This is a genomic window from Bacillus sp. V3-13 (assembly GCF_002860165.1).
In the GTDB taxonomy this organism is placed as follows: Bacteria; Bacillota; Bacilli; order Bacillales; family Cytobacillaceae; genus Bacillus_BJ.
Genome location: NZ_PGUZ01000013.1, coordinates 57672 through 113601, shown reverse-complemented (window position 1 = coordinate 113601; position 55930 = coordinate 57672). Strand labels below are relative to the sequence as shown.

Annotated in this window: 59 protein-coding genes and 2 pseudogenes (1 of these 61 running past the window's edge); 12 read left to right on the top strand and 49 right to left on the bottom strand. The window is 42.7% G+C overall.

Annotation, left to right across the window (positions count from 1 at the left end):
• Positions 1 to 55: 55 nt before the first annotated feature.
• The 5 genes from CU633_RS05750 to CU633_RS05730 all read right to left on the bottom strand — a co-directional run bounded on the left by CU633_RS05750 (position 56) and on the right by CU633_RS05730 (position 6191).
• Complete coding sequence (locus CU633_RS05750) at positions 56 to 1219, bottom strand: Gfo/Idh/MocA family protein (RefSeq protein WP_101658762.1); 1164 nt, start codon at positions 1217 to 1219, stop codon at positions 56 to 58.
• A 31-nt stretch (positions 1220 to 1250) separates the two neighbouring features.
• Positions 1251 to 2228, bottom strand: a complete 978-nt coding sequence (locus CU633_RS05745; protein WP_101658761.1) for an ABC transporter permease — start codon at positions 2226 to 2228, stop codon at positions 1251 to 1253.
• Positions 2209 to 3708, bottom strand: coding sequence for a sugar ABC transporter ATP-binding protein (locus CU633_RS05740; RefSeq protein ID WP_180954878.1), 1500 nt, complete (start codon positions 3706 to 3708; stop codon positions 2209 to 2211). Before CU633_RS05740 ends, CU633_RS05745 begins: the two co-directional genes overlap by 20 nt.
• A 76-nt stretch (positions 3709 to 3784) precedes the next feature.
• Positions 3785 to 4957 (bottom strand): substrate-binding domain-containing protein, encoded by a 1173-nt coding sequence (locus CU633_RS05735; protein ID WP_101658760.1) that lies wholly within the window; start codon positions 4955 to 4957, stop codon positions 3785 to 3787.
• A 217-nt stretch (positions 4958 to 5174) separates the two neighbouring features.
• Entirely contained in the window at positions 5175 to 6191 is a 1017-nt protein-coding gene (locus tag CU633_RS05730; RefSeq protein ID WP_101658759.1) for a LacI family DNA-binding transcriptional regulator, read from the bottom strand.
• A gap of 356 nt (positions 6192 to 6547) precedes the next feature.
• On the opposite strand from CU633_RS05730, the gene CU633_RS05725 reads away from it, so the two are divergent.
• Complete coding sequence (locus CU633_RS05725; RefSeq protein WP_101658774.1) at positions 6548 to 7474, top strand: MerR family transcriptional regulator; 927 nt, start codon at positions 6548 to 6550, stop codon at positions 7472 to 7474.
• Between the two features lie 141 nt (positions 7475 to 7615).
• On the opposite strand, the gene CU633_RS05720 is transcribed toward CU633_RS05725, so the two are convergent.
• On the bottom strand, positions 7616 to 8206 hold the full coding sequence (locus tag CU633_RS05720) for a molybdopterin-dependent oxidoreductase (protein WP_101658758.1): 591 nt from the start codon (positions 8204 to 8206) through the stop codon (positions 7616 to 7618).
• A 250-nt stretch (positions 8207 to 8456) separates the two neighbouring features.
• Here CU633_RS05720 and CU633_RS05715 point away from each other — a divergent pair, with 250 nt between their 5' ends.
• The gene (locus CU633_RS05715) at positions 8457 to 9488 is read left to right on the top strand and encodes an LLM class flavin-dependent oxidoreductase (protein ID WP_101658757.1); all 1032 of its coding nucleotides are present in this window, start codon (positions 8457 to 8459) and stop codon (positions 9486 to 9488) included.
• Between the two features lie 162 nt (positions 9489 to 9650).
• Here the strand turns inward: CU633_RS05715 and mnmH are convergent, their stop codons facing one another.
• Both mnmH and CU633_RS05705 read right to left on the bottom strand, forming a co-directional pair.
• The gene (mnmH, locus tag CU633_RS05710; RefSeq protein WP_101658756.1) at positions 9651 to 10718 is read right to left on the bottom strand and encodes a tRNA 2-selenouridine(34) synthase MnmH; all 1068 of its coding nucleotides are present in this window, start codon (positions 10716 to 10718) and stop codon (positions 9651 to 9653) included.
• Between the two features lie 102 nt (positions 10719 to 10820).
• On the bottom strand, positions 10821 to 11399 hold the full coding sequence (locus CU633_RS05705; RefSeq protein WP_101658755.1) for a DUF1836 domain-containing protein: 579 nt from the start codon (positions 11397 to 11399) through the stop codon (positions 10821 to 10823).
• Positions 11400 to 11566: 167 nt separating this feature from the next.
• Between CU633_RS05705 and trhA the strand changes: the two genes are divergently transcribed.
• A complete protein-coding gene (gene trhA / locus CU633_RS05700; protein ID WP_101658754.1) occupies positions 11567 to 12214 on the top strand; it encodes a PAQR family membrane homeostasis protein TrhA in 648 nt (215 codons plus the stop codon).
• 46 nt (positions 12215 to 12260) lie between these two features.
• Here trhA and CU633_RS05695 read toward each other — a convergent pair whose 3' ends face one another.
• Complete coding sequence (locus tag CU633_RS05695; protein ID WP_101658753.1) at positions 12261 to 12830, bottom strand: competence protein ComK; 570 nt, start codon at positions 12828 to 12830, stop codon at positions 12261 to 12263.
• A 774-nt stretch (positions 12831 to 13604) separates the two neighbouring features.
• On the opposite strand from CU633_RS05695, the gene CU633_RS05690 reads away from it, so the two are divergent.
• Positions 13605 to 13886 (top strand): AbrB/MazE/SpoVT family DNA-binding domain-containing protein, encoded by a 282-nt coding sequence (locus tag CU633_RS05690; RefSeq protein WP_101658752.1) that lies wholly within the window; start codon positions 13605 to 13607, stop codon positions 13884 to 13886.
• Between the two features lie 118 nt (positions 13887 to 14004).
• Here CU633_RS05690 and CU633_RS05685 read toward each other — a convergent pair whose 3' ends face one another.
• Positions 14005 to 15210, bottom strand: a complete 1206-nt coding sequence (locus CU633_RS05685) for a coiled-coil domain-containing protein (RefSeq protein WP_101658773.1) — start codon at positions 15208 to 15210, stop codon at positions 14005 to 14007.
• A gap of 463 nt (positions 15211 to 15673) precedes the next feature.
• On the opposite strand from CU633_RS05685, the pseudogene CU633_RS05680 reads away from it, so the two are divergent.
• Positions 15674 to 15913 (top strand): annotated as a pseudogene (locus CU633_RS05680) (MFS transporter); the annotation flags it as partial.
• 61 nt (positions 15914 to 15974) lie between these two features.
• On the opposite strand, the gene CU633_RS05675 reads toward CU633_RS05680, so the two are convergent.
• The 3 genes from CU633_RS05675 to CU633_RS05665 form a co-directional block, all read right to left on the bottom strand.
• Positions 15975 to 17096 (bottom strand): NADH-dependent flavin oxidoreductase, encoded by a 1122-nt coding sequence (locus tag CU633_RS05675; protein WP_101658751.1) that lies wholly within the window; start codon positions 17094 to 17096, stop codon positions 15975 to 15977.
• A 54-nt stretch (positions 17097 to 17150) separates the two neighbouring features.
• Positions 17151 to 17450 carry a putative quinol monooxygenase gene (locus CU633_RS05670; protein WP_257958524.1) on the bottom strand — a complete coding sequence of 100 codons (300 nt, stop codon included), beginning with the start codon at positions 17448 to 17450 and terminating at the stop codon, positions 17151 to 17153.
• 171 nt (positions 17451 to 17621) lie between these two features.
• Positions 17622 to 18071, bottom strand: a complete 450-nt coding sequence (locus tag CU633_RS05665; protein WP_101658749.1) for a hypothetical protein — start codon at positions 18069 to 18071, stop codon at positions 17622 to 17624.
• A gap of 186 nt (positions 18072 to 18257) precedes the next feature.
• Between CU633_RS05665 and CU633_RS05660 the strand changes: the two genes are divergently transcribed.
• Positions 18258 to 18599, top strand: coding sequence for a cupin domain-containing protein (locus CU633_RS05660; protein ID WP_101658748.1), 342 nt, complete (start codon positions 18258 to 18260; stop codon positions 18597 to 18599).
• A gap of 67 nt (positions 18600 to 18666) precedes the next feature.
• On the opposite strand, the gene CU633_RS05655 is transcribed toward CU633_RS05660, so the two are convergent.
• From CU633_RS05655 to CU633_RS05585, 15 genes and pseudogenes are all read right to left on the bottom strand, one after another.
• Entirely contained in the window at positions 18667 to 20010 is a 1344-nt protein-coding gene (locus tag CU633_RS05655; protein ID WP_101658747.1) for a D-serine ammonia-lyase, read from the bottom strand.
• Between the two features lie 116 nt (positions 20011 to 20126).
• Positions 20127 to 21422: a Zn-dependent hydrolase gene (locus tag CU633_RS05650; RefSeq protein ID WP_101658746.1), complete on the bottom strand. Its 1296-nt coding sequence runs from the start codon at positions 21420 to 21422 to the stop codon at positions 20127 to 20129.
• Positions 21423 to 21539: 117 nt separating this feature from the next.
• On the bottom strand, positions 21540 to 21860 hold the full coding sequence (locus CU633_RS05645; RefSeq protein WP_101658745.1) for an 8-amino-7-oxononanoate synthase: 321 nt from the start codon (positions 21858 to 21860) through the stop codon (positions 21540 to 21542).
• Between the two features lie 13 nt (positions 21861 to 21873).
• Positions 21874 to 22773: an HD domain-containing phosphohydrolase gene (locus CU633_RS05640; RefSeq protein WP_101658744.1), complete on the bottom strand. Its 900-nt coding sequence runs from the start codon at positions 22771 to 22773 to the stop codon at positions 21874 to 21876.
• A gap of 261 nt (positions 22774 to 23034) precedes the next feature.
• On the bottom strand, positions 23035 to 24030 hold the full coding sequence (locus CU633_RS05635) for a zinc-dependent alcohol dehydrogenase family protein (protein WP_101658743.1): 996 nt from the start codon (positions 24028 to 24030) through the stop codon (positions 23035 to 23037).
• Between the two features lie 41 nt (positions 24031 to 24071).
• The gene (locus CU633_RS05630; RefSeq protein ID WP_101658772.1) at positions 24072 to 24836 is read right to left on the bottom strand and encodes a Cof-type HAD-IIB family hydrolase; all 765 of its coding nucleotides are present in this window, start codon (positions 24834 to 24836) and stop codon (positions 24072 to 24074) included.
• Between the two features lie 50 nt (positions 24837 to 24886).
• The gene (gene nadE / locus CU633_RS05625) at positions 24887 to 25708 is read right to left on the bottom strand and encodes an ammonia-dependent NAD(+) synthetase (RefSeq protein ID WP_101658742.1); all 822 of its coding nucleotides are present in this window, start codon (positions 25706 to 25708) and stop codon (positions 24887 to 24889) included.
• A 263-nt stretch (positions 25709 to 25971) separates the two neighbouring features.
• A complete protein-coding gene (gene clpP, locus CU633_RS05620) occupies positions 25972 to 26553 on the bottom strand; it encodes an ATP-dependent Clp endopeptidase proteolytic subunit ClpP (protein ID WP_101658741.1) in 582 nt (193 codons plus the stop codon).
• Between the two features lie 27 nt (positions 26554 to 26580).
• Positions 26581 to 27288, bottom strand: coding sequence for a sigma factor-like helix-turn-helix DNA-binding protein (locus CU633_RS05615; protein WP_101658740.1), 708 nt, complete (start codon positions 27286 to 27288; stop codon positions 26581 to 26583).
• A 129-nt stretch (positions 27289 to 27417) separates the two neighbouring features.
• On the bottom strand, positions 27418 to 28062 hold the full coding sequence (locus CU633_RS05610) for an SDR family oxidoreductase (protein WP_101658739.1): 645 nt from the start codon (positions 28060 to 28062) through the stop codon (positions 27418 to 27420).
• A gap of 457 nt (positions 28063 to 28519) precedes the next feature.
• Positions 28520 to 29515 (bottom strand): NAD(P)H-dependent flavin oxidoreductase, encoded by a 996-nt coding sequence (locus CU633_RS05605; RefSeq protein ID WP_101658738.1) that lies wholly within the window; start codon positions 29513 to 29515, stop codon positions 28520 to 28522.
• 125 nt (positions 29516 to 29640) lie between these two features.
• Positions 29641 to 30567 (bottom strand): MBL fold metallo-hydrolase, encoded by a 927-nt coding sequence (locus CU633_RS05600; protein WP_101658737.1) that lies wholly within the window; start codon positions 30565 to 30567, stop codon positions 29641 to 29643.
• 186 nt (positions 30568 to 30753) lie between these two features.
• Positions 30754 to 31182: a cell wall hydrolase gene (locus CU633_RS05595; protein WP_101658771.1), complete on the bottom strand. Its 429-nt coding sequence runs from the start codon at positions 31180 to 31182 to the stop codon at positions 30754 to 30756.
• A 234-nt stretch (positions 31183 to 31416) separates the two neighbouring features.
• Positions 31417 to 31994 (bottom strand): annotated as a pseudogene (locus CU633_RS05590) (HAD family hydrolase); the annotation flags it as partial.
• A gap of 528 nt (positions 31995 to 32522) precedes the next feature.
• Entirely contained in the window at positions 32523 to 32804 is a 282-nt protein-coding gene (locus CU633_RS05585) for a hypothetical protein (protein ID WP_101658736.1), read from the bottom strand.
• Between the two features lie 155 nt (positions 32805 to 32959).
• Here CU633_RS05585 and CU633_RS05580 point away from each other — a divergent pair, with 155 nt between their 5' ends.
• Complete coding sequence (locus CU633_RS05580; RefSeq protein ID WP_101658735.1) at positions 32960 to 33955, top strand: DUF4003 family protein; 996 nt, start codon at positions 32960 to 32962, stop codon at positions 33953 to 33955.
• A 92-nt stretch (positions 33956 to 34047) separates the two neighbouring features.
• Here the strand turns inward: CU633_RS05580 and CU633_RS05575 are convergent, their stop codons facing one another.
• From CU633_RS05575 to CU633_RS05525, 11 genes are all read right to left on the bottom strand, one after another.
• Positions 34048 to 34410 carry a S4 domain-containing protein gene (locus CU633_RS05575; RefSeq protein WP_257958522.1) on the bottom strand — a complete coding sequence of 121 codons (363 nt, stop codon included), beginning with the start codon at positions 34408 to 34410 and terminating at the stop codon, positions 34048 to 34050.
• Complete coding sequence (locus CU633_RS05570; RefSeq protein WP_101658734.1) at positions 34373 to 35044, bottom strand: GNAT family acetyltransferase; 672 nt, start codon at positions 35042 to 35044, stop codon at positions 34373 to 34375. The genes CU633_RS05575 and CU633_RS05570 overlap by 38 nt, the downstream gene beginning before the upstream one ends.
• Positions 35045 to 35064: 20 nt before the next feature.
• Positions 35065 to 35730, bottom strand: a complete 666-nt coding sequence (locus CU633_RS05565) for a GNAT family N-acetyltransferase (protein WP_101658733.1) — start codon at positions 35728 to 35730, stop codon at positions 35065 to 35067.
• A gap of 12 nt (positions 35731 to 35742) precedes the next feature.
• A complete protein-coding gene (locus tag CU633_RS05560; protein ID WP_101658732.1) occupies positions 35743 to 36612 on the bottom strand; it encodes a carbon-nitrogen hydrolase family protein in 870 nt (289 codons plus the stop codon).
• 124 nt (positions 36613 to 36736) lie between these two features.
• A complete protein-coding gene (locus CU633_RS05555) occupies positions 36737 to 37105 on the bottom strand; it encodes a winged helix-turn-helix transcriptional regulator (protein WP_101658731.1) in 369 nt (122 codons plus the stop codon).
• Positions 37106 to 37206: 101 nt separating this feature from the next.
• On the bottom strand, positions 37207 to 38421 hold the full coding sequence (locus tag CU633_RS05550) for an MFS transporter (protein WP_101658730.1): 1215 nt from the start codon (positions 38419 to 38421) through the stop codon (positions 37207 to 37209).
• A complete protein-coding gene (locus CU633_RS05545; RefSeq protein WP_101658729.1) occupies positions 38415 to 39455 on the bottom strand; it encodes an ArsR/SmtB family transcription factor in 1041 nt (346 codons plus the stop codon). The genes CU633_RS05550 and CU633_RS05545 overlap by 7 nt, the downstream gene beginning before the upstream one ends.
• 164 nt (positions 39456 to 39619) lie before the next feature.
• On the bottom strand, positions 39620 to 39886 hold the full coding sequence (locus CU633_RS05540; protein ID WP_101658728.1) for a phage holin: 267 nt from the start codon (positions 39884 to 39886) through the stop codon (positions 39620 to 39622).
• 172 nt (positions 39887 to 40058) lie between these two features.
• A complete protein-coding gene (locus CU633_RS05535; RefSeq protein ID WP_101658727.1) occupies positions 40059 to 40679 on the bottom strand; it encodes an NUDIX hydrolase in 621 nt (206 codons plus the stop codon).
• 73 nt (positions 40680 to 40752) lie between these two features.
• Positions 40753 to 41202, bottom strand: a complete 450-nt coding sequence (locus CU633_RS05530; protein WP_101658726.1) for a threonine/serine exporter family protein — start codon at positions 41200 to 41202, stop codon at positions 40753 to 40755.
• A gap of 15 nt (positions 41203 to 41217) precedes the next feature.
• On the bottom strand, positions 41218 to 41973 hold the full coding sequence (locus CU633_RS05525) for a threonine/serine exporter family protein (protein ID WP_101658725.1): 756 nt from the start codon (positions 41971 to 41973) through the stop codon (positions 41218 to 41220).
• Between the two features lie 209 nt (positions 41974 to 42182).
• On the opposite strand from CU633_RS05525, the gene CU633_RS05520 reads away from it, so the two are divergent.
• A complete protein-coding gene (locus CU633_RS05520; RefSeq protein WP_101658724.1) occupies positions 42183 to 42605 on the top strand; it encodes a DUF4395 domain-containing protein in 423 nt (140 codons plus the stop codon).
• A 47-nt stretch (positions 42606 to 42652) separates the two neighbouring features.
• On the opposite strand, the gene nagE is transcribed toward CU633_RS05520, so the two are convergent.
• The 5 genes from nagE to CU633_RS05495 form a co-directional block, all read right to left on the bottom strand.
• Positions 42653 to 44029, bottom strand: a complete 1377-nt coding sequence (gene nagE, locus CU633_RS05515; RefSeq protein WP_101658723.1) for an N-acetylglucosamine-specific PTS transporter subunit IIBC — start codon at positions 44027 to 44029, stop codon at positions 42653 to 42655.
• Positions 44030 to 44246: 217 nt separating this feature from the next.
• Positions 44247 to 45515, bottom strand: a complete 1269-nt coding sequence (locus CU633_RS05510; RefSeq protein ID WP_101658722.1) for an exo-beta-N-acetylmuramidase NamZ family protein — start codon at positions 45513 to 45515, stop codon at positions 44247 to 44249.
• A gap of 70 nt (positions 45516 to 45585) precedes the next feature.
• A complete protein-coding gene (locus tag CU633_RS05505; protein WP_101658769.1) occupies positions 45586 to 47658 on the bottom strand; it encodes a glycoside hydrolase family 3 protein in 2073 nt (690 codons plus the stop codon).
• A gap of 122 nt (positions 47659 to 47780) precedes the next feature.
• Positions 47781 to 49496: a serine hydrolase domain-containing protein gene (locus CU633_RS05500; protein ID WP_101658721.1), complete on the bottom strand. Its 1716-nt coding sequence runs from the start codon at positions 49494 to 49496 to the stop codon at positions 47781 to 47783.
• Between the two features lie 490 nt (positions 49497 to 49986).
• A complete protein-coding gene (locus tag CU633_RS05495) occupies positions 49987 to 50307 on the bottom strand; it encodes a MerR family transcriptional regulator (RefSeq protein WP_101658720.1) in 321 nt (106 codons plus the stop codon).
• Between the two features lie 187 nt (positions 50308 to 50494).
• Between CU633_RS05495 and CU633_RS22755 the strand changes: the two genes are divergently transcribed.
• From CU633_RS22755 to CU633_RS22745, 3 genes are all read left to right on the top strand, one after another.
• A complete protein-coding gene (locus tag CU633_RS22755) occupies positions 50495 to 50662 on the top strand; it encodes a hypothetical protein (RefSeq protein WP_180954877.1) in 168 nt (55 codons plus the stop codon).
• Positions 50663 to 50700: 38 nt separating this feature from the next.
• Positions 50701 to 50838 carry a hypothetical protein gene (locus CU633_RS22750; protein WP_180954876.1) on the top strand — a complete coding sequence of 46 codons (138 nt, stop codon included), beginning with the start codon at positions 50701 to 50703 and terminating at the stop codon, positions 50836 to 50838.
• A gap of 239 nt (positions 50839 to 51077) precedes the next feature.
• The gene (locus tag CU633_RS22745; RefSeq protein ID WP_180954875.1) at positions 51078 to 51236 is read left to right on the top strand and encodes a hypothetical protein; all 159 of its coding nucleotides are present in this window, start codon (positions 51078 to 51080) and stop codon (positions 51234 to 51236) included.
• A gap of 45 nt (positions 51237 to 51281) precedes the next feature.
• Here the strand turns inward: CU633_RS22745 and cdaS are convergent, their stop codons facing one another.
• Together cdaS and CU633_RS05485 are read right to left on the bottom strand one after the other, a co-directional pair.
• A complete protein-coding gene (cdaS, locus tag CU633_RS05490; protein ID WP_101658719.1) occupies positions 51282 to 51878 on the bottom strand; it encodes a sporulation-specific diadenylate cyclase CdaS in 597 nt (198 codons plus the stop codon).
• A 141-nt stretch (positions 51879 to 52019) separates the two neighbouring features.
• The gene (locus tag CU633_RS05485) at positions 52020 to 52646 is read right to left on the bottom strand and encodes a LysE family transporter (protein ID WP_101658718.1); all 627 of its coding nucleotides are present in this window, start codon (positions 52644 to 52646) and stop codon (positions 52020 to 52022) included.
• Positions 52647 to 52812: 166 nt separating this feature from the next.
• Between CU633_RS05485 and CU633_RS05480 the strand changes: the two genes are divergently transcribed.
• Entirely contained in the window at positions 52813 to 53415 is a 603-nt protein-coding gene (locus CU633_RS05480) for a class I SAM-dependent DNA methyltransferase (RefSeq protein ID WP_101658717.1), read from the top strand.
• Here CU633_RS05480 and trpA read toward each other — a convergent pair whose 3' ends face one another.
• The 3 genes in view from trpA to CU633_RS05465 are tightly spaced (at most 2 nt apart) and all read right to left on the bottom strand, a layout consistent with a single transcriptional unit that may run on beyond the window.
• Positions 53416 to 54201 carry a tryptophan synthase subunit alpha gene (gene trpA / locus CU633_RS05475; RefSeq protein WP_101658716.1) on the bottom strand — a complete coding sequence of 262 codons (786 nt, stop codon included), beginning with the start codon at positions 54199 to 54201 and terminating at the stop codon, positions 53416 to 53418.
• Complete coding sequence (trpB, locus tag CU633_RS05470) at positions 54198 to 55400, bottom strand: tryptophan synthase subunit beta (RefSeq protein ID WP_180954874.1); 1203 nt, start codon at positions 55398 to 55400, stop codon at positions 54198 to 54200. The genes trpA and trpB overlap by 4 nt, the downstream gene beginning before the upstream one ends.
• Before the next feature lie 2 nt (positions 55401 to 55402).
• Positions 55403 to 55930: the 3' portion of a phosphoribosylanthranilate isomerase gene (locus CU633_RS05465; RefSeq protein WP_101658715.1), read on the bottom strand. 87 nt of this gene lie beyond the right edge of the window; 528 of the gene's 615 nt are visible here — the last part of the coding sequence; its start codon lies beyond the right edge, outside the window; the stop codon is at positions 55403 to 55405.

The window sequence follows — 55930 nt, the reverse complement described above, 5'->3', positions numbered from 1 at the left end:
CTGTTTTGTGGCAGAACGGAACCCTCAAAGCCGAGTTTTCATAGAACTTTTTACACTACCTGTTCAGAACCTTCACCCATTTTTGATTTTTGCTGCTTTCCAAAATGGCGTCGGTAATGCACATTGAGATATGTCCGTCCTCAAAGGTTGCAAAATTGGTCTTAGCGTTTTCAGGGTCTTTCCCATCACGAATGAAAGAATAAAAGTTTTTCATCATGTTTTTCAAAGCATCAGGCCAGCCCTCGTTATGACCGCCAGGATGATGGATTGCTTCCTTTGCACCCGGCTCGAACAAAGCCGCATCCGCAAGAAGGATTTCATTGGGCTTTTCCCGATGGCCAATCCACAGTTTTTCGGGTTCTTCCTGGTTCCAAAATGCAGCACTTTTGCTCCCTGCGATTTCGAAGCTCAGTCGGTTCTTGCGGCCTGCACTAACCTGGGAAACGGTAAATACCCCCCGCGATCCATCCTCGAAGCGTAACAGCACTGAAGCATAATCCTCCGTATTAATAGCCACTTCTTCATAGCTTTCACTTTGTGAGCCGCTGGACCCGAAGGTTGCCGCAGTTTCGCCGGGCTTTTTACGGAATGGTATAACAGTAGCCAGGTCGGCAAAAACCTCCACAATCCTTTTACCGGTCACATATTGGACAGTATCACACCAATGTGACCCAATATCCGCTATAGCCCGTGATTTCCCGCCTGCATCTGGAGCAAGGCGCCAGTTGTAATCGGTTTCATACAACAGCCAGTCTTGAAGGTAGCTTCCATAGACAAGATTAACCTTACCTAAGTCTCCGTTCGCAATCTTCTCGCGTAAATTTTGCACGCTGGCGAACTGCCGATAATTGAAATTTACACCGTGGACAACACCATGTTCTTTTGCGAGATTCAGCAATTCGGCAGATTCCCTGCTGTCCATAGCCAGCGGTTTTTCAGAAACAATGTGCTTGCCAGCCTTGATAATCTCTTTGTTTATTTCAAAATGAAGGTGGTTCGGAGTACAATTGTGTACAGCCTGGATCTCGGGATCCTCAAGCATTTCACGGTAATCCTTATATGCTTTCTGAATTCCAAGTTCACGGGCTTTTTTTTCTGAGGCTTGCTGGCTGCTGTCAGCCAAGCCTAACACTTCAACAAAACCGAGCCTTCTAATCGCTTCAATATGAGTTGGTCCGATGAAGCCTGTGCCGATTACTCCAACTTTTATTTTTTCCACGAAGCTTCCTCCAGTCACCGATGATTTCTATTTATCTCTTAATTGCTTTTCGTCCAAGCGCAACCGCTAGAATTATGATGATCCCTCTGATGATCATTTGCTGGCTTACATCAAGGCCCATAATAATAAGGCCATTATTGATGACCCCTATCATTAAAGAGCCGATCAGAGTCCCAATCACAGTTCCGACACCGCCCGCCAATGCTGTTCCCCCAAGAATGACGGCAGCAATAACAGAAAGCTCGTCGCCTTCACCAAAGGAAAATCTTCCTGCGTTCATGCGGCCTGCATACAGAAGACCTGCAAGTCCAGCCATAAGGCCTGTTCCTACGAAAACCAGCAGCTTAATTCTCATTACCTTGACTCCCGAGAACCGTGCTGCGGTTTCATTACCACCAGTAGCAAGAACCTGCCGGCCAAATGACGTTTTCCTGAGTAATACATGGGCGATTACGGTAAACACAAGTGTCCAGATTAACAAAACAGGGATAGGACCGATATCTCCAGAGCCAAAAATGAAGTTAAAGTTCGCATCAATAATCGGTACTGGAGCAGTGTCAGTGATCCACATCGCCATCCCTTTTACAGCTCCCATCGTTCCCAAAGTAACAAGGAAAGAAGGAATAGCTACTTTAGTGACCAGCAAGCCATTTATTAAACCTACCGCTAAGCCAGTGCCAACGCCTGCAGCCAAGCCGCCGAAGATCCCGGATCCCGCTTGAAGCGCCAGCGCCCCGGTTAAGGAGGATAAAGCTGCAATCGAACCTACGGACAAGTCAATTTCTCCTGTACTGATAACAAATGTCATCGCAAGAGCCATTAAGGAGATTGTGGCTGTCTGCCGTACAATGTTTAACAAATTCCCGGATGTCAAAAATCCTTGGTCATAAAGGCTTACTGAAAAGTAGATTAATACACCAACGAAAGCGAGATAGACGATATAATTACGCCATTCGAATTTTTTTAATGAAAATGCTGGACCTGTCTGACTAGAAACCTTGGATTGCATATTCCAGTTCCTCCTCTGAATTGATTTCCGTGCGCTTCATCTCCTTTTTAATTTGACCCTCATGCATCACAAGCACCCGATCGCTCAATGCAAGAAGTTCAGGGAGTTCTGAAGAGACAACTAATATGGCTTTGCCGCTATCCGCCATTTCGCGAATAATATCGATTATTTCAGTTTTAGCGCCAATATCTACACCGATGGTAGGTTCATCAAGCAGCAAAACAGTCGGATCATGTGCAAGCCACTTTGCAAGTACAATTTTTTGCTGATTTCCGCCTGATAACAAATTGGATTGTTTAAAAATATCATCCGTTTTAATATTTAACTTTTCGACAAATCGTTTGCTGATGTCATTAGCCTTGCGATTATCTACAAAAGGCCCTTTTTTAAGCTTTGAAAGAATAGGCAGGACCATATTGTCCTTGACATTATGCTGGAGAACCAAGCCTTGCATGCGCCTGTCCTCAGGTATTAAAGCAATCCCGGCGGCAATCGCATCGCCTGCATTTTTAATCGTGTGCTTTTTACCTTCTACAAACACTTCACCGCTGTCTATCCTGTCAATGCCAAACAGGCATCGCATTAATTCAGTTCTTCCGCTTCCCATCAATCCCGCGATCCCGACAATTTCACCAGGCTGGATTTTAAGGTTTACATTCCGGACTTTTTCACCCGCACTTAAATTTTTCACCTCGAAAACAGGAGGGCCTTCTGCAGAGTATGGGCGTTCCTGCCATTCAAATGCCTGGTCAAACTCTTTGCCGACAATGTGCTTGATCACACTATCCAGGTCTGTTTCACTGCACTTTTCAGTGGTAACGTATTTGCCGTCCCGTAAAATTGTAATTCTGTCGCATATTTGAAAGATTTCATCCATCCTGTGAGAAATATAGATGATAGAATAATCTTTTGCTTTCAATTCATTAATGATCTTGAACAGTACTTCAGTTTCGTTTTTCGTTAAGGATGAAGTAGGTTCATCCATGATTAATATTTTTGCATCCTGGGAGAGCGCCTTGGCAATTTCAGTCATCTGCCAATAGCCTACTCCCAAATCCTGGACGATATCGATTGGTTTGATATTAACTCCTAATTCATTTAGCAATTCTTCTGTTCTTCTTTCGCTCTCTTTGTCATTGAGCAAGCCCAGTGAGTTTTTCTGTTCACGCGCAAGAAAGATGTTCTGTGCAACCGTAAGCGTCGGAATCAAACTGAACTCCTGAAAGATCATCGATATTTTATTTGCTTTTGCATCATCAAAACTATTAATGCTAACCGGTTTTCCCTCAATTATGATTTCACCTTGATCTGCAGAGTAAACCCCGGTAAGTATCTTCATTAAAGTCGATTTCCCTGCGCCATTCCCCCCCATTAAAGCATGCACTTCACCTTTTTTTAAAGAGAAGCCAACCTTGTCGAGAACGGTGATGCCATTAAAAGCTTTACTAATATTTCTCATTTCCAGTATTGGTTGGTCCAAGAGAATTCACCTTCTTTGTCTATAAAGGCTGCAAACTTATGCCAGCCTCTATAAAATAGTTTGGGTTAAATTTTCATTACTTCATTGCATCCTGAACCGTTGCAGGAGCGTCAACACCATAGATTAATTTCCATGCTTCCAATACATTGTCTTTTGTTACTCTAATCGCTGGTGAAGCTACGTATGCCGGTGCTTCTTTTCCAAGAAGTGCATAGCCTGATAGAATGGCTTGGGCAACTCCCTGATCATAAGGCAATTGCGCACCCAGGCCTTGAACAATTCCATCTGAAGCAATGGATATTGCCACATTCGTACCTAAATCTACAGTTGTAACTACCAGATCTTCTCTTCCTGCTGTCCGAGCAGCTGACATAACTCCTTCCGCCGGAACGTCCCAAGGAGCAAATATACCGTCAATGTCCGGATTTCTTGTCAGCATTGCAGAAGCAACTTCTTCACCTTTATTCGGATCGGTAATTCCGCCTTGAGCTACAATTTCAATATCAGGATATTTCTCCTTAATCGTTGCTTCAAAAGCGTCTGAACGGTTCTTCGTTACGAAAAAGTTGACATCATGGTAAACAATCCCGACTTTTCCTTTTTTGCCTATTTTCTCTGCCATTATGTCTGCAGCCAGGGCACCATTCCCATAATTATCGCCTGAGACAATGCTGATATAGTCTTTGCCCGCTTCAAGCCCTTCTGCAGCTCCATCCATAAATACTAATTTCACGCCTTGCTCGACCGCTTTTTTATAAGCCGGTGCTGTGGAAACAGCGTCTACCGGAACGGAAATCATAATATCCGGCTGCTTTGCCAATACGGTTTCAATATCGTTTACTTGTTTTTCCGCTTTGAACTGGGCATCTGTTACGGCAACGACTTCAATGCCCATTTTCTCGAAGGTGTCTTCCATTGCCCCTACTGCTGCATTCATATAATCAGTTCCTGAATAATGCATTACGATCGCCGCTGTATATTCACCTTGGGCTATTTCTTTAAGCTCTTCTTCGGTTAGCTGCAATGATTTTGCAGAAACTGCCTGTTCGCCATTAGGGCCTTTATCAAGTACTTCTATATCTGGTATTTCTGGATTTATCGTTAATGGACCATTTGTATCTGCTGAATAGTTTTCGTTTTTCTGTTGTTTTTCTTTTTCTGCTGAAGTTGATTGATTATTGCCACATCCAATGAGCACAGTACTAAGAACAAGTATAAAAATTACGGAAAACAAGATACTCTTTCTCATTTGATTACCCCTTTGTTTTTTATTGGTTTCCTCTTGTTTTTATTTTGGCTGCTCAACTGAAGGAGCATCACCTCCCAAAACTGAAGAATTTTACCCTTTACAAATGTAATCGATTACTTTTTTCACAAAAAAATATATATTTGCAAAAACGATACTAATATAAAATTGTAATCGGATACATCTATCGGTAAAAAAAGCGGAATAGACCGAACATAATTCATCCATTCCTATTAGACTCTTTTTTCTCTTTGCTGGAATCCCTGATAACTAATTTATCAGAAAGCATATATTGTTGTTTTTCTAATTCGTCACTGTTAATCAGTTGGAGAAGCAGTTTCATGGCTCGCTTTCCTATATCATAAGTTGGCTGAGAGATGGTTGTCAGCGCTGGTTCAAAAATTGACGCAAACTTTATGTCATCGAACCCTACGACAGAAATATCTTCAGGAACGCTCAACCCTTTTGATTTCACTGCTTTAATTGCCCCCATTGCCATTTCATCATTTCCGGCAAATACAGCGGTTGGAGGGTTTTCCAGGGCCAGGAATTTCATCATAAGATTAAAGCCGCTTTCATATGAGAAATCTCCTTCCTGGATTAAATAAGATTCAACCGGAAGGCTGTGTTGAATCATGGCCTGCTGAAAACCTTTTAATCTATCTCTGCCTACCACTACGTTAAGCGGGCCTGAAATATGGGCAATTCTTGTGTGATTTAAACTGATTAAATGTTCAGTGGCCTTTCTAGCACTGCTAACATTATCAATTGAAACAGTTGGGAGTTTAGAACCTTCAAAATATTCACATGCCAACACAATTGGGTACTCTTCGGCAATTTCTTCAAGCATTTGCTGATTGCTTCTCGCTGTCAATAGAATCATTCCGTCAGCTTTCCTTTGTCGAAGGATATCAAAATATCCATATTCACGATCAATTATATTACCTGTATCACCCAGTAACACTTGATAGCTGTTTTCACCGGCAATGGCCTCTATCCCTCTTAAAACGTTTGAGAAAAAAGTGTTTGTAATATCAGGTACTACAACAAGGATTGTCTTTGTCTCCATCCTCCTAAGTTGTCTCGCCAGCACATTTGGTTGATATTTTAATTTTTCTATTGCATGCAATACTTTTTCTCTAGTCTCTCTTTTTACAGGTTCTGAGTTACTTATTACTCTGGAAACTGTAGCAGTCGAAACATTTGCCATTTTGGCAACATCTGCAATTCTTACCATTGGATGTCAAAACCCTTCTAGTTTATCTATGAATTTATTGTAATCGATTACATTTCTCTCTGCAAGAATTTTTTCATAATTTAAATAATATTTTTTATAGATTTATTTTCTTTGCTCTATCAAATGCCTAAATGTCCTGCGGATATCCCCTTCCTCCATGTTTGCCTCGCACATCTGACTGTCCATTGTTTTTTATCACAAATTTTGGTGGATCTGCTGAATTCCGTCTTGTTTTGATAGCTTTTGTCGGCTTGCAGGAAATAAGATGGGCGAATGCGGAATATAGTTATAATTAATTTTTGCTTTATGGAGCATGCAGGCGCGAAAATATATTTTTTGAAGAAAGGGCTGGCAATATGGATTCTCAAGATACAAGAACATATACGATAAAAGAGGTTTCTGAACAAATTCAAGTTCCTCCGCGAACGATCAGGCAATGGGAAAAAGATATGGACGGATTGCTTGTTATTCCACGAACAAAACAAGGGGCAAGATTTTATACCGAATACGAAATAGACCTCTTGATCACGATTAAGCAGATGCGAGAAGAAAACTTAGGCAAAGAACTGATCCGCGGTCTGCTGGAGAGGCATATTCAACAGCTGGCCGCCGAGTCCGCAACCGAACTAATCGAGATCGGGACAAATACTGAAACCGTTGATGTGGAAAGAAAAGAAAACGGCCATGGAGAAACACCCGATTTTACCGAGTTTTTTAATACGCTTGAAGCATACAAGGATAATCTGTTAATCGAAGTAAAAAAGGAGATTCGTCACGGGATTCGCAAAGAAGTGATGGACGATGTTAAAAAGGAGATTTCAAAAGCTTCGCTCCACACCGTTAAGGCCTTATCAGACTCAATCTATAAATCTGCAGAAAAGACAAAAGAAGATATTCAAGAGCTGGCCAGTAAAATTGACAAAGCTTCTGAGCAAACTTCCAAGTCTATTGAAGTATCTTCAAATGAAACTTACGAACAGATTTTCAGTCTATCAAGACGGATCACCGAGGCCTCCGAAGCTTCTTCTGAGGAATTCAAAACGTTAGTGCATTACATTTCAAAGGCAACCGAAGTAACAAATAACGAAATATCAACATTAGTTGACACACTAAATGAAGACCGTGAATATTACATCGAAACGATTAATCAAGAACGCCAGCAATACCGTGCAGAAATTAAGAAAAGGGAAGAAATATTTCAGGATCTCGTAAACAGTTTTCGTAAAGCGGCTGTGGCAGAACAACGCCGCCCTAAAAAATGGTGGCGCTTTTGGGAAAAGTGATGTCTGCAGGAGATATGGTTTAACATAAGGATAATAGCTGAGGTAAGCCATTTCATTCTTTTCCAGACGTTTAAAAAGACGTGGTAAAAATCGGACTCCACGTCTTTTTATTGATGCATCACAATCAAATATCCGGAATTGTCAGCGATAACGTTCTTCCTTATATGGATTGGCTGTCATCGAGTAGCCGAGCTCTTCCCAGAATCCCGCTTCATCCTCTTTCATAAATCGAATGCCTGAAGCCCATTTTGATCCCTTCCATAAATAAAACGATGCCGGCGGGATAAATCTTAACGGGTACCCGTGCTTCGGTGAAATATCCTGCCATTCATGATTTTCATCCTTCCAGCGATAAACAAATAAGGCGTCGTCCCCTAACAGGGCATCAAGCGGCATATTGGCTGAATAGCCAAACCGGTCACCATTGTAATATCCGTATATTTTTACAAAGCGGACGTCTTTGTTTACTTCAACCAATTTTAGAAGCTCACGTAATGCAATCCCCTCAAAGCTGGTTCCGAATTTCGACCATGTCGTCACACAATGCATGTCGACCGTTGAGACCGTTTTCGGCAGCTGCATAATCTCGGAATATGTAAGTGAAACATCCTCTTTCACTTCTCCAAACAGCCTGAAATCCCACGTTTGTTCATCGAATTGATAGACATCTCCCTGGTGAAGAATCGGCCAATTTTCCGTTTCAAACTGGCCGGGAGGAAGAATTTTTCCCATGATTGCTCATCCTTTCAATTCCGCAATATACTTTTTAGCTTCACAGCGGTTCTTTTTTAACATGATAACGATATTAAACAGGAGATACAAGAAATTGAATGGGCGGTTTTCTTTCCAAAAATTATCTTGGCTCACTGTTAGCGATTCAGAACGTATTATTTTGTGACAGGAGGACAAATTGATAAAATGTAAATAGGTTTTACAGTCAATACCAAACAGAATTCTCAGTTTACAGAAAGAAGATGAAAAGATGCAAAACACTTTAAAAGATAAAAAACAATTGAGCGACATCCGTTTTTCTGTCCTTGATCTTTCACCGATTGTCAAAGACAGTACGGCTGCGGAATCGCTCCGCAATACGCTTGACCTTGCCCGCCATGCGGAAAAATGGGGCTATACCCGTTATTGGCTGGCGGAACACCATAATATGCCCGGCATTGCCAGCTCTGCAACTTCTGTCGTGATTGGCCATGTTGCGGCCGGTACTTCAACGATTCGTGTCGGCTCAGGAGGCATCATGCTTCCCAACCATGCGCCTCTGGTCATTGCTGAGCAATTTGGAACACTTGAATCCTTGTTCCCGGGACGGATTGATCTTGGTTTAGGGCGCGCACCCGGAACAGACCAGCTGACAGCACAGGCATTGAGAAGAGAACGAAGAAGTGACGGCCATGATTTTCCAGAGCAGCTGGAAGAGCTTAGGACGTACTTTGACCCATCAATGGCATCTGGAAAAATGCATGTAAGAGCGATTCCCGGTGAAGGACTGAACATTCCGATCTGGCTGCTCGGATCCAGCGGTTTCAGTGCTCAGCTGGCTGGCCAGCTTGGTTTGCCGTTTGCGTTTGCGAGCCATTTCTCCCCGGCCTATACAGTACCAGCGATGGATTTATACAGGAGCAGCTTCCGCCCATCGGAAGTGCTTGAGGAACCATACGCAATGGTTGGAGTAAATGTGATTGCAGCCGACACCGACGAAAAAGCCCGCCGCCTGGCGACTTCGATGCAGCAGCAGTTTCTTAATTTGATCCGTAATAACCCGGCCCCGCTACAGCCCCCAGTTGATAATATGGATGAACTGTGGAGCGATTATGAAAAAGCTGCACTCGAGCAGCAGCTCGGCTCTTCGATCATTGGCAGCCCGGAAACCGTCAAAGAAAAACTGCAGGCGTTCCTAAACGAAACCGGTGCAGACGAAATGATGATCAATGCGCAAATCTATGACCATCAGGACCGCTTGCGTTCTTTCGAAATTGTGTCTGAAGTATTTAAAGCTAATTAGAAGTTTATTTTTAAAGGAGCTGGACTGTTTTTATGATCCAGCTCCTTTTTTGGCTAAAAAAAACATTCTAAAATTCTCCGTAATGAAGAAAAAGCTATTCAAAGATCCGCGCCAGCGATACAAAAAAGCCTTCTGCTATTCCTGACAGGAGGCTTTTCTTTACTAGTTTGAAATCGAATAATTACTGTTAAGCATTTGCAATTTTTCTTCAATTTGTTCTACTGCTTTGTCAATATCATCGGCTGCGACATGATAAAATTCTCCATTATAGTCGGCCCGTTTAAACTGGTAGCGCGAATCATAATAATAATCAAGGAGAAGGCGAATGATCTCTTTATAGTTTCTGCACCCGGCATTTTCATAAAGCAATCGGGTAACTTCCTGGTTCTTCATGCGCTTCTCAATTTTATCCAGCCCTTCCAGTACTTTTTCGTGAAACCAGGGCTCGTCCTGAAAAGGGACAACATATTCCTTATAAATCCTTTCAATCCTGGCTGCATTTGAAGTATCTATATGAAAATGAAACCCGTTTATTTTCTTTTCAAGTAAAATTTCAGGCTGGACAGTACGCCCGATTCGCTTGCTCTCTGCTTCCATAATAAAATAAGGAGAGTGTTTCAGTTTTTCCAGGCTTGCATACAGAAGACTGTCAAATGTTTTCTGGTTATGGCCTGTACCCGTTCCCAGCTGTCCAAATACCGAACCACGGTGGCCGGCGATCTCTTCTAAATCGAGGACTGGATAACCTTTGCTATCAAGAATTTTGAGAATTTCTGTTTTGCCAGAGCCTGTCATGCCATGGAGAACAACCGCTTTTGAGGGGATAAGTCCGGGAATCCTGTCAAGAATATACTGACGGTAGGCTTTATAGCCCCCGATCAGACGCGTGGCCGGCATTCCGGCGAATTGCAAAAATGTCGCGACAGCTCCGCTGCGCATGCCTCCCCGCCAGCAATAAATAACCGGCTGCAGGTTTTGTTGAGACAGCTCTCTGATCTCTGTAAGAATCACCGGAAGTTTTGGGGAAACGATTTCCATCGCCCGCCATTTGGCGGCATTGGCACCGGTCTGCTTATAAAGCGTCCCGACTTCCTGCCTTTCCGAATTCGTAAACAAAGGAATATTCACTGCACCCGGGACAGATCCTTCTGCAAATTCAAGCGGGGAGCGTACATCAACTAATATTCCGTTTTTTATATGTGAAAATTGTTCGTACGTAACTTCCTTCAAGGTAATGCCTCCATTGATTGCTGTTTTGCGTTTCTATCTATTTTATCATGAACAAACCGCAACTAAAAATGTTCGGTACAGCAATGAATGTACTTTGAAAATTCAGCTTTGTCTTTCTATAACAATTTCATCTACAAGCTTTTCTGCTGCCCTTCGATATAATTGGCTTATATTCACAAGTGAAGCGATCAATAAGATTTTCTCTAACTGAGCGGGCTTTTTGTCTTCCAGCTTTTCTACTTCTTCCATTGTTTCTGCCGCCCGTTGTTTTAGATCCTCTTTGAAGCTTTCAATATTACTGCGGGAAAGGGATAGATAGCTATTATAGAAGCGCTCTAAATCAATATCCCCGCCGATGATCTTTTCATTGATACCATCAAGGGTTGCTTTAATATCATTGATGGATAAACCACCTTTTAATTGATAAATTAAGCTAATCAAAATAAGGTGTTCTCTGGAATATTTTTTATTCTTAATCGGTATAAACAGTTTTCCTTTAGCATAGTTGTTGATCATCGTCTTGGTTAAAACTTTCTCGTTCTCATTCCTTTTTGATCCGCCGAATTTGTTTTCAAATAATTGAATCACTTGGTCCATGTACAAGTCAATGGAAGGGATATCCTCCAGGCCTATTTGATTTTCGAGGCCGAGCTTATCAATCAGATGGTTTAGATTGTTCATTATAAAACCTCTATTTTGTGATATTAAGAGTATTAAGCGCTGTTTAAAGCTTCTTATGTATTTTAGCTTATTTGATGTCTGGAGTAAACCTTGACTATTTGTTATAATATATATACTATTATATGTAGTATTAAAAACTACATAAATTGAATTGGGGGAGTTTTGAAATGTTGTCTTATATCCGGGAACCGATTAATGGGCTTACCCATTTAGCCGGAGCCATTTTATCATTCGTCGCACTGCTTGCGATGGTGATCAAAGCTTCATTATCTGGCGGATCTGTACTTGCGATCACTGCAGTGATTATTTTCGGGATCAGCCTGATCCTTCTTTATTCAGCTTCAGCGACATACCATATGGTAGTTGCCAAGGCTAAAGTGATCGCGATGCTGAGACGTTTCGATCATTCGATGATTTTTGTTTTGATTGCCGGATCATATACTCCTTTTTGCTTGATTAGTTTAAATGGACTGACAGGTTGGATTATATTTTCGATTGTGTCTTCTATCGCGATATGTGGAATTGCTTTTAAAATGATTTGGTTTAATTGTCCGAGATGGTTATCAACCGCATTGTATATCGCAATGGGCTGGATCATTATTTTTGCTGCTTCCCCACTCTCTTCCGCCTTAAACGCAAGTGGTCTGTTTCTTCTATTGCTTGGGGGAATCCTTTATACAATCGGCGGCATTATTTATGCCATTAAACCAAAATTTTTAGAATTTAAATATATGGGCTTTCACGAAATCTTCCACATATTCATCCTGCTTGGCAGCTTTGCCCATTTCTTGTGTGTTTATATGTTTGTGATATAGGCCATTCATGGATGAGCCAAAGAGCAGCAGCGAAAGCTATCTGCTCTTATTTTTTTATTATTTTTTTCCCGGAGTGGACATAGTTTACACCTTTCGGGTCCTTTATGAGTTGAAGCCCTTCATCTGGCCCAATGGAGTAAAAGACATTTCGATTTTTTCTCTCTTCCACCTGGCTTTTTAACGTATAAGTGATTTGCCTTTTTCTTTTAAGCCGTCCAATTGTCATATCAATCGTCACACTGTTTCCTTCAGTTAAAATCACTTTTGTACGGTTCTCGCTTATGTAGATAAAGTCTATAATATGAGCGGGAGTAAGCCAGATACAGCTGTTTTTTTGCGGAGAAAGAGTCGGAAACCAATAAAGCTCATTATCTGCGTGAATGATAATCGGCGCCATCCTGATATTTCCGAGAATTGCCCTGGTACCTCTCACCGCCCCGATCATACTATCACCGTAGTATTCTAAACATTCATTCAATAATTTTCGCGGCGGCACCATAACAAGAAAATTCTTTTGCCCTTCGATCACCTGGGAGCAAAGCCTCCCTTGACGGTCGTATTCCGGTAAAATAGCAGAAGTACTGCGGTTCACTAAATATTTCCTTACTATTTCCATTGTTTTTGATGCTCTCCTTTCTTCTATTAATCTCTAACATTCAGCAAATAAACTGAGTTCCCTACACGTAAGCTTACTTACCCGGACTCAGCTAAATATTAAAGTGAATTTTTGACTGAAATAAAGTAAACAGACAAGTTTAATAGGCATTGACCGGTGCTTTATGATAACTTTCTCAAAAAAGATTAATGGATAGAGTTGACACTGTTACATTATTTTTATTTCCAATTAATTGCCACCTCGAAATCTATTATAGTTACAATCATTCCTTGTTGTAAAATACTTTTTCGTTATTTTTCTAACAAATTTATTTAGTGCGCCGTTGGCAGCGGATTTCAATTTTTCCTTACATTGACCTTCTTTATCCTATAGCAGTATAATTTTGTATTGTCGTTTACGTAATGGCTTATTGCCTTTATTGACGAATTAACAAATAAATTCCACTTTTTCTGTTCTAACCCCTTTTCCAATCCTTTATTATCAAAGGCTGTTTAAAATGTTGCCTAAATTTTTTTGAATTGGTTGATGCTTTTAAGCTGCAAGCGTCCCGCATGATTTTCCGATTCTTAGCCTAAAATTAAATATTCAGAAAGTATTCAAATTTTCATCTCAAAAAATAGATTTTACGGAAATATTTCTACTGTTCACCTTTTGTCCTAAAAGAGTACTTTTGTGCTATAAATTGGCAGTAATGTATTGATAGATTTCTGGAAAAGCGGTATGCTTAAGACACAGGAATATTCCTAATAATGTAAACAAAGGAGCTTGATAGTAATGAAGTCAACTGGCATTGTACGAAAAGTAGATGAACTCGGAAGGATTGTGATTCCAAAAGAACTGCGCAATACATTTGAAATCCAGGAAAAAGATCCACTCGAAATTTTTGTGGAAAATGAAAAAATTGTTCTTAAAAAATATACTCCGTATAGAGCCTGTCTTCTCACAGGTGAAGTGTCAGACAAGAATTTAAGTCTTGCAGATGGAAAGATCATTTTAAGTCCGGCTGCAGCTGAAGAGCTTTTAAAAGATTTAAAGAAAATGCTTAAAATCGAATAATAACTGCTTTGCAGACTAATAATTTCGGAGAATATCAATGACATGTTGCCGTTACTACATAATTAAAGAGGCTTAGCAAAAAGTTGGATGACTTTAAGCTAAGCCTCTTTTCGTTATATTATTGGACGCGGACGACACGTCCGTTAAAATGTTGTTGCCAATAGCCGCTGGACATATTGGCAATTGCAACACCCGTGCTGTCCTGGGAGCCAATGAACTTGCCACCGCCTATGTAAATGCCTACATGTCCATCTGTTTTATATGTATTAAAGAATACTAGATCTCCCGGCTGCATTTGGCTTGCCGGAATTTGGGTTCCAGCATTTTTCAAAACATCTGTGCTGGCTCCGACCTTTATACCAGCTTGAGAGAACGCCCAGCTAACAAAACCTGAGCAGTCAAAGTATCCATTTGCAATATCTGAGGCGGTTCTGCCACCACCAAAGCGATAAGCTGAGTTTCCGATATATTTGTAACCTGCGGTAATGACATCATTGATGCTTCCGCTTGGCTTGCGTTCGCTGGCTGGAACACTTGTAGAGCCGGCATTTGTTTGGACAGCTGCAGCGGCCGCACGCTGTTCTTGCTCAATGGCCTGCTGAATGGCGGATATCTTTGAAGCGATCTGGCTGTCTTGTGATTGAAGATCAGCAAGTTTTGCCGCATTTTCCTGTTCTTTTTGTTCAACTTCTGCTTTAAGACGATCATTTTCTTGTTTTTGCTCGAGGATCTGCGTTTTCATTCCTTCAAGCTCGATTTTCTGGCTGTTAAGATCAGCCAGCTTCTTTTCAACTGTGCCTTGCTTCGTTTCAAGATCTTTTTTATCAAGATCATGCTGTTCCAGAAGGCTCTGGTCTGCTTCCACTATTTTTGCTACAGCATCAACGCGATCAACAAAATCACTGAAGCTTGAGGAACCAAGCAAAACTTCGATATAGCCAATATTCCCGCCGCTTTCCTGGAAGGAAAGAGCGCGTTCTTTTAATACTTCATTACGCTTGGCGATGCGCTCCTGCAATACGGCGATCTCTTCTTCAAGCTTTTGGATTTCTGCTTGTGCAGCGGTAATATCCGCTTCTGTTTTGACAATCATATCATTATTGTCTTGAATTGCCTGGTCGATTCGCTTGATTTGTTCATTTAAACTGGCTATCTCCACTTGAGCCTCTGCAATCGCTTGCTCCGCCTGGGATATGCTCGCTTTAATTTCTGTTCGCTGGCTTTGCAGGCTGTTAATTGATTCCGCATTTACATTCGGAATCGCAAATGTACTCCCCAACCCAATCATCACTGTCGTGTTTAAAACCAATAGCCTCTTTTTCATCATTTTCTTCCCCTGCTTTCCCTTAAGCCAAACCATCAAGATCCTCTCTATCTTTCCATGGACATCTCCAAGCGCCGATAAAAATTCCTGTTTTTAGCCAGTTTGGCCGTTTTGTTTTCGGTAAAAAAGTATGTGTTTCAAGAAGCGTGCATCGTAATATGTACCTATGACATTTATCTGGAAAATAATCTATTTTAAACCTTCATTTGCTACAAATAGTAGTATATCATCATATTTTGTCAAATATGTTATGAGAATATTACATTTATATTTCAGATGTGACACTAAACGCCTTTTTTATGAAATTCTTAAGCTGATTCCTTTTTCCTAGCAACGCTGATCAAGGATTTTGGCTTGATAAGAAAATAAATGGCGAAAAAGTGAAACCTGCGCTTATAGCTTCAATTTTTCAAAAAATTTCGGTATTATAATATTTAGGAAAGCGAAATGTTTTAAGAAAGAAGTGTTCGTTACCTATATCCGCCAGGAAGCTCCGATCGCCATGCAGGGTGAAGTTCTTGGTTATAATACAAGCTTGCGGTTTTTAGGTAACGTGGGCGGCCCTGTAATGGGCGGGATGGTTTCCGGTTATTTCGGTTTTTCGGCAGTATTTTTCATGACAAGCGCCTTGCTGCTTATCTGCGGTTTTATCCTCTCAGCCTCATTACATCGTCATCCGGAACCTGTCAATCACTCCGGATAAAATATAAAAAGCACATCTGTTGAACCGTATTCGGAAAACGAGATGTGCTTTTTTTACAATTTTAAACTCCAGGAAACCAGCCTGGTGTGTTAATAATTTCCTGCCAGAGAGGATCCGGTACGACAAGGCGTTCCTGTGCGTCTTTATCAATCTTTGTTTCGATGGCATCTTCCCTGCCGCTTTCAACCTTTTCAACCCAATCCGGTTCGATAATCAAACCACGTCCCAATGCAATTAATGGCACTCCAGTTTCAAGTGCCTCTATAGCATCATCTGCAGTATAGATAGAACCTACCCCGATTACCGGGACGAGATCGCCAACACGTTCCTGGATGATTTCCAAACGGGAACGGGTATCTTCAACACCACGTTTTGGAGTCGACCTGAAATCCTGCAATGAAACATGTAGATAATCCAAATTCTTCCGGGCTAAGTTGTCGATTAAAAACAATGTGTCTGCCATCGTGATTCCGGGTGTTTCCGGCTCCTCGGGCGAAAAGCGATAGCCGACCACAAATGGTTTATCTGCATATTTAGCAACCGTTTTCTGAACTTCATCCACTACCGCGATCGGGAAGTTGAGACGCTTCTCAAGACTTCCGCCCCAGCGGTCTTCACGGCGATTTGAATGTGGAGAAAAGAACTGCTGGATGATATATCCGTTCGCGCCATGAATTTCGACTCCATCATAGCCTGCTTCAATGGCACGCCTTGTCGCTTCGCCAAAATCGCGGATAAGTGCTTCAATTTCTTCCTCGTTCAACGCGCGCGGAGTTTTCACCCCTGCCCGTTCTGACGGGATTTCACTTGCACTGACGATATCTTCATTCGGTACGAGTTCCGGCGGACATTCACGGCCGCCATGAAAAATTTGCAGAATCGCTTTTGCGCCTTGTTCTTTAATCGTAGTGGCGAGACTGCGCAGGCTCGGGATCAGATCGTCGCGGTCTGCCCCGAATTCTCCATGAAATCCTTTTCCATTTGCTGAAACATATGTACAAGCGGTTATCACCATGCTGACGCCCTTTGAGCGGCGCGCATAATAGGCAAGTTCTTCATCGGTTACTGTTCCGTCTGGATTGGATGAGAAATTGGTCATTGGTGCCATCACAAGTCTATTTTTCAATTGTACTTCCGGTTTTAAAGTAAATGTTTCGAATAATGGTGCGTATTTTTGATTCATTTTATTCCTCCGTGTTTATCTTTGATGATAAGCTTAATAAGGCAAGGTATAGACTTAAAGCTTTCTCGCGATTTCATACCTTTCAGCACGCAACGGTTCAACTAACATGCCACTTGTTTCAGCCATGAAGCTTTTAAAGTGGGCCGTTTCCCCATGGAACTGGATTGAGGCAAGATCCTTCCACTCTTCGAGCATAACAAATGTATTCGGCTGTCCTGCTTCTTCATACAACCGGTAACTAATGTTCCCTTCTTCGGCCTGGGAATCTTTTATGATCCGCTCACTGAGCTCAAGAAACTTTTCGCGCTGTGCCGGATCGATCTTAATAAATGCATGAATAATAATCACCTGCATTCCTCCTGTCCGCTGCTTATAACGCATAATTAGTATGTGCTGTCACTTTCCAAATCTTTCAGGCAGTCCTGCACGATATCATCATAAATAAACTTATTTTGAATTACAATTTTCCTGCTTAACTGGAATTTATAATGATCAACTTAAAGTACTAAAAAATTCCTCTAAATATTATTTACTTATCCTATACTCATTGAAATGTGGCAGTTTTAAGTCTTTTCGCAGTTCGTTATACTTCGTTCTAACATATTTGTATAATTCTCCGTCATGGTCCAGCAACACATCTGTGATACCCCACAACTCAATGCTTTCCAAAATGAGGTCATTGCGGATAATCATATCCTCGAATTCTGGATCAATATAAGAGAGGCTGTTGTTGACTACTTCTCTGATCAGTTTATAATCGTTCTTTGTCAGTCCTTTGTACCCTTTACTTTTTACATATTCCTGAAAAAAGATCTTCCATATCGGTTCATAAATTTGCCCCAGCATTTTTTCTTTTATTTCACGGTCCTTTTTAAAATTTTCAATGGAAACCGCTGATTTTACGCCTAAGTATGCTCCTAAAAACACAGCAGCCAGTTGCACGATGACGACACCTGCTTCGAGCCAAAAATTCATAAAATCCCCCTGCACCTGAAATTTTCCAATAATGATAATATTTATGCACAGATCCACGAGTGTATTTATTTTTTTGCGAAGTTACTTTATCAAAATAAAAATTTATTTAAGTGATGTATATCATCACTTTATCCACTGATATTCATTATCATTAAGGAGAAAAGCGAATAGAAAGGAGAAATGATCATGGAAAAAAAATCCGCAGCCCTTTTACAAGAATTTAATGAAAACCATTTTACTAAGCGAATTATTTTTAACAATGGGAAAAGTACCGTTTTCTTGCTTAATTTTATGGCCGGCCAACAGCTTCCGCCCCATAAGCACCCCGGCACTGAAGTTTATTTAATGGTGCTTCAGGGAAGCGGGATTATCACGATTGATGGCGTCAAGACCGAAGTAACCGAGAAGGATGTCATTCTTGCTGAAGGAGATGAGGAGTTATCGTTTGAACATTCAGGAGCTGGTCCAACCAGCTTATATGTAATGTTAAATAAAATTCCTGGCAATAGGTTTGTACAGGATATTTGAGCAGGATAATCTTTTTGGTTTTTACTTAAAAGGCAGCGCCCTTTTCCAGGGAGCTGCCTTCATTAAGCTATGGTTGCGCTTCCCCGCTCAAGTATTCCGCTCTGATCTTTTCAGGGACCATGCTGCCCCCGGTTGCCCAAATAACGTGAATAGCGTTTTTCATCGTTTCATGCAATTGTTGCTGTTCTATGTACTGAAGTCCAGGGCCTCTGCGGAAGATGGAAATGGGCCCAAGTGCTCCCGCCGCCGCGGAAGGCTCGACAAAGATTTTCTCGGTTTTCCAAATATCCTGCATTAATTGAAGCAATGTTTCATCTTTGATTGTGAAAATTCCGCTCAACAAGCTTTTCATATTTCGGCCTACAAAACCAGATGCTCTCCCTACGGCCAATCCGTCGGCTGCTGTTTCGTTATCGAGACCGAATTGCTGTACGGATATGTTTTCATTTAACCCTGTCGCCATTGCCGCCAGCATGCATGGAGATTGGACGGGTTCCGCAAAGAAGCAATGAACATTTTCCTTGTATAAAGTCTTTAATCCAAACGTAATACCGCCTGGTCCTCCACCAACACCGCAAGGAAGGTAGACGAAAAGGGGCTGGTCTTTCCCGATATTTTTACCGAGTTCCACTAGCTGCGTTTGCAGGCGTAAAGCTGCCACTGCATAACCAAGAAAAAGATCCCTTGAGTTTTCATCATCGATAAAATGGCAAAACGGATCTTGTTCAGCCTGCTTTCTGCCTTCAGCAACCGCCTGGGAATAATCCGAATTATATTCAATGACTCCGACACCCAGTTTATTCAGCAACTCTTTTTTCCAGGCTTTTGCATTAGCAGACATATGAACCGTCACTTTGAATCCAAGCTTGGCAGCGATTATTCCGATGCTTAAACCGAGATTGCCGGTAGAACCAACCGATATGGAAAAGCCGGAAAAGAATTTTTTAAATTTATCACCGCTCATTACCGAATAATCGTCGTCCTTACTAAGGATACCGTGATGCAATGCAAGGCTTTCAGCGTGTTTTAGAACCTCGTATATTCCGCCTCTTGCTTTAATCGATCCCGAGATTGGAAGCTCATTATCGCACTTAAGCCAAACTTCACCGCTTATTTTTTGCTGAAACCTTTCCTCCAGCAACCGTTTCATTCTTGATATCATCAAAAGGGGTGATTCGATCAATCCCGCTGTTACCCTTGTTTCCGGAAACACCTTGGCTATATACGGAGCAAACCGTTTCAGCCTTGCTGACGCCTCCATCAATTCTTTTTCCGTCACGGAAATATTGCAGTTCTCACCGTAATCAGGATTAAGCCAAAACGCTTCCTGTTCATCTATGATCTTTTGAAGGATTGGCACACGTTTTGTCCATTCATCGCTTGTTTTCCCGGCAATCAATCCAGCACGCATTAAACCATCTCCTTTTCTTTCCGAACCAGCTGGCTAACTTTCCTCCATCTCACATAAAAAACGGGAATGGGGAAAACCCCTTTGCCAATTAGATAAGAAAGCTGACTTTTTTTGTTTTATTGATTCGCTAAGGAGAGGATCGCTTCCTTTAAAACCTGAACTCCATTCACGCAATCAGGGAGTGAAGTCCATTCTTCAGGGGAATGGCTTTTTCCATTATGGCTCGGTACAAAAATCATTCCGGATGGCACGTATCTTCCAAGCGACATGGTATCATGTCCGGCACCACTTACGATGGAAAGTACGGATAAGCCGTTATTTTCCGAAGCGTTCCTGATCGTTTGTTGAATATGATCGGGAACGATCACGGGCGGGATTTTAATCCCTTCTTGAACTTCGACTGTAAGACCCCTCTTTTGGGCAATTTCAGCCGCCTTTTGATCTAAATGTGCAAGCAAATGATCCCTTGCTTGTTCATCAACATCCCTTACATCAACCGAAAGCTCTGTTTTGCCGGAAATGACATTCGATCCGTTTGGAAAAACAGTTATTTTCCCGACGGTGGCAACGGCACTTTGACTGAACCTTCTTGGCGATTTTTCCACTTCCAAAATAAACTCTGCGGCAGCTGCAACCGTGTCTTTTCGATATTCCATCGGCGTGTTGCCGGCATGGTCAGTTTCGCCATAAAAAATCATCGTTCCCCATGATGGCCCGGCGATTCCATTGACAACGCCGATATGCTTATTTTCCGACTCGAGCCGTTTCCCCTGCTCAATATGAAGCTCTAAAAAAGCAAATATATCTTCGTGCTTGCGATAAGAACTGGCGAGCTCGTCAGGATTGTAGCCGGCTTTTTTCATTTCATCGTAAAGGATATTTCCTTGATCATCGCTAAAATTTTTCAAATCGGGAGCAGTTACTTCCCCCATCATCACCCTGCTGCCAAAAAGTCCGTTTCCGAATCGCGCCCCTTCTTCATCCACAAACACAACGAGCTCAATCGATCTCTTTGGCTTCGTTCCCGTTTCTGCGATTGCTTTTATGGCAAGCAGACTGCTTAAGCAGCCGAGCGGCCCGTCAAACGCACCGCCATTAGGCACACTATCCAAATGCGAGCCTGTTAAAACAACAGGCAAGGAAGGGTCTTCTCCTTCAAGAACGCCGAATAGATTGCCAACCGAATCTTCTCTTACAATAAGACCTATTTCCTCCATCCAGCTTTTAAAAATTTCTTTTGCCCTTTTTTCTTCGTCAGTATAAGGAAAGCGCGTAACGCCACCCTCTGCGGTTGTGCCGATCCCGGCTAAAACTGATAATTTATCAGCCAACTCCTCAGGATCAATCCTCTCATAGAAAGAACAGTTGTTTAGCTCAGCCAGCAATCGCTGCTTTGAAAAGACTTTTTCCATAGATAGCACCAGCTTTCAATATATAAAAATAATAACTTTATAGAGAATTATAAACATAGATTATGGAGAAGGAAAATAAAAGTGGCTGACTCAAAAGAGCCAGCCTGAAACGATTATTTAATACAGTGCATACGGAGGATCGATACCTAGAACCGGTTCTCCATCAACAGTCAGCCAAATATAATAATGATCAATTTCGATGTTTAATCTTTCCTCGATTGTCGCAATTAGTTGCTCTTGATATTGGAAAGAAAGTTTTGCTGTCTCTTCCCCAAGCGGAATATCTTTTAAGCCAAGTAAATCTGCAAGCTGCCTTGCTTCTCCATACGATACTTCTACATACTTATCATGTTCGGACAAATATGCAGCTTCTGCGGGCTGAACCGCAAAGAACGCGCCAACCAATAAAACCATCAGCATAAAACCAAACTTTTTCATTTTCTTCTCTCCTTTACAATTCATCTTTTTGTAACTTTAGGAATGTATCAACAATGTACGGATTGTACAATGTTCCCCGGTTTTCATAGAGTTCACGCAGTGCTTCTTCTTTTATTCTTGCTTTTTGGTACACTCGCTCGGTAGTTATCGCATCATAGGAGTCAACAACCGCAATGATTGCTGCTTCAATAGAAATTTCTTCACCCTTCAAACCATGCGGATAACCGGTTCCATCGTATCTTTCATGATGCTGTTCAACAATTTTTCCGGCCTCCTTTAAAAAAGGCAAGCCAATTTCTTCGAGTATTTTTCTGCCATGCAGAGAATGCTCTTTCATGATTTCCCATTCTTCCAGTGTTAGCTTCCCTGGTTTCTGCAAGATTTCGAGCGGTATTCTCAATTTCCCGACATCATGTAAAAAAGCGGCAATGTTTAAGCATTTAAGCTGTTTTGTGCTTAAATTAATAGTTTCTCCTACCTGCATTGATAATTTTTTAATTCGTTCACAATGCCCAACCGTATAGCCATCTTTTTCTTCAATCGAGACAGCCAGTTCCAACAGTTCTTTTGTAGCCTTACTGTAAAGGTGGAATATAGGTTGAGAGGTTATATATAAAAATTCAGTTTGACCGTAAGCCTGAAACAAATAATTTTCTGTGATTGGTCTTTCAAAAAAAGAATCCCCAGGTTTTAAAGTTTTTGGGCCTTCTGGATCCAATAATTGAAGTTCGCCGGATAGTATATATATGTATTCTAATGCTTCCCATTGCTCTGCAGGCTCAAGTCCCCATCTTGTACCATTTTCCAGCTTATGATAAATCACTTCAGTGCCATCACCGGAAGCAATTAAAGAAATCTGCAGTCCTTTCATGTGGACCGTTTCAATGAAACTTTTTTCATTTATTATGCCCACTCAAAAACCCTCTTTCTAACCGTGACTATGTATATACTTAGATACTTTGTATTTAAAAGTACCTTGGATTTGCAATTAGAGGTTATAAAAATTAGCTTTAATATCATTCTAGTACATAATTTTCCATAATACCACAAATTTTTATAGGTATATATACTTATATTTGTAGATTTTACTTTTTTTTAATGTCTTTTTAACAGATTTTCGACTATAAACAACAGGAAAAAAGACTACCAAACGGCAGCCTTTCCTCTTGCCCAATTACCATGTGTTTTTCAAAACAATTTTTCCAACCGCTTCGCCTGATTCCAGATATTGATGGGCTTTGGCAACTTCATCAAAAGTAAAAGAAGTTTCATCCAGCAGAGGGCGAAGTTTTCCTTCTTCTATTATCGAAGTTATCTTTTTTAAAATTTCACCGTGTTCATGGCGGTGATCTTCATTCAATATTTTCAATAGCATAAATACAACATGAAGAGAAAGGCCTTTTGAGTGCAGTGGAGACAAATCGTGCGTTGAACGGGCAGCGATCGCCAGAACGGTTCCGTGAAGGGCTGCCGCTTCAAAAGATCTGTCCAAATTTTCGCCGCCAACCGTATCAAAGACGACTTCAAATCCTTTTCCATTTGTATATTTTTGAACATAATCTTTCACAGATTGTTCGCGGTAATTGATGACCGTATCAGCACCGAGCTTTCGGGCAATCTCTTCTTTCCCGGTTGTTGAAACCGTTGTAAAAACATTGGCTCCTGCCCATTTTGCGAGTTGGATTGCTACGTGTCCGACGCCGCCGGCTGCAGCGTGGATAAGAATATCCTGGCCGGCTGAAATGTTTGCTTTGCTAAACAGTGCTTCCCATGCTGTGATCGCAACAAGCGGAATCGCCGCGGCTTCTTCCATTGTTATATTTTTGGGCTTATGGGCAAGCAAGCGGACATCAGCAAGCATGAATTCTCCCAATGCTCCACCAAGCCCTTTAAACCCACCGGCGCAGCCGTATACTTCATCGCCGGCTCTGAAGTTCGTTACCCCTTCCCCAACTTCAGCAACCACTCCTGCTACATCCCCGTGTAAAACAGCCGGGAATTCAGGAGCAGCCGCAGGAACTGCCCCGCTGCGAATCTTCGTGTCGATCGGATTGACGCTTGTTGCCTTCACATGAATTAGAACATGGCCCGGCAATACTTCAGGCTTTTGTATGTCTTCTAATTGAAAAGCTGATGGTGAACCAAATGAGTGAATAACCTGAGCTTTCATGAACTTTCTCCTTTATGGATTTATACTGTAAACTTTGATTTTTATTTAACCTTATCTCTTAGTGCCCATTGCCGGATCGCTTTTGCTACACCGTCTTCATTATTTGTCGCTGTGATCCAGTCGGCTGTTTCTTTCACAATAGGCTGGGCGTTTCCCATTGCGATCCCCAATCCTGCCTCTTTGATCATCGCAATATCATTCAAACTGTCACCCACAGCCATGACCTCTTTCATTGTGATGTCCAGCCTGTCGCAGACACTTTTAATTGCCCGCGCTTTATTAATGCCAAGTGGATTGACTTCAATATTTGTCGGGCTTGAATTGGTGACTTCAAACATGCCTTTTGATTTCAATTCGTTTAAGACGATTTCCCTGATTTGATCGTCGTCAATATCAAAGCCAAATTTTAGCCATTCAAGTGCTTTAATATCGTCAGGCATTTCATTGTTCCAGACGCTATCGCTGCTGACTGCCCAAAAATTTGCTTTATGGATTTGCGTCAGCTCCCACATCCATTGAACGAGATCATTCTCAACCCGGTTTCTCTCAATCAGCTCTTCTTTTTCGTTCCATATTTCACTTCCATTCACGGTTACTAAATAAGAGGAAAGCTTGAGCGATTCGGCATATTCCCGGCATGTCATCCGGGAACGTCCGGTACTGAGCACAACATGCATGCCCTGCTGTTGCGCCTCATCGATGGCCTGTCTGTTTGCCTTCGATATCTCACCCTGCTTATTTAATAATGTCCCATCCATATCAAGGGCAATGAGCTTTATATCGTAATCAACCTGCTGTTCTGTCATTTCTGTCTTCCTTTCATCCGTCTGTATAAAATTAGCATACCATCTCAAAGTTATTTCCACCACGAATCAAACTTTGTGGCGGGAAGCCTCCGTTTGTGTTCTGTGGCCAAATAACGCTTCTCAATCTTCTCTGCCGCTTCGGCTGACACTGGTTTTCCTTCAAGATAATCATCGATCACTGCGTATGAAATCCCCAGTTCCGTCTCATCTGCCTGTCCCGGAACGTTATCGAGCAGATCTGCAGTCGGTACTTTTAAATAAAGGCGTTCGGGAGCTCCCAGCTCTTTTAGTAAAGCTTTGCCCTGGCGCTTCGTTAAACCTGATAACGGCAGGAGATCCGCTCCCCCGTCCCCATACTTGGTGAAAAATCCGGTCACGGCTTCTGCTGCATGATCAGTGCCAATGACCAGAAATCCTTTTTCACCCGCAACCGCATACTGGGCGATCATTCTCATTCTCGCTTTTATATTTCCTTTTTGATAATCGCTCAGTGGCTCTTTTGCAGCGTTGGTGTACTCCTCTTCTGCGGCATCGACCGCTTCCTTAATATTGTACGTATACTCCTGATCAGCTTTAATGAAATCCAATGCGACCTGGGCATCATTTTCATCAAACTGCACTCCATATGGAAGGCGGATGGCGATAAACCGGGTATCATAACCCTCATTTCTTACTTCTTCAACAGCCAGCTGTGCAAGCCGGCCAGCCAGACTGGAATCCTGGCCTCCACTGATCCCTAATACAAACCCTTTAGCCTTCGACTTTTTTAAATAATCCTTTAAAAAGTCGATTCTTTCCCTGATCTCTTCTTTTGGGTTCACTTCCGGTTTCACGTTTAAATCCTCAATAATTTGTATTTGCAAATTCGTCACTTTCGCACATCTCCATTTCGAAAAATTTTTTCAGAATGCTATGTAATTCCATGATTGCGTTTGGTGCAGGCTCTTTATTCTCTTCTACTTTGCCTTGCAGCATTCATCTTAAACCTCTAGAGCCAGGACAGTGGCTATTCTTATTTTAGCATTCTGTTTATGTGAATGTAATCCGAAAAGAACGGTATTGAATTTACCCTTTATCAAAGTTATAAATGCAAAAAAGCAGCGGAATGGGCTGCTCTTTCCGCTGCTTGATGGTGTTAGGCCGGGAACAGGATTTCATCAATAAGCCCGTATTCCTTTGCCTCTTCGGCACTCATGAAAAAATCTCTGTCCGTGTCTTTTGCGACCTTGTCGATTGGTTGTCCCGTCCGGTCTGCGATGATTTTGTTAATATGCTCTCTCAGCTTCAATATGCGCCGCGCCGATATTTCAATTTCTGTAGCCTGGCCTCGCGCCCCGCCAAGAGGCTGATGGATCATCACTTCACTGTTTGGCAAAGCATAACGCTTGCCCTTCGTGCCGGCAAGAAGAAGCATTGCTCCGAATGAAGCAGCCATACCGGTACAGATCGTCCTGATATCGGGCTTGATGTATTGCATCGTATCCAATATCGCAAATCCTGCCGAGGTTGAGCCGCCCGGACTGTTAATATAGAGCGAAATATCCTTATCCGGTGCATCTGCAGCCAAAAACAATAATTGGGCGATGGTCGAATTTGCCATCTGGTCATTGATTTCGTCGCCCACCATAATGATCCGATCCTTCAAAAGCCGTGAATAAATATCATAGGAACGTTCGCCGCGATTTGATTGTTCAATTACATATGGAATTGCCGTCATCCGTATTCCTCCTTGTCATATATATGGCTATGCTGCCATGCAGAAGGTGCTGAAAGGAGAATGGGCCTGTTTGGAAATTTTTTGTTTTCGAGCCCGCATTTGGATCGGCGCTTCATTTACCAATGAACGAATAGATGGAATTGCTTTAATGAGAACAGCCGGATCCTGTTCTTGCAAAGACTCATAAATAAGCTCGGAAATCTGTTTTTGCTCCTCGTCCTCCCAAAAGGAGTCAACCTGATAGAACTGGTCTTTATTTAAACGTTGTTTTGCGCGGAAAAGTGAGCTCTTGACAGCCATTTCGCTTACATTCAAAATGTCCGCAATCTCCTTCGCCTGATATTGAAAAGCTTCTTTCAAAGTAAAAATGATCGCTTGCTTCGGAGTAAATTGCTGTATTAATAACTCAATCGTTTCGATTAATCCGGTGTTTTTTTCACTCATGGATAATTCAGGACATGCAGCAATCATTTCTTTTTTTCTTTTTCGAACCGTGTCAATCCAGAGATGGTAAGCCATTTTGTTCAATAAAGCAGCGCTGATTACCGGCTTGTGCTGGTAATGCTGAATGGCTTTCAGTATGGTTGCCTGTGCCATATCGTCACCATCCCATTTATTTTGGGCCAGAAACCGGCAATATTTCTGCAGCCCTGGATATAATTTAACAAAAATATTTTCTGTTTCTTCCGCGCGCGGAGTTTCCGGTTGTTTATTTTTGCCAAACCTGTTCTCCATCATTTCACTCCTTCAGCACCTTTCTGCCTTTTAAACGATTTCGGGCAGGAGAAAGATACGGGGTCTAAAAATTTTTTTTATTTATTTTATCCCATATGCTGATAAGCGGCGATTCTTCACGTTCAATGCTTACAACGATTTCAGTGCATCAGGGATGGGAATATCCCCTGAAACAAGATCAAACGAACGGTAAAAAGTATTCTCTTCATCTAGAGCGGCAAAAATGGTGTGCGCCACATCTTCACGGGGAATCGAGCCTCTCTCCAAATTCTCTGCAGCTGAAACTTTTCCGGTTCCGGCTTCATTGATAAGACCGCCCGGGCGGATGATCGTATAGGTCAATTCGCTTTGCTCAAGGATTTTATCCGCATAATGTTTGGCAACATAATATGGCTTTATCGCTTCACTCCAGTTTTCCCTGTTGTGGGACTGAAGAGCGCTAACCATGATAAACCTTTTGATTCCGGCTTTTTCTGCTGCTTCCACCGTTTTTGCAGCCCCATCCAAATCGACAAGCAGAGTTTTATCTGCACCGGTGTGCCCGCCAGACCCCGCAGTAAACACAATCGCATCGCAGCCTTTTGCTGCTTCAGCAATAGCATCAACGCTGTCCTCCAGGTTGGCAACTGCTGTCTCGATTCCCTGCTCATTTAATGCATCTGACTGTTCTTCCGTTCTGACCATTGCTCGCGGCGTGTGTTCCTTGCTGTCTTTTAACAGCGCAATCAGCTTTTTGCCAATTTGCCCGTTTGCCCCAACTACCAATACTTTCATCGTTCAATACTCCTTCCTGGTTTTCGTTTTCTGTGTCAATTATTTCAAAATTAAAATGCGAGGGCAAATCATTAGATTCACAAATAGCCTTTTTATGATTCGTTATTTTCATCATAATATGATTGAATTACCACGATAGATTTAAAAGGAGTTTCTTCTGCCTGTTGAAAGAGTAATTTACACATTTAGGGTTCGCTTAATTAATCGCAGTTTTGCATGATTCCTTCGATTTTCCGCTTAAATGGCTGCTTTGATCGCTTAATTCCGGTTTGGTTTCGCTTGATTCCGGTCATTTTCCGCTTAATCCTTTATTGCTTTAATCGGTTAAATCAATAGATAGTATGCAATTAATCGATTCTGACAGTCTTCGAAAAACTTAAATATAAAAAACCTTTTCTTTTTGAAGAGAAAAGGCTCGAAATTGAATCGTTTTTTAGATTCCAACTGCAGTAGAGCTTTAACAAGGAATTCCGGTTAGTTTCGCGACTTGCTCGTTCATTCGCTGGATGGCGCTATAGTATTCCTTTTCTAAACTGTCAACAATCTCTGCGACCGTTTCGATTTTATTAATCGCGCCTACTCCCTGGCCTGCAGACCATATGTCGCGCCACGCTTTTGCGTTCGTTTCTTTTTGCATCCCGTCGAAATCAACTTTTTCTTTCTTTGTTAATTCGGCTGGATCAAGGCCAGCTTTCACAATGCTCGGCTTTAGCATATTTGCTTTTACTCCGGAAAAGGCGTCGGTTAAAATAAGATCCTCCTGTGTTGCTTCTACAAGCATTTGCCTGTATTCGTCGTTTGCCATGCTTTCTGTCGCAACGATAAAACGAGTGCCCATATAGGCAAGGTCTGCACCAGCTGATTGTGCAGCCAGCAAACCGCTTCCGGTTGAAATTGCTCCGGCCAGGATGATCACCCCATCCCAAAAAGAGCGGACAATATCGACAAAGGCAAAGCTGTTCAATTCGCCGGCATGCCCGCCCGCACCTGCGGCAACTAGAATTAAGCCGTCTACTCCAGCCTCGGCTGCTTTCTTTGCAAAAGCAACATCACTCACATCCGAAAAAACAAGACCTCCATAACTGTGGACGACTTCGACAACTTTGCGGGGGCTGCCTAAAGACGTAATGACAAGCTTTGGCTGATGTTTCCGGAGCAGCTCCAGCTCATTCTCAAGACGGCTGTATGAACTGTGAACGACCATATTCATTGCCCAGGGTGCAATCTTCCGCTCAGGCTCAATTTTCTTTGCTTCAGCCAGCTCCTCATTTAACTGGCCCATCCATTGGTCAAGAACCTCAATCGGTCTGGCGTTCGGTGCCGGGAAAGAACCAATCACACCGTTTAAGCACGCATTTTTAACCAAATCAGGCCCCGAGACAAGAAACATGGGTGCAGAAATCACAGGCAGCCTTAAATTGTTCCACCACTCCTCAGGGATTTTTTTGTTCATTTCAAGACCTCCAGGCACTTTTTTAAAAAAATTCTGAATTCCACAGTTTCACTTTATCATAAAAATGAATGAATAACCATTCAATTTATCGATAAAAAGAGGGAGAACCCCGCTTTTAAGTAGAGTTACCACCAGGAGCTTTCCCCGAGTGTTAGCACCTTCAACTTGTCTTTATCCAATTTAAGCCGCTCCCATTCTGCATACATTCTTGCTAAAGCTTCCGGTCCTGTATCATCCGCCAGCCGGTATGCTCCATAATGCATCGGGATAAACGTTTTTCCTTTTAACTCTAAAAAAGCTTTAATCGCGTCCTCTGGATTAATATGCGAAGTCGACATAAACCATTCCGGTTCATAGGCACCAATCGGCATCAGGACAATGCCCAGCTTAAATCTGTCAGCAATCTCCTTAAAGCCGTTAAAGTAACCGGTATCACCGACAAAATATACTGATCCGGTGCCCGCTTCAGGCCCTTCAAAAATCCAGCCTCCCCAATGTGACGTATTAGTATCTGTTAAAGACCTTTTTGTCCAGTGCTGGGCAGGGACAAATGAAATTTTCAGGCGAACCTCTGTAAAAGAATCCCACCAGTTCGCTTCAACTATGTTTTTATATCCTCTTCGCCTAAAGGCTGATTTCAATCCGACCGGCACATAAAAGACTGGTGAACCTTTTAGTTTTCGGATCGAACCGAAATCAAGATGATCGTAATGGCCGTGTGAAATAACAACCACGTCAATGTCAGGGAGCTGATCAATCGGAATGCCAGGAGCAGTCTGTCTCTTTTGCAAGCCCATTCTGCTTGCCCAAACTGGATCGGTTAATATATTGAGTCCGCTCATTTGGATTAGAAATGTCGAATGCCCGATCCATGTAATCGAAAAATCAGTCCTGTTTTCCTGCAGCCTGGCTATTACTTTATGGTCAGCCTGGGGAATTTGGACCGTCAAATCCTTCTTTTTGCCCCGCCGTTCTTTTGACCATCTCAGCATATCGGAAAAGGAATGCGTATTTTCCACATCCTCATAGTTTTTATACCTTGTTCGTTTCATCATCTGGCTCCTCTGCACATGCTAAAGCTGTTGTCAGTTTACAAATGGTATTATAAATGAACCGGGATTTTTTTAGCAATAATTCGGTATCATTGTGCAAAACTAAGAAGACTGAAAAAAAGTCCACAAGCTTTTAATCAGCCAGTGGACAAGAAGCTATTATCGCTTAACAATCAAGATATAAATTTAATAAACATTGTAAACATTTTCGCATTCCGCACCCGTCGGCTGGTAAAAACAGTGAAGCTTGTAACGGGCAACGTGAGGTTGATTATACCAGGTTGGCGGACAATCGCCCGGAGGTCTGAAATACCACAAGCTATATTTTGCCGGCCAGCGTCTCTCTCCATTAATAACCCGACGGGCCAAGCGTTTTTCACTTTCCCTTGCCCGCTGATAAAAGTAACCCTTCTGAACTGCTTCAAAGGCATGGGGCTGATAGATCATTTGCGGTATGGTTCGCAGCCCTCTAAAATCGGAACAATTGGCCCTGATCCGATTTATCCCAACGTTGCCTACGAGCAGCATACCAACTTCCCCTTCTCCTTCAGCTTCTGCCCTGAGCAGCCTTGCCAAAAGTTCAATATCAGATTCCGTCGCCTTAACAACTGCCACATATTCACCTCCCATGTTTCTTCCCTCTATAATATTCTGATGAATTCGGGTAATGCCGATTAATTAACAAGTTGTAACAGATAAACATAAAAAAAAAAGAGATAGCCACAAGATTATCTCTTAATTGCTGTGGTATTTTCCTTATTTAGCATCAATCTCTTCTAAAATTAAACAAAGCTCGAGCAGATCATCTATGATAAAATCAGCCTTTGCCCCGTCCATGCTCCAATCTTCATTTCTTTTCCAAATCGCGGTCATCCCCGCCCTTTTCGCCCCCGCTATATCGTTTTCAGGATGGTCGCCGACAAAGATGCTTTCCTCCGCTGAAATTCCAAGCTGGTCCATCGCTCTTTTGAAAATTTCCGGGTTCGGCTTTTTTATCCCTGCCGTTTCGAAATGAGGATAACATCAAAATAGTGTTCAATATTCAATGCCTTAATATTTTTCAATTGAAAGTCATGGTACCCATTCGTAATCAATCCAAGTGAAAGCGAGTAGCGTTTTAAAACTTCCAACAGCTTGATGAGATTAGGAAAGGGAACACAATAAAGGTGAAAGCTGTCGAAGTAGTCCGCATATAAACTCTCGCAAACACGTTCCGCAATGTTTAATTCTTCGCCCATCTTTCGATAAACCACGTCTTTTCCCTTATAACCATGGCAATCAAGTTCGACAAAGCGGGTGGTGTAAGTATGTATTGGGACATGGCCAAGATAATTGGAAAAGCGATAATATTGGGAGACTATGAACCTTTGCAGAGATTGATCGCGATCCAACAATGTGCCATCCAAATCAAATAATACAGCTTTCATAGCCGCCCCCACATTATAATTTTTTAAATAAACTATTATATAAGTTGAATTATTGATTTACGGGCTTTGATATTTTAGAAATAGAGAGCTTTTCTCGCCAATTATTAATCTTTCCATATATCGGACTCATAAGGACATTTTTCTCGTATTCCCTATAAGTTTTGTCCTTCACAGCCCTATGAAGACCACTTTTACTATTTTTCAAATGAGTTTTGTCCTTCATGAGCCCTATGAAGACCACTTTTCCTATTTTTCGAATGAATTTTGTCCTTCATGAGCCCTATGAAGACCACTTTTCCTATTTTTCGAATGAGTTTTGTCCTTCATGAGCCCTATGAAGACCACTTTTACTATTTTTCAAATGAGTTTTGTCCTTCATGAGCAATAAAAGCACCCGCTCTCTTTAGCCCATCTGAAGATAGCTGGAAAATGTTAAATTCAAGTTATATAGACTCTTTTATTTTAGCAATTTGTGGATACAATTACCATAAAAAAACATCGCTGTTTCCAGTAATGCATGAAAAGATGTTATCTTATTCTATTCCTATAATATTTTACCATCCCGATTATAAACACTAAACCTGTTACCAACCATGTTAAAAGAAAGCCAATCCCGACCTCTATTTTGGCATCCGAAATATGTCCGCTGTACTCTCCGTACACCACATACATTAACGGAATCGAGCTTAATAGAAATAGCAGGTTGAAGATGGCTTTGCCATATGGTTTTCGTGCATGCGACTGAGCGGATAAAAAGCGGAAAGCAGTGAATAAAAGCAAAATCGATAAGCCGGACTGAACCATTAACATGATAGCGATCATCCTCCTTCTAGAAATATATTAATCCCGTCCAAAAATATAGCTTCAAATTAATATCTTTTTTTCTCGGAAATTTTACAAATAATTGAAACTTTCCAGCTTCTTTTCCGTATAACAATATAACATTTCTTAAAGGAAGTGATCATATGCTGTCCACATCATTACGGCGTAAGCTGGACTTATATTCAAGTATCTATTCTGAATTAAAGGACCACCTAAAATGGAAAGTGTCTGATAATCGTACGCTCATGATGGTTTCATCCATGTATATCCTTAACGGCCAATCGTTCGATCTTAGGAGGTTTATTGATTTAAGCAATTATATAAAGGATAGAGTCGGAGTCTTTTCAACACTTAAATCGTCACAGCGTTATACGATTGCAGCGGCATTTGCTGTCCGCTATGAACAACCAGAGGAAAAATTCGATGAGTATCTTAAATTATATGAACAGATGGTGAGAAGCGGCTTCAGCAGAGGCGCCTTTACCTATATTGCCGCATTGCCGATGCTGGAAAATGACGTGAAGGGTGACAGCTATCAGGAAAAAATCGTAAAGTCTCTGGCGATTTATAAAGGAATGCGCTCAAAGCATCTTTTCCTGACAACAAACAGTGACTATCCCCTCGCAGTCCTGCTTGCGGATGTGGACGGTTCCATTGATGAACTTATGGACGCGATTGACATCTATTATACGAACCTGGCTGCCGGCGGCTTCAAGAAAGGGAATGATCTCCAGTTTTTAAGCCATATTCTCTCACTTAATGATGAAAAAGACAGCGAACTGTTAATACAGCGCTGCTTTACCTTGCTGGATTCATTTCAAAAATGGGGCATTAAGCTGAAGCCGATGCATTATCCTGCAATTGGTTTGCTTTCCTTTGTTGAAAATAGCAGCAATGATCTTACTCTAATTAAACAGATCACAAACGAGCTTAACGCCAATAAACACTTCAAATGGCATAAAGATATGAATCTGACGATGGCCGTTAATTTTGTCATGAGTGAAAAAATTGAGAATTCGAGTTTATTAAATACCGGCCTTTATACAACAATGGAAGCATTGATCCAGGCGCAGCAAGCGGCCATGTACGCAGCGATTGTCGGCGCTTCAGTAGCGATAACCGGCAGCGGCGACGCTTGATCCTGCAATCCGAAAAGGTTGCTTCCAGCGAGAGCAACCTTTTTTTGGATGTATTTAAAGCATTTTTGATCAATAACTTTTTAAATAATGAGTCAATTCACCCCCTGATTGTTTCCAAGCAATTTTACAAATTTCCGTTTGCCAACCTGGATGATTGTTTCACCTTGTACCGCTATCCGGGAATGAATATCATTCATTTTTTCGCCATTCACCCTTATTCCACCATTTTGAATCATTTTGCGCGCTTCTCCCTTTGAAGGCAGCAAATTCAGTTTTACGATGATATCAATGATTGACTCCGGCTCTGCAGTATCCCAAACGACCTTTGGGATATCATCGGAAATAAGTCCTTGCTGAGTTGATAGAAGATGGCAAGAAAAAATTGACCATTGTGAAAAAAGCTGACAGGGTTTCGGTTTATAATGGCAGAAGTGATACGGACTCCTGTTTTTCAAGCTGCTCAACCATGTTCAGCCATTCGGTCGGCTTGTTTGGCAGAACAGCATAGTAATTTTTTAAAAAATCGACAACGAGCTGTGCTGGTATTTCACTTAAGTTTTCATCGACAGGCATAAAACATAGGTCAAGGCCGGTAACCGCCTCGCCGTCGTTTTTCCATGAAGGATGCACGTAAGTGAAATCAAGACGCTTATAGCCGAGATGGGACAAAACCTCACGGCGTACGAACGGATTCATTGCTTGTACTCCGCCAAACTCATGATCTCCCGCCTGGTATGGGTCATAAATTTCGGCAAACATTCCGAATAGTTCTTTCCCGTTGCTTTTCGCCAGCTCGTTCAAGTCATTCTGGCGGTTTTGCGCAAGGAAACGGCCAATGCTCAAGCCAGGGCGTCCGATGATCGTGAAGTCGGTCATCGCGATATTCCAGTCGGGATAGTAACGATATTCGGTTGCACCTACGACATCATCGCCATGAACCGCGACAAATACGCGAATGCCCGGGTCTTCAAGCGGCTCCTTCCATAGGTCATATTCAAGAACTTCTTCCGGCGGAAAAACTTCCTGCATTAAGTTGTGCATTTTGCGAAATAACGGATCTTCAATGCTGGTAATTCTCAAGTATTTCATCTGCGCAGCGCTCCCTCAGATTATTTAAACGGATTTTTCCATTCCATTAACGTCCCGTAATTGCATGAATCCTCGTCATCCAAATATTTTTCGACAACGGCAACTGGCACCCTGCCGCATCTGAGCAGGAACGAAATGACCGGATCCTTTATGTCGCCGGCAGTGACAGCCTCGACATATTGCTCGGCACTCATTTCAGCTGATTTTTGCTTATACCCCGGCATCCTGCCGCCACCGAGGAGACGTTTGAGGCCGAGTTCGATCACAACATGGTACATTGCCTGCATCATCAGCTTGCCGAGGCCGAGCTTGCGATATTTGGGACGTACGCTTATATCGACAATATAAAGAGTATTGCCCTGCGGATTGTGATTGCGGATATAGCCATTATCCGTTACTTCTTCCCATGTATGGACAGGATGATCCGGGTCAAAATCTATACATAAGCCGGTCAGAGAGCCGGCCAGTTCACCATTCACTTCAACACAAAGCGCCCCCTCGGGAAACAGTTTGACATGGTTGTTGAGCTGCTCCTTATTCCACCATAACTCGGAAGGAAATGGCGGCGGAAAGCATTCGGATTGGATCTGGATTAATTCATCAAAATCGTTGTTGCTATAGTTGCGAATCACGACTGGAACAGGCTTTTCCTGATCATATACAAAAAACTCGCTTTGGTATCGCAATTCACTCACCCTTCAAATATTGGTTTTTTCCCAGTCCGGATACAAATCGACGCGGCGGTCCCGCCAAGTCGTAACCGAACCTTTTTCGCGAACCTCGTACAGAAGGCTTAAATCAAGGTCAGCAGTGACGATCATATCGTTATTCAATTCACCTTGGGCGAGAAGGCCTTGCGGCGGAAAAGGAATATCATTTGGCGTAATCACTGCTGCCTGGCCAAAGTTTGCGCGCATAAAATCAACAGTCGGTAACGCCCCGACTGTACCGGTCAAAACGACATACACCTGGTTTTCGATCGCTCTCGCATGGCTTGTATAGCGGACGCGGTGAAAGCCGTGGCGATCATCGGTGCAGGACGGACAAAAGATCACATCGGCTCCTTTTGCCTTCGCCATTCTGACGATCTCCGGAAACTCAATATCATAGCATGTCAGAATCGCAATTCTTCCTTTTTCGGTATCGAAAACAGCCAGTCCATCACCGGCCGTCATATTCCATTCATGCACCTCAGTTGGCGTGATGTGGAGCTTCGCCTGCTCTTCAATTCTTCCATCCGGATAAAAAAGGTGGGCGACATTGTACAACTTTCCGTCCCTGTTTATGACATGGGTTCCCCCGATAATATGCATGCCGGTGTCTTTTGCAAAGCCGGCAAAAAGCTCACGGTATTGCTCCGTAAAGCCGGGCAGTTCATTGATTGTCAAATTCGTTCCCTGCTCACTGCCGATTGACAGCAGCTGGGTTGTAAAAAATTCTGGAAACAGAACAAACTCGGAACCGTACTCCTGGGCTGTTTTTATATAATGCTCGCATTGCTTCGCGAATTGTTCAAATGATTGGATTGTGTGCAAATGGTACTGCACTGCTGAAACACGAATTTTCATTGTACCACCCCTTACAAAACGTTATCTTTCTTGCTTGATTATCATGGATATTTATAAACATGACAAGAACGAACTTTTTTGTAAGTAGATTACTTTTAGGGTACTATTGGATCGTTGCTGGTTTTTAGAGGCTTTGTTGAAGATCCTCTATCCGCTTTTTTCCCCACTCATACATCATCTCGATAATTGGCATCAGCGTTTGACCGAGCTCCGTCAATGAATACTCGACCCGAGGGGGAACCTCCGGGTAGGCTGTGCGCAGAACGATACCATCTTCGATCAATTCCTTGAGCTGGCTCGACAGCATTTTTTGCGTGATTTTTGGAAAAAGCTTCTGCAGTTCACCAAACCGGTGTGGACCTTCTTTCCCTAAATACCAGAGAATGACGATTTTCCACTTCCCGCTGATTACAGACAATGTTAACTCCTTTTCACAATTAAATTCTCCGTTTTCAATTTTCTCTTTGATTTCTTTTCGTAACGTATCTGCCATTCGCTTACCTCTTCTTTGTATTGGTATTTTTATTATACCCGATCTGATCGAGACGTTTAATTGATAACTTTCGAGATGTGAATCTGACATTTATAAGAATGCTATTTTTTAATAGTAAGGACTGTATTATGGTTCGCTCTCGAAGAACGATAGATCAGAAAAAATCCTGCTCCTGTCACCGCGCAGATGATGAGCCCGACAGACAAAAATAAAAATGGCAGGTTGAACATCGCTGCAGAAAAGGTTCCGTACAGTATTCCAATCGGCGTTGCCGCTTTCGTGAGCAAAAAACGGACGGAAAGTACTTGGCCCAATATTTGATCCGGCACGAGACGCTGGTAGATTGTCGTGCTATAAACATTCCAGAACGGCATCACAATTCCGGCAACCATTTCGATAAGGATCGCAAGCCACAAAGTGTCGGTCAGTCCTAAAAATATGTATGTGCTCCCACCGACAAACAGTGCACTTATCATGACAAAATATAGGTATTTTTCGGGTACCCCCAACTTTCCTGCCATGTATGAACCGATGATATAACCGAGTGGAAATGACGCGGCGAAAAAACCATATCCAAAAGATGTTCCCCCCAATATTTCCGTCACATATGGAATATACATCGCCTGGGCTGCAAAGACACCGAAACTTGTCGTGGCAATAAAGCTTCCAAGAACAAGAAGGATTTTATGCTGTTTATATATCTCGAGGCCTGCCTTGAATTGTTTCAACCATGACGCTTTACTAAGCGGGCTTTCATTGTTCTCTTTTAACAATGGAAGAAGCAGGATCGAAAAAAGATAGAACGACAGCACAATTGCAACAGCGATCATTTGCCCGAAATTGGCGAGCAAAAATCCGCCGGCAGGTAAGGCAATTAATCTAATCAACTGGGTAATCCCTGAAACCTTTGCATTTGCTTGCACCAGCTCATTTTTATGTACGAGTTTCGGAATAATAGCGTCTGCTGCTGCGTCGTATATCACAATTGAAGTGAAAAAGGCCGCGATATACAAAAAGGCAGGATTCATCAACCCGAGCAACAAACATACCAGGAGCATCACAAATGTGATGAGTCTGATGATTTCTGACAGCTTCATGACAAATGTTCGCGACCAGCGGTCAATGTACGGACCAACGATGAATTGGACTGCTATTTGTGCCAGAATACTGAGTAAAAACAAGCTTCCCATTGCAGTCTTTGATCCTGTTAAATCATAAAAAATCCAGGAAATAAGAAACGTCCCAAACGTACTTGCAAAAGTGGATGACGCTCTTCCAGCCAAGTAAGCATGAAATACTGATCGATCACTTAGCATTGCAAATATTCCTTCAGAAGTTGTTCTCTCATATTCAGCGGGAACTCGTTCAAAGAGTAGCTTCCATTGTTGTTCACTTTTACAATCTGGGCAGAACGCAGCAGAACCAAATGATGGTGTACCGTCGTCTTTCCAAGCTCAAGCAATTCGGTTAACTCTTTCAATGTCCGTTCTTTTTCATATAAAAGTTTTAAGATCCGCAGCCTCTTCTCATCTCCCAGTGCTTTATAAAAATTTACTAACGCTGCTGGAGGTAGATGTTTGTAGAAGCCGTCCGATAAACTCTCATCGCTGACAGGATAATAGAATACTTTTGTACCTTCAAGGTTCGCTTCAATCGTCCATGGACGATAAATATAATGTGGGATAAGTACAACCTTGGTTATATTTGTTTCTGCCTCATATTCCACCCCTGCTGCCCGTTGGACCATCTGGGAACTTGATAGTTTTCCCATCATGCGTGACTTGGCTTCTGCATCCCTTTTTAATATGTCCAAAGTGCCTTCATCCTTGCCGGTAACTTCATGATTCCATTTTTCCATGAGTGTGATTAGGTGCTTCCTTAAAGCAGCAGGATTCTCTCTAAACACAAACTCTATTAAACCCGGGAAAAATGCATGGCCCTGACAGGCTGCTATCATTTCCTTGACCGCCCTTTCATCCCCTTTTGCTCCAAGCTTGCGGTTTTGCTGCTGGGATAAATCCAAATATGGAAAAGAGACGTATTTTAACTGTTCGTCCGGTAGTTCTTCGATGTATTGAAGAAGCTCATCCAGTGATTGAAAGTCCCTTTCATGAAGCAATTGAAGCAGGATTTTCCATGTATTATTTTTTTGGCAAAAGAGAAGCTCTTCCTGAAGTTCTTTTGAAAGTGATTGGTGAAGAGTGTCCCAGTAAATTTTTGGCCTTTCTAAATGGCCGTGAAGCCTTGGATAGGTAGAAGCTGCAATTCCTAAAGCACATTCAAACAATATCGAGTACTTGCATTCAACTTCAAAACGGACTGGTTTAAAAGACATGTCAATTAGGTTCATATGTATCGCCTCCTTTTTTATTCTATTACTTTCGAATTTAATATTCAATATTTTTAGAATGATTAATTCTAAAAATATTGAATAAAGTGAACTGGTTTTCTTTTTTTAATTTCAAACAAAAAAACCTCCGAAGAGAGCCGAAGGTTTTCCGTTAATTCTATATTTTAGTTGGGATCGGTATATTTTTTTGCACGTTCACTGTCTCCATAACCTTTCGTCGTCGGGTCCTGGACTATTCCAAGCATGGACAGAAGAATAAATATTGCATTGGCAAAGGTCAGTACCCCCTCGGCAATTTCTTCGGTGAGCTGAAAATCGGTCAGTCCCAATGAATTTAAACCAACGAGCAGCATTTGCACAACGATCAGCAGCTGGGATAAAAACGCCGCAACCCAGCGCCAGTTCTTGAATCGGACTCTCCAGTTAATCATGTCTAACCCCTCCTCCTTGGCTTCTTTCTTTAACATATGCTCGTCTGCAGGAAGGGTTGTCTTAGAATCCTCGTTATTCCGCTAAATCATCCACCTAATTTTACGCTGATTTTTCAACTATAAAAAAACCGCCCTGAACTGGACGGTTTTCACTCCAAAGTTATGCAAGAGATTAATTTTCACTGATGATCTCCAAAAAGTGCGATAGCACTCTTGCAGTAAGCCCCCAAATAACCTTGCCTTCATAACGGTAAAAGTACTCTTCCAGCTGCCTTGTTTGCCAATTATAATTTTCACCGCCTTGGATCGAATCAAACGGAAAATTTTCTTCCGGCTGGACTTGAAAATTGATTTTGTATTTTTCCGGGTTTGTCTTTTTGAAAAAGCTTAAAGGTACGGTGAATATTTCTGCCACTTCAGAGGAGTTTGGCTTGATTGCCTGATAATCTTCAATTACACCAACGTACGGATAAATGATCGTTCCAAAAGCGGAAACCATGTAATCGAGCGGGAATACATTTGTAATGCTGCTTTCTGAAATCCCGAGTTCTTCTGAAGTTTCCCTGAGCGCGGAATGTTGTTCATCCCGGTCTTCTTTATCGATTTTGCCGCCTGGAAAACAAATCTCACCCGGCTGTCTCCTTAATGTGTGGGCCCGAACCTCGAATAACACATGGAGTTCGCCATCGTTATGGATCAAAGGCAATAGAATCGCATATTTTAAAAATTGATCACTGCCCAAAATGACAGGAGTCCGGTCTTTCAGGATCCCTACTAACTTTTCAAGCTCCATTCTTTCACCTCCGCTTCGCTGCTCCTATCTTCTATCATAACACCTGTACCATTGGCCCGAACCGAAGGATCTCTTATTGCTTCTTTATTTGCACAGGTTGAGCTGTACTTTTTCGGATCATTTGGTTGATTACTTCTGAGATGACCAGGCCTATTGCAATCGCGCCTGATATCATGAATGCTTTGGCGGCGAGCTGCAAGGCGCTGTTGTAGTTATTTTCAACGAAATTGCGCATCGCGTCATAGGCAAGCCCACCAGGTACTAACGGAATAATTCCGGCAACACTAAAAATAATAATTGGCGTTTTATACGTTCTTGCAAAAATCTGGCTGATCACCCCGATGACAAATGAAGCGATAACCGTTGCAAGGGCAACATCAAAATAAGATTCGGCAAGCAATATGTAAACAACCCAGCCAACCATTCCAACAAAGCCGCATTGCAGTAAGGATTTTCCCGGAATGTTAAAAATAATCCCAAAAGCGGCCGATGCGATAAAGCTTGTTATTATTTGTACAATCATGATCGATACCTCTTTTTAAAAAAATGAAAAAACGACCGCAATTCCGGTCCCGATTGCAAAAGCAGTCAAAAAAGCTTCAGCGCCTTTTGACAGCCCGGAAACAAGATGGCCGGCCATTAAATCTCTGACTGCATTTGTAATTAACAACCCCGGCACCAATGGCATGACCGAACCGATAATGATTTTATCCAATTCCTGCCCGGCCCCGGCATTCACCAGCAACAACGCAGTCAAACCGATGACAAGAGATGCGAGAAACTCGGCAAAGAATTTTATTTCTACAAGTTTATGTACATATATCAAAGCGATAAAACCAAGCCCGCCAGTGAGCATGGCTGGGAAAAAATCGCTTGCGCTTCCGCTGAACATCATTAAAAAACAACCGCTCGAAATTGAGGCAGCGAGAATTTGCAGCCATAACGGGAAAGCAAGATTTGCTATATCTATTTTTCTTAATTCGCCGAATGCCTCCTCAAGCGTCAACTCTCCAGCGCTGATCTTTCGCGAAATCCCGTTCACTAATGTAACTTTCCTTAAATCCGTCGTCCGTTCGGAAATCCTGATCAGCTTAGTTGGTACGGTCCCGTCAACTGAAAAAATAATCACAGTTGGAGTCACATAACTGTGGGATCCGTGTACACCAAAAGAGGCGGCAATACGTGACATCGTATCTTCCACCCGATATGTTTCAGCTCCGCACTGAAGCATAATTTTACCTGCCAGCAGGCATAATTCAATTATTTCAATCGTTCGTTCCTGGTTATTGTTCATAAATATCTCCAATAGATTATCAATGCATGTTTATCATAATCGCAAAAATGTGTTATTGCCAGTATAACGCAATTATATTCAGATTCTAATATATTTCATTCTTGTAGAAAACAGAAAAATGATTAATGCTTATCTCGGACTTTTTTCTTCACAAATTAACTAAAAAGGGATAAAATTCAGTTAATCATATAGGAAAGGTTGGAATAATGATGTCACAAGAAGTTCGGACTATTCCCCGTCCGCTCGTCAGATTAAATCAATCGGTCATTGCAGCGAGCGTGCTGTTAACATGGCTAACCGGGCAAATCTGGCTACTTGCCATCCCGCTTATCGCCGGTTTATGCGGGCTGCTATTTGGTGTAAATCCGATTATGAAAATCGGGAGCACGTTTTTAAAAAAACCTTACTCCCAGTATATCCCTGAAGAATATGACCAGCAGCAATTCAACCAAATCATCGCCGTTATTTGTCTAACAGGCGCGCTTATCGGATACGCTGCGGGTTGGAACATCATCGGCCATATTTTTTCAGCCATGGTCGCACTTGCCTCCGTTGTCGCACTGCTTGGCTTTTGCATCGGCTGCTTTATCCGCTACCAATGGCTTCAATATCGGCACAGAACCGCAAAATAATTCGTCAGACATGAAAACACGGAACCTTTGCAGGCTCCGTGTTTTCATTATTTTTTCCTCATTTCATTGGCGACAAATTCTACATCAGTGCCAACGACCACCTGGAGATCTGTTTTCCCCATTTTGATAACCCCTTTTGCACCTGATCTTTTCAGTTCAGCTTCATCGACAAGGCTCATATCCTTTACTTTCAGGCGCAGGCGCGTGACACAGTTGTCAATTTCCGCGAGGTTTTCCTTTCCGCCAAGGGCAGAAAGATAGCTTGCGGCTACTTCTGAATAATTGCTTGGGCCAACGCCGCTTTCTTCAAATTCACCCTCGACATCATCTTCCCGTCCCGGCGTTTTTAAATCCAGTTTCTTGATTAAGAAGTAGAAAATCACAAAATATATAACCGTATACACTAATCCTATTCCTGCCAGGACAAGAGGTTTCCGGGCGATTCCAAAGTTCAAGATAAAATCGATCGCTCCTGCAGAGAAACCAAAGCCATGATGGATATCAAGAAGATAGGCAATCGACATCGAAAGGCCAGTCAATATCGCGTGAATGAAATATAGTGCTGGTGATAAAAACATAAATAAAAATTCAATTGGTTCTGTGATTCCCGTTAAGAAGGAGGTAAATGCAAGCCCGAGCAAAACCCCCGTCAAAGCTTTTCTTCTTTCCGGCTTTGCTGCAGCAATCATCGCCAGCGCCGCACCAGGAAGTCCGAACATCATGACCGGGAAGAATCCAGCCATAAAGATCCCGGCTGCCGGATCCTTGGCAAGGAAACGGTATAAGTCGCCTTTAACAACCTCTCCGGCGGCATTCGTAAACTCGCCAAATTCAAACCAAACGAGTGTATTCAGGATGTGATGGAGGCCGACAGGAATTAACAGTCGATTTAAGAACCCATAAATTCCGACGCCGGTCGCGCCTGCACCAATAAGCCATTCACCTACGTTGTTGATGACTTCCTGGATCGGAGGCCAAATAAATCCAAAAATAAAGGCAAGGATGAGCATGGCCAGTGAAGTGATGATCGGCACAAACCTGCGTCCGCCGAAAAAGCCAAGCCAGTCAGGCAGTTTTATATCATGATATTTATTATAAAGCATCCCTGCCACAATACCTGATATAATCCCCCCCAATACGCCCATATTAATCGTTTTTTCAACTGCTTGAGCACCATTCGTCAATACAAAGTAGCCGACCGCACCGGCAAGCGCTGCAGCACCGTTTCCATCCTTCGAAAAGCCAATCGCAACCCCGATTGCAAACAAAATGGCGAGATTGGCAAATACGGCATCCCCTGCTGCGGAAATAAACTTAATATCCAATAAGTCCGGCTGTCCTAAACGTAAAAGCAATGCAGCGGCAGGCATGACGGCAATTGGAAGCATTAACGATTTTCCAATACGCTGTAGAAACCCCAACATTTGTAACACCCCTTTTCTTATTTTTTATTTTTTATGATTAAACTCGAAAATCTGCTTATTTATAAATATGAACAGACTTTCCGCCATATTATTGAGATGTCCTGAAAATTTTCAGAAATTGCTTTCATATGAAGTAACATGGATTAATAGACTAATTGAGCAATAGATATACCAGGGAAAGAACTTGAGCATGAACATGCCCAAGTTCTTTTTTCGATTAATACAACAAGTACTGCTCACGAACTTCGACAAATTTGTCCAGTCCCTCTTCCCATTGCTTTTTCATGTCACGGATCGGCCTTCCTTCTTCAATTCCTTCGCGAATCCAGCCGTTTCCGGTCAATTGGTCAAAGAAGGAAATGCCGGCACTGTTCTCGGCCCGGAATTGGAACTTGCCTGGATACAGGTCGTGAATCGTTTTGACAATGTGGAGGCCAGTTTCTACCGGCTTAAATTCATCCCGGTCCGTTACATGGATTTGGATGCCGTGCGAAAGGACTCCGGCATGCTTTGAAAAAGTCGGGGTGAACGATGCCGCCCTGAATGTGACTCCATCAAGCTTAAGGGAATTCAGTTCATGTGCCAAAACCTCCGCATTAATAAACGGGGCACCGATCAATTCAAACGGTTTCGTCGTTCCTCTTCCCTCTGATACATTTGTGCCTTCGATCAGAGCTCCACCTGGATAAACGAGCGTTGTCTCAATTGTTGGCATGTTCGGGGATGGAAGAACAAACGGCAAACCAGTATCTTCATAATACATTGACCGTTTCCAGCCCTTCATTTCAACAACCGTCAAATCTGCGCCAATACCGAACTCTTCATTGAACAATTTGGCCAGTTCCCCCACTGTCATTCCGTGCCGGAGCGGAATTGGGTAATTGCCGACAAATGATGCATATTTCGGATCAAGGACCGGTCCTTCAACCTTTATCCCGCCAAGAGGATTCGGACGGTCAAGCACGATAAATGGAATATCGTTTTCTTTTGCGGCTTCCATCGCATAAGCCATTGTATAAATGTAAGTGTAGAATCGGGTTCCTACATCTTGAATATCAAATAACAGCATATCAATGTTCTCCAGCATTGCCGGTGTTGGCTTTCTTGTTTTTCCGTACAGGCTATACACAGGGAGACCAGTTTTCTCATCTGTATAAAATTCCACATATTCACCAGCCTGGGCGCTGCCGCGGACACCATGCTCAGGCCCATACAGGGCGGTCAGTTCAACGTCCGGATCGTTATGGAGCAAATCGACAATACTGGTCAAATCGGAATCGACTCCGGTTGGATTTGTAATCAGGCCGACTCTTTTTCCTTCAATCAATTCTTTCTCGTCCTCCAAAAGCACTTCAATGCCAATTTCCAGCTTCTTTCCCTTTTTGCTTTTTCCATATCGTTTCCCTTTACCATCGTCCGCCATTACTCCAGTCAGTGAGGACAGTACAAGAATCGCCGTCAAAATCGTTACAATCCATTTTTTCATCTTCGTCACCCCGTTTCGATTAGTGAGAGACGGCAGGAGAGTTAAGTTATTCCTGCCTCTCTGCAGTAAATTAATACGTTAAACCGTGTCCATACCCATAAAGGACGCCACCGTCAATTCCCGGGATCGTAACAGGGAGCTTTCCTGACGGGCTGAACTCTCCAAAAATGGCAGCTGCCGCCGCTTTGAAGCTGGCCGGGCGAAAGCCGTACTGGACTAAATAGGCATCCACATTAGGGTAAGCCATCACATCATAAGGATTGCGGATCCCAAGGCCGATCACAGGGCCTGTTGCTGTGTCAATTACTTGATTGACCATCTTCATTTGTGCACTTCCCGGTGATCTTCCAGACACGTTGCTCGTATGGGTTCCGACAATAACGGCTTTTGCATTTTTCACAAGCTCAAGCTGCTCTGGAGTAAGCTTATAGGCTGAAGACAAGGCAATTACCGTTGTATTATCATGATAAGCTTTTATCGCATTGCCAAGATCGGTGATATAGGTGCTTCCGACAACGACAACATGGTCACCGCTATTTGTGTTCAAAGGTAAAGCTTGATCATTTTTTAAAAGTGTAATCGAACGTTCTGCCGCTTCTTTTTCGACCTGTTTATGCTCGGCTGAACCAACTACTCCAAGGGCATTGGCAACTTTTTCTTCGAGCGGTGCAGGGTTCTCTTCCTTAATGATCCCCCGCTTGACTTTTAACTTTAAGATGCGTTTAACCGATTCTTCAATTCTTTCTTCAGATATTTCTCCGTTTTTAACAGCGTCCAACAGGCCGTTTGCAACCTCTGCCAAACCGACCGGCATCAAGACGATATCCGTACCGGCTTTGACAGCACGAATCGCTGCATCAACAGGCCCAAAATGGTCAGCGATCGCTTTCATGTTCATTGCATCGGTTGTGATGACCCCTTCATAGCCCATTTCTTCCCTCATTAATTCTGTCAGTACTTTATAAGACAGTGTTGCCGGCAGGGCGATCTCTTCTCCGGTCAATTTAGATATCACTTTTGTGTCGTCAATTTTCGGGAAAGTTACATGCGCCGTCATCACTGCGTCGATTCCCGCTTCCATTCCCTTTTGGAATGGATAGAGCTCTACCTCCATGAGGCGGGCTTTATCATGCGGAACCTCCGGAAGCCCGAGATGGGAGTCTACCGCGGTGTCTCCATGTCCGGGAAAGTGCTTGGCTGTTGCGGCAACACCCGCTGCCTGGAGTCCTTTTGTATACGCGACTCCAAGTTCAGCAACGAGCTCAGGGTTTTCGCCAAACGAACGAACGCCAATTACCGGGTTGTCAGGATTGTTATTGATGTCCAGAACCGGGGCAAAGTTCATGTTAATGCCAAGTGCCGCCAATTCTTCCCCGATTGCCTTGCCGACTTTTCCGGCAATTTCAGGTGAACGCGTCGCGCCGAGTGCCATATTGCCAGGCATATCGGTTCCGGATTGAAGTCTTGTAACAATTCCTCCTTCCTGGTCAATCGTCATCAACAGACCATATTTCTCGGAAGCTTCCTCATATGCCGAAACAAGTTTCGCAGTTTGTTCGGTTGTAACGACATTTTCCCTGAATAAAATGACTCCTCCTAAATGATATTGCTTCACGAGCTGCTCAATTTCAGGAAGCATTTCTGTTACATTTGCGCCCTTCCAGGTTCGGAAATCCGGCATAAGCATTTGTCCGACTTTTTCTTCAAGGGTCATTTTTTGAATTGCACGCGAGATCACGTCATACTTTTTTCCTTTTTGTTTGATTAGTACCGGCTGCGAGTCTTTTTTTCCATCTTCCTTGTCTGAACGGGATTTTCGAACTGTTTTATAGTCCAGGGCAATGCTGTCCACTTTATTTCCGTCGCTGACAATGATGAAAGTCCGTCCCTTTTTTCCTGTTAATGTGACAAGTCCTTTTTCATCGACGGTGGCAACTTTTTTGTTTAAAGATCTCCATGTTAATCCTTCTGAAACAGTCATAAAATGACCGTCTTCATAAACATGAAGCGCCTCGAGCTGAACACTGTTGTGGGCGATTCCAGCATCTGCTTCCGGTACATTTTCAAAAATAATCAGATCTGTTCCTTTCTCTTTTGCTGCCGCTGTTTTCGCAGGCATGCCGATCCATAGCTGTGAAAGCATTAACGTTAAAACGATAAAGGTGATGATTCGATTGTTCCGCGGTTGTACCAAGTCGGGTCCCCTCCGTTTTTTATTTATGATGCTAATGAAGAAACGGCTTTAAATTACTGCCAAGCCGGGTTTTAATAATCTCTTTCCTGCCACCCTGTACCAGTAAATGCAGGCTTAACTGTTCTATGTCCTGCTTCCTTAACCTTAACGTTGTCAATATACCAGCCCCTGCCGTTTGTTGAACTGTCTGTTTTGTAACGGAATCGGACAAAATTCGTATTTTCCGGAAGCTCAAGGTTTAGTTTCTGCCAGTCAACACTGCTTCCTGTGATTGGCTCCCGCAATGGTGTCCACGTTTCCCCGTCTTCAGATACTTCAACAAACCCGAAGTCAAACCCGGTTTCAATCCGGTACCACGTGCTAAAAGAAAGAGTCGCAGCTTTTTCAATATCAACCCGTGCGGTTAAAGTCCGTTCCAAACGATCCCCATATCCGGAAAACCAGGCTTTCTCTTTTCCACGAATATCTACTGGAATTGCATCGGCTACTTGTCTTGCAAACTCTCTTCTAGCTCCATTAGTAGAAACTGTATTTCTTGTCGGGTGAACCCGGTTGGTAAGTAGGATTGCAATTGTATCATTATTCTGGTTAATCACGATTGATGTTCCCGTATAGCCCGTATGGCCAAGGGTGCTTCCTTCAGATAAAGCGTCCATAAACCAGCCCTGGCCGATCTCCCAGCCAAGCCCATGGTCATTGCCAGGAAATTGTGGAATCTGGTTTTCAGCAAGCAAACGAACGGTTTCCGGCTTTAAAATTCGTTTATTGCCATAGCTGCCTTCATTCACAAACATATGCGCGAATGCTCCAAGGTCCCGGGCGGTTGAGAATACTCCGGCATGCCCGGCAACCCCGTCCAATGACCAGGCATTCTCATCATGAACCGCTCCCCAAACAAGGCCGCGCGCCGGTGTAGCCTGATATTCAGTTGCGGCAATTCTGTGTTTAAGCTTGGCTGGCGGGTTGTACATCGTGTCCATCATTCCGAGCGGTCCGGTAATATGCTCCTTAACGAATGCATCCAAACGCTGTCCGGATAAACGTTCAACTAGGGCACCAAGTGTGATCATGTTCAAGTCGCTGTATGTATAGGTGCTCCCTGGTGCATTTTTTAATGGATGTGTTAATACGATTTTAATTCGGTCTTCCCGGCTGTTCCCTTGAGTGTACAATGGAATCCACGCTGTAAAACCGGAGGTGTGGGTCATCAGTTGTCTGATCGTAACAGTTTCCTTCCCATTTTGCGCGAACTCGGGAAGATAGTCTGCAACTGGATCGTCCAATTCGAAATGGCCTTGTTCATACAGTTTCATAGCAGCGGTTGTCGTAAAAATTTTGCTGATTGAGGCAAGGTCAAAAATCGTATCCGGCTTCAATTGAATCGGCTGGTCGACTTCCGTAAATTTATCGTCTGCATAACGGAGCGCGTATCCATATGCTTCGTACTTGACGATATGTCCCCTTCTTGCTACAAATGCGACGGCGCCAGGCATTGCCCGTTCTGAAATCTTTTTGTTGATGATTGCGTCAATCTGGTCAATAGGTTCCTGGACCATGCCGGCTGCTCTTGCAGAACCGGGCAGCAACACAGGTGATGACCTTCCCGGACGATCCCAGGCGAACTTTGAATGCTTCTTTTGTTTAAATGGTTTTTTCTCAATTTCATGCTCGTGCGTTTTAAAAAATTGACCTTTTTCCTGGCCGGCTAAAGCGGGACTATTGGCAGGAATTAATATCGCAGTGCTCATCACAGCTGCTATCGCAAAGGTGAAAGTTTTCTTTTTCATGCTTCCTCCTTTTGAGCTTCCGCTCTTTCTTATTTTTAACCAAATTTCGAATTGAAAAGGCTTGCACATCTAATTTCAGATTAATCCGTTTTATGTATAGATGTCTATACCGCATTAGACCCGTAATTTCTGAAAAATCAGTTTTTTATATCTCTTATTACCCGGGTATTTTTTCCTGTTTTTTAAAGTGATTAATTAAATCATATAAAAGTAGGGTTTGGATGAACAAAAACTCATTGGCAAAGAAAACATTTATATCCCCTATCGTCATTCCCTATAAATAAAAAGGCCGGAATATAACTCCGGCTTTGCCTTTAAATATTTTCATATTTAGCTTGGAGAGACTTTCGCATACTGGACACGATGTAAGTATTATAGGTTATGAATTTTCAGAAATCAACACAAAAAAGGCTGAAATGTTCAAGCCTTCTTTGTGTATTTCTCTATTGAACTTTTTTCTTGATTCAAGTTCAATTTTGTAAAGATTCCATCATTCTTTCTGAACTCCGAATCTCGCGTTGATCTGACCGCGCAGCATCTGCTTTTTAATTTTTCGATCCTCTTTCCTGCTTTTGTTTTCCATTTCCTGCTTGATCTCCTTCGTGGTAACTCCATCTTCTCGTTTATTGGCGATATCAATTAATCGTTCCACGTCAGCGAATGAATATTTTCGATTTCCCCGCTCTGATCTTTCCGGAAAAATCAGCTTGCGGTCCTCATAATAGCGGATTTGCCGTTCAGTGAGCCCTGTCAACTCACTGACAACTCCAATGGTGATAACTTTTCTTTCTTTGTAAGATTCATCCTCCATTCGCTTTTCACACCCTCTTCTGCAACATTTATAATAATTTTACATTTTTCCTATAAAAAAATTTACCTTTATGTAAGATAATCTAACATAGAATTAAAAATAAGGTTAGATTATCTAACGCAAATGATGTTGAACATGAAAATATTTTTTAAAATAAGAAAAACATAAGTAAAGGGGGTATTGTTAAATGCCAATTTTACGTGAGGCGGTTGAAAAGAAGCGGAAAGAATTTATTAGCATCCTGATGAACTCAGAAATGTTAAAAAACTCCGATAAGGAATATCAAAAATGGACATTTACTGAGCTGAAAATGGCATGCAAAAAACTCAAAATAAACAACAAACAAAATGGCTGACTGGAGCAGCGTCAAAATAAAGAAGAGGATGGTCGGATATGAACCAGAAGGAAATTATTGAGCTTGTGAAGAAAATTATTGAACTTGATATGCTTCGGGATGAATATTGGGAAAGCTTATCGGAAAAAGCAGGGGAACATGCATTTGAGCTTTTACGAATGGCACAAAACAGTTAAATGGCATAATCAGAACTCAGTTGAGACCCCCACGTCTAAAGACTGGCTACGCCCTGCGTGGGCTTTCTCGTTCGGAGAATCTGTAAAGAACGGACAATGCGTCCGTTCTTTTTAATGAAAAAACGCAAGCTGAAAATCTGATAAATTTTTTAAACAAGGTATGGTAAATGTCACTGCACCAAAGTAAGAATTTATGGCATTCTATTTTTGCCAGTCTCATACAAAAGAGGTTGATAATCATGGATGCCAATAAACAGCGGTTGTTTCGCAAACTATTTAAACTGAGGGTTAGACAAGCCCGATTGATGGAAATAGAAGGCCCGGTCAGTCCTAAATTTATTGAGCTTTCCAAACGGATTGACCATCTTCTTCATAAATATTTGAATAACAACAATTAAATTGTTCCGGACTCTAAACATTTTTATACGAAATTGATGCCTTCCTCATGTTTTGACGACATATAATTCGCCGTCGTAAGCAAATGAAATCCTTCCCGTTTCCTCAGAAACAATGAGGGCGAGTGCGTCTGTGTGCTCAGTGATCCCGATCGCGGCGCGATGTCTCGTCCCGATCTTTCTCTTTGATGGCTTATTTGATAGTGGGAGAATGTTACCCGCTGAAAGAATACGGTCTTGCAGAATTACCGTTGCCCCATCATGAAGAGGATTGCCGGGATAAAAGATAGCTTCAAGCAGCTGCTGGCTGACTTTCGCGTTTATTTGGATTCCGCCGTTTATTAACGCTTCAATCGGATTGTTGCGCTTAACGATAATCAGCGCTCCATGCCTTTTAGCAGAAAGCGCATCCACCGCCAGTGATATATCAGAGAATTCATTCGTATATGGTTCTAAATATGCCTTTAAGTAATATGAAGAAGAAATTGTTTGCACGTCCGCCACAAGCGAGGCTAATTTTTCAAAATTGGAAAGAATGCAACAATCCATTTCGTCAATCGAATTTTCAATTTCCGACACACTGCTGTGAATTTCACTCAAATACCGGGCCACATTTATCCTGAATTGCAGCGCTTCTTCATCCATTTTCCCTCATCCTTTCATCTTCTAATACCCCTTATATTTTCCTTCCTGATTAGAATTAAACTCGCTAGGAATCCGAAAAAAGCGCATTTCAAAAGTTTGCTGTGAAGTTAACGATAGATTCCAAGGATTAAAAAGTAATCTCTAACCTGTCAATACCTTATACGCCTGCCAGCCAAAATAAATCCCGAAGCCGACCATCGATAATCCGGATAGGACGGAAATTGCCATTAGAATTCGATGATCCAGGTATCTTTTCATGCTGCTTGCGACGGCTGCCATCGTGACATCCCATATCAACAGGCCGATGAAGATCGCCGAACTGTACATAATCAGTTGGCTGTGGCCGTATGAGGCCGCGGTTTTAGCCAGTACGGAACCGTAAATGCCAAGCCAAAATAAAATCGTCAATGGGTTTGAGATCGACATTAAAAAACCGGATAAGAACGATTTTGTGTATGACTCGTTTGATCTTGCCCGATTTGCGATTGGTTTTCCGGAATTGACAAGGCTCTCGATACCGGTATAGATAAGGACGAAGCAGCCAAACAGCCAGAGAAATGTTTTCATAAAAGGTGTCTCGAGGAAATGGACAACACCGATATAGACGGCCAGCATATATATTCCATCTGCAACAACCGCGCCAACCCCAACAAGCCATGCATGGAGAAACCCACTTTTTATTCCTCTATCTAATTGCGCTGCGTTCACCGGACCGATTGGTGCCGCAAGCGATAGCCCTAACAGTATATAACTGAAGAAAACTGTCATCAAACGATCCCCCTTTTTTCCTGTCTTTCATTTTTATTCGGCGGAACAGGCTCGTACAACAAATTTCCGAAAAAAGTTTGCTCAAATTCTTTTCACAACGTTTTTCCTGTAAACAGGTTTAGAACCCACTGAAAAAGGAGTAATAATATCGTATTGAGGTGATAACATGTCCGGGTTTACCAACCAATTTGAAAAGCCGACAGGCTTATTAGGAAAGATAGCCGGGAAAATCATGTTTTTTGAAAACCGGAAAATCAATAAATGGACGATCAACCATTTGGATATCGGGCGGGATGATCGTATTCTCGAAATCGGCTATGGTCCCGGCTATGCGATAAAACATATCATGGATAAATATGAGCAGGTCACTATCGATGGAATCGATGTATCAAACAAGATGAAAAAGGAAGCGGAGAAAGTAAATGAAGTATGGATAAAATCGGGCAAGGTCCGTCTTTACACTGGTGATATTGCCGAATTCGAGGCTCCTGCAGATCGCTATGACAGGATCTTTTCGGTTAATAACTATCCGCTCTGGGAAAAACCGTGCCAATCTCTTAAAAATTTAGTCTCGATGCTTGCCCCCGGCGGAAAAATTGCTTTTACCGTCCAGCCCCGTGAAAACGACGCGAATAACCGGACAGCAGCCGAATTAGGAAAAAAAATAAAAGCCGACCTTGAAAAAGCCGGCTTTCAACAAATCTCTGCATTTTATAAAAATTTTCGTCCGGTCCGGACTGTTTGTGTGACGGCATTTAAAAAAACTTAATTACACAGTGCCGACCGTTTTTGCTGCTTGAATTAACTGTTCGATGCTCTTTAAATCGCCAGCCTCAAACAAATCAATGATGCGGCTGCCGACAATGACACCATCGCAGTATTGAGTGAACTCCCTGACATGCTCCGGTGTTGAGATTCCAAATCCTGCGAGCACAGGCTTATTGCTTGCTGCTTTTACTTGCTGAAGATAGGCTCCAATTTCTGTTTGGAATCCGCTTCGAGCCCCTGTAATGCCTGTTACGGTGACGGCATAGAGAAATCCTTTTCCTTTTTCAGAAATCACTTTTATCCGCTCAGGTGGACTTGTTAAAGTAACAAGGCGGATCAGCTCGATCCCCGCTTCCTCCAATTTTGGTGCAATCAAACCTTCCTCTTCAACCGGTAAATCAGGGATAATACAGCCATCGATGCCTGCCCGTTTGGCTGCTTTAATAAATGAATCCAACCCATATGCGAGAATCGGGTTCACATAGGTCATAATTAAATACGGGATTGAGACCTCATCACGAATTGTTTCTAATTCCGCCAAAACGCCTTTGAGCGTTGTACCCTTTTCCAAAGCGCGCAGGCCCGCTTGTTGAATCGTCGGACCGTCTGCGACAGGATCGGAGAATGGGATGCCAATTTCGACAGCGGTTGCCCCGCATTTTTCAAGAAATAGCAGTTTTTCCTTTAAGGTTTCGAGTCCTCCGTCACCAGCCATGATATACGGGACAAAAGCTTTTTCTTTTCGCTCGTTTACTGCTGCAAATGCTTTTTCCAACCTGTTGCTCATGATTGTTTCCCTCCCAGCACAGCTCTCACTGTTTGTACATCTTTGTCTCCCCGGCCTGATAAACAAATGACGATTCCTTCGTCGTTACCCATCTTTGGCGCAAGCTTTAAAGCGTAGGCTACGGCATGGGCGCTTTCGAGCGCCGGAATAATCCCTTCCAGCTGCGATAACAGCTGCAAAGCGTCCAGTGCCTCGTTGTCGGTAATCGATTCATATATGACCCTTCCTGAGTCACGCAAAAAGCTATGCTCGGGACCTACACCCGGATAATCCAGCCCTGCTGAAATCGAATGGGCTTCCTGAATTTGTCCGGCATCATCCTGGAGCAGATACATCATCGCCCCGTGCAAAACACCGGGCTTGCCCTTTGTCAGCGAAGCTGCATGCCGGCCGGATTCGAGCCCTGCGCCTGCCGCTTCGATGCCGTACAGGGAAACACTTTCGTCCTTTATAAACGGATAAAACATGCCCATTGAATTGCTGCCGCCGCCAATACAGGCGACAACAGCTTCCGGCAGCTTGCCTTCTTTATCAACATATTGGGCTTTCGTCTCATTTCCGATCACGCTTTGAAAGTCACGTACGATCATTGGAAATGGATGCGGGCCCATCACTGAGCCTAAAATGTAATGCGTATCATTTACATTGGCTACCCAATAACGCAAGGCTTCATTTACAGCGTCCTTCAATGTTCCGCTCCCCGATTTGACGCTGACAACCTTTGCCCCGAGCAGTTCCATCCGGAACACGTTCAGCTCCTGGCGGCGGATATCTTCTTCACCCATGAAAATAACGCACTCAAGATTAAGAAGGGCACAGACCGTTGCCGTCGCAACTCCATGCTGGCCGGCCCCCGTTTCAGCCACAATTTTCTTTTTGCCCATTCGGACAGCGAGCAGCGCCTGCCCGATTGTATTGTTGATTTTATGAGCTCCAGTATGGTTCAAATCCTCGCGTTTTAAATAAATTTTTGCACCCTTTGCGTGTTTTGTTAAATTGTTCGCTAAATATAATGGCGTTTCCCGTCCGACATAATCCGTAAGCAGATCTCGAAGCTCTTTTTGAAAAGATGCATCGGCAATCGCTTTATAATATTCTTGTTCAAGCTCCAACACAGCTTGCATTAATGTTTCCGGTACAAATCTTCCGCCGTATTTTCCAAAATGGCCCTTTTCATCCGGCAATGTATATGTCACCATGATCATTCCTCTCCTGCTTGTTTTGCAATCGCTATAAAGCTGCTGATTTTACTTATATCTTTCTTGCCGTCCGTTTCAACGCCGCTGCTGACATCAACCATATACGGATCAACTTTGCCAATTGCTTCGGCAACATTGTCTGGATTCAGTCCCCCGGCAAGAATAACCTTTGTTTTGCTATTTGACGCCTCCGCGGCAAGCTCCCAATTAAATTTCGTGCCGTTTCCGCCGCGGTACTTCCCTTTTGGACTATCAAGAAGCACATATTCTGTTTCATACTTCTTCAGTTCATTCATATCCTCGCGGGTGCTGACGCTTATCGCTTTTATAACCGGAAGACTTATCGCCTTGCAAAATTCCGGTGATTCATCTCCGTGAAGTTGAATCAGGTCAAGCTTGGCCGTATTCACAATTCTTTCGATCTCTTCAATGTTTTCATTCACGAACACGCCAACCTTCAGGACATGGTCGGGCAGGACTGACGCGATTGCGCCTGCTTGCTCGGGAGTCACCCTTCTCCTGCTCTCCGC

Coding starts and splice junctions, on each gene's coding strand:
- CU633_RS05665 (WP_101658749.1), bottom strand. CDS start 18,071: ATGAATTTTTGGCTCGAAGCAGGTGTCGTCATCGTGCAACTGGCTGCT.
- CU633_RS05585 (WP_101658736.1), bottom strand. CDS start 32,804: ATGTTAATGGTTCAGTCCGGCTTATCGATTTTGCTTTTATTCACTGCT.
- CU633_RS22750 (WP_180954876.1), top strand. CDS start 50,701: ATGAACCAGAAGGAAATTATTGAGCTTGTGAAGAAAATTATTGAACTT.
- CU633_RS05745 (WP_101658761.1), bottom strand. CDS start 2,228: ATGCAATCCAAGGTTTCTAGTCAGACAGGTCCAGCATTTTCATTAAAA.
- CU633_RS05735 (WP_101658760.1), bottom strand. CDS start 4,957: ATGAGAAAGAGTATCTTGTTTTCCGTAATTTTTATACTTGTTCTTAGT.
- CU633_RS05520 (WP_101658724.1), top strand. CDS start 42,183: ATGTCACAAGAAGTTCGGACTATTCCCCGTCCGCTCGTCAGATTAAAT.
- CU633_RS05675 (WP_101658751.1), bottom strand. CDS start 17,096: ATGAATCAAAAATACGCACCATTATTCGAAACATTTACTTTAAAACCG.
- CU633_RS05630 (WP_101658772.1), bottom strand. CDS start 24,836: ATGACAGAACAGCAGGTTGATTACGATATAAAGCTCATTGCCCTTGAT.
- CU633_RS05610 (WP_101658739.1), bottom strand. CDS start 28,062: ATGAAAGTATTGGTAGTTGGGGCAAACGGGCAAATTGGCAAAAAGCTG.
- CU633_RS05720 (WP_101658758.1), bottom strand. CDS start 8,206: ATGGGAAAAATTCTTCCTCCCGGCCAGTTTGAAACGGAAAATTGGCCG.
- CU633_RS05555 (WP_101658731.1), bottom strand. CDS start 37,105: ATGGCAGATACGTTACGAAAAGAAATCAAAGAGAAAATTGAAAACGGA.
- clpP (WP_101658741.1), bottom strand. CDS start 26,553: ATGACGGCAATTCCATATGTAATTGAACAATCAAATCGCGGCGAACGT.
- CU633_RS05485 (WP_101658718.1), bottom strand. CDS start 52,646: ATGACAGTTTTCTTCAGTTATATACTGTTAGGGCTATCGCTTGCGGCA.
- CU633_RS05730 (WP_101658759.1), bottom strand. CDS start 6,191: ATGGTAAGAATTGCAGATGTTGCCAAAATGGCAAATGTTTCGACTGCT.
- CU633_RS22745 (WP_180954875.1), top strand. CDS start 51,078: ATGGATGCCAATAAACAGCGGTTGTTTCGCAAACTATTTAAACTGAGG.
- CU633_RS05715 (WP_101658757.1), top strand. CDS start 8,457: ATGCAAAACACTTTAAAAGATAAAAAACAATTGAGCGACATCCGTTTT.
- CU633_RS22755 (WP_180954877.1), top strand. CDS start 50,495: ATGCCAATTTTACGTGAGGCGGTTGAAAAGAAGCGGAAAGAATTTATT.
- CU633_RS05535 (WP_101658727.1), bottom strand. CDS start 40,679: ATGGAGCTTGAAAAGTTAGTAGGGATCCTGAAAGACCGGACTCCTGTC.
- nagE (WP_101658723.1), bottom strand. CDS start 44,029: ATGTTGGGGTTTCTACAGCGTATTGGAAAATCGTTAATGCTTCCAATT.
- CU633_RS05725 (WP_101658774.1), top strand. CDS start 6,548: ATGGATTCTCAAGATACAAGAACATATACGATAAAAGAGGTTTCTGAA.
- CU633_RS05690 (WP_101658752.1), top strand. CDS start 13,605: ATGAAGTCAACTGGCATTGTACGAAAAGTAGATGAACTCGGAAGGATT.
- CU633_RS05705 (WP_101658755.1), bottom strand. CDS start 11,399: ATGAACAATCTAAACCATCTGATTGATAAGCTCGGCCTCGAAAATCAA.
- CU633_RS05645 (WP_101658745.1), bottom strand. CDS start 21,860: ATGAAAAAGTTTGGTTTTATGCTGATGGTTTTATTGGTTGGCGCGTTC.
- CU633_RS05505 (WP_101658769.1), bottom strand. CDS start 47,658: ATGCTTTCACAGCTATGGATCGGCATGCCTGCGAAAACAGCGGCAGCA.
- CU633_RS05685 (WP_101658773.1), bottom strand. CDS start 15,210: ATGAAAAAGAGGCTATTGGTTTTAAACACGACAGTGATGATTGGGTTG.
- CU633_RS05550 (WP_101658730.1), bottom strand. CDS start 38,421: ATGCTAAGTGATCGATCAGTATTTCATGCTTACTTGGCTGGAAGAGCG.
- CU633_RS05570 (WP_101658734.1), bottom strand. CDS start 35,044: ATGAAATACTTGAGAATTACCAGCATTGAAGATCCGTTATTTCGCAAA.
- CU633_RS05495 (WP_101658720.1), bottom strand. CDS start 50,307: ATGGAGGATGAATCTTACAAAGAAAGAAAAGTTATCACCATTGGAGTT.
- CU633_RS05500 (WP_101658721.1), bottom strand. CDS start 49,496: ATGAAAAAGAAAACTTTCACCTTTGCGATAGCAGCTGTGATGAGCACT.
- CU633_RS05545 (WP_101658729.1), bottom strand. CDS start 39,455: ATGAACCTAATTGACATGTCTTTTAAACCAGTCCGTTTTGAAGTTGAA.
- CU633_RS05695 (WP_101658753.1), bottom strand. CDS start 12,830: ATGGAAATAGTAAGGAAATATTTAGTGAACCGCAGTACTTCTGCTATT.
- trpB (WP_180954874.1), bottom strand. CDS start 55,400: ATGGTGACATATACATTGCCGGATGAAAAGGGCCATTTTGGAAAATAC.
- CU633_RS05615 (WP_101658740.1), bottom strand. CDS start 27,288: ATGGAGAACAGGTTTGGCAAAAATAAACAACCGGAAACTCCGCGCGCG.
- cdaS (WP_101658719.1), bottom strand. CDS start 51,878: ATGGATGAAGAAGCGCTGCAATTCAGGATAAATGTGGCCCGGTATTTG.
- trhA (WP_101658754.1), top strand. CDS start 11,567: ATGTTGTCTTATATCCGGGAACCGATTAATGGGCTTACCCATTTAGCC.
- CU633_RS05635 (WP_101658743.1), bottom strand. CDS start 24,030: ATGAAAGCTCAGGTTATTCACTCATTTGGTTCACCATCAGCTTTTCAA.
- CU633_RS05655 (WP_101658747.1), bottom strand. CDS start 20,010: ATGCGTGCTGGATTGATTGCCGGGAAAACAAGCGATGAATGGACAAAA.
- CU633_RS05560 (WP_101658732.1), bottom strand. CDS start 36,612: ATGAAAATTCGTGTTTCAGCAGTGCAGTACCATTTGCACACAATCCAA.
- CU633_RS05530 (WP_101658726.1), bottom strand. CDS start 41,202: ATGATTGTACAAATAATAACAAGCTTTATCGCATCGGCCGCTTTTGGG.
- CU633_RS05600 (WP_101658737.1), bottom strand. CDS start 30,567: ATGAAACGAACAAGGTATAAAAACTATGAGGATGTGGAAAATACGCAT.
- CU633_RS05670 (WP_257958524.1), bottom strand. CDS start 17,450: ATGCAGGTGATTATTATTCATGCATTTATTAAGATCGATCCGGCACAG.
- CU633_RS05650 (WP_101658746.1), bottom strand. CDS start 21,422: ATGGAAAAAGTCTTTTCAAAGCAGCGATTGCTGGCTGAGCTAAACAAC.
- CU633_RS05480 (WP_101658717.1), top strand. CDS start 52,813: ATGTCCGGGTTTACCAACCAATTTGAAAAGCCGACAGGCTTATTAGGA.
- CU633_RS05510 (WP_101658722.1), bottom strand. CDS start 45,515: ATGAAAAAATGGATTGTAACGATTTTGACGGCGATTCTTGTACTGTCC.
- CU633_RS05540 (WP_101658728.1), bottom strand. CDS start 39,886: ATGATTAACTGGAGAGTCCGATTCAAGAACTGGCGCTGGGTTGCGGCG.
- CU633_RS05525 (WP_101658725.1), bottom strand. CDS start 41,973: ATGAACAATAACCAGGAACGAACGATTGAAATAATTGAATTATGCCTG.
- CU633_RS05605 (WP_101658738.1), bottom strand. CDS start 29,515: ATGAACAAAAAAATCCCTGAGGAGTGGTGGAACAATTTAAGGCTGCCT.
- CU633_RS05660 (WP_101658748.1), top strand. CDS start 18,258: ATGGAAAAAAAATCCGCAGCCCTTTTACAAGAATTTAATGAAAACCAT.
- trpA (WP_101658716.1), bottom strand. CDS start 54,201: ATGAGCAACAGGTTGGAAAAAGCATTTGCAGCAGTAAACGAGCGAAAA.
- CU633_RS05580 (WP_101658735.1), top strand. CDS start 32,960: ATGCTGTCCACATCATTACGGCGTAAGCTGGACTTATATTCAAGTATC.